General features: G+C 54.8%; 51 protein-coding genes and 1 pseudogene (2 of these 52 cut by a window edge). 32 read left to right on the top strand and 20 right to left on the bottom strand.

From position 1 onward, the window contains the following. Positions 1–106 carry the beginning of an NADH:flavin oxidoreductase gene (locus tag TH2_RS09430; protein WP_008890192.1) on the bottom strand. 1,007 nt of this gene lie to the left of the window's left edge, so 106 of the gene's 1,113 nt are visible here — the first part of the coding sequence; it begins with the start codon at positions 104–106; its stop codon lies beyond the left edge, outside the window. 251 nt (positions 107–357) lie between these two features. Here TH2_RS09430 and TH2_RS09425 point away from each other — a divergent pair, with 251 nt between their 5' ends. From TH2_RS09425 to TH2_RS09410, 4 genes are read left to right on the top strand one after another with little or no spacing between them, the layout of a single operon-like run. Continuing rightward, positions 358–1,494 carry a quinone-dependent dihydroorotate dehydrogenase gene (locus TH2_RS09425; RefSeq protein WP_008890191.1) on the top strand — a complete coding sequence of 379 codons (1,137 nt, stop codon included), beginning with the start codon at positions 358–360 and terminating at the stop codon, positions 1,492–1,494. A gap of 18 nt (positions 1,495–1,512) precedes the next feature. Then, positions 1,513–2,397 carry a TIGR01459 family HAD-type hydrolase gene (locus TH2_RS09420; RefSeq protein WP_008890190.1) on the top strand — a complete coding sequence of 295 codons (885 nt, stop codon included), beginning with the start codon at positions 1,513–1,515 and terminating at the stop codon, positions 2,395–2,397. A 3-nt stretch (positions 2,398–2,400) separates the two neighbouring features. Next, on the top strand, positions 2,401–2,976 hold the full coding sequence (locus TH2_RS09415; RefSeq protein WP_008890189.1) for a hypothetical protein: 576 nt from the start codon (positions 2,401–2,403) through the stop codon (positions 2,974–2,976). Then, positions 2,957–3,151 carry a hypothetical protein gene (locus TH2_RS09410; RefSeq protein ID WP_008890188.1) on the top strand — a complete coding sequence of 65 codons (195 nt, stop codon included), beginning with the start codon at positions 2,957–2,959 and terminating at the stop codon, positions 3,149–3,151. Before TH2_RS09415 ends, TH2_RS09410 begins: the two co-directional genes overlap by 20 nt. Positions 3,152–3,206: 55 nt before the next feature. Here the strand turns inward: TH2_RS09410 and TH2_RS09405 are convergent, their stop codons facing one another. Further along, on the bottom strand, positions 3,207–4,091 hold the full coding sequence (locus TH2_RS09405; protein WP_008890187.1) for a DMT family transporter: 885 nt from the start codon (positions 4,089–4,091) through the stop codon (positions 3,207–3,209). A 46-nt stretch (positions 4,092–4,137) separates the two neighbouring features. Beyond that, the gene (locus TH2_RS09400; protein WP_008890186.1) at positions 4,138–5,076 is read right to left on the bottom strand and encodes a LysR family transcriptional regulator; all 939 of its coding nucleotides are present in this window, start codon (positions 5,074–5,076) and stop codon (positions 4,138–4,140) included. Between the two features lie 96 nt (positions 5,077–5,172). On the opposite strand from TH2_RS09400, the gene TH2_RS09395 reads away from it, so the two are divergent. Further along, positions 5,173–6,021 carry an SDR family oxidoreductase gene (locus TH2_RS09395; RefSeq protein WP_008890185.1) on the top strand — a complete coding sequence of 283 codons (849 nt, stop codon included), beginning with the start codon at positions 5,173–5,175 and terminating at the stop codon, positions 6,019–6,021. 109 nt (positions 6,022–6,130) lie between these two features. On the opposite strand, the gene TH2_RS09390 is transcribed toward TH2_RS09395, so the two are convergent. Further along, positions 6,131–6,985 (bottom strand): D-amino-acid transaminase, encoded by an 855-nt coding sequence (locus tag TH2_RS09390; protein WP_008890184.1) that lies wholly within the window; start codon positions 6,983–6,985, stop codon positions 6,131–6,133. Positions 6,986–7,370: 385 nt separating this feature from the next. Between TH2_RS09390 and TH2_RS09385 the strand changes: the two are divergent. Both TH2_RS09385 and TH2_RS09380 read left to right on the top strand, forming a co-directional pair. Continuing rightward, a pseudogene (locus tag TH2_RS09385) lies at positions 7,371–8,279 on the top strand (arylamine N-acetyltransferase family protein). Positions 8,280–8,598: 319 nt separating this feature from the next. Then, positions 8,599–10,341, top strand: a complete 1,743-nt coding sequence (locus TH2_RS09380; RefSeq protein WP_008890181.1) for a hypothetical protein — start codon at positions 8,599–8,601, stop codon at positions 10,339–10,341. Positions 10,342–10,455: 114 nt separating this feature from the next. Here TH2_RS09380 and TH2_RS09375 read toward each other — a convergent pair whose 3' ends face one another. The 4 genes from TH2_RS09375 to TH2_RS21525 all read right to left on the bottom strand — a co-directional run bounded on the left by TH2_RS09375 (position 10,456) and on the right by TH2_RS21525 (position 14,707). After that, a complete protein-coding gene (locus TH2_RS09375; protein ID WP_008890180.1) occupies positions 10,456–11,217 on the bottom strand; it encodes a substrate-binding periplasmic protein in 762 nt (253 codons plus the stop codon). 85 nt (positions 11,218–11,302) lie between these two features. Beyond that, on the bottom strand, positions 11,303–11,689 hold the full coding sequence (locus TH2_RS09370) for a c-type cytochrome (RefSeq protein ID WP_008890179.1): 387 nt from the start codon (positions 11,687–11,689) through the stop codon (positions 11,303–11,305). Between the two features lie 192 nt (positions 11,690–11,881). Continuing rightward, the gene (locus TH2_RS09365) at positions 11,882–13,798 is read right to left on the bottom strand and encodes an autotransporter outer membrane beta-barrel domain-containing protein (RefSeq protein WP_081579291.1); all 1,917 of its coding nucleotides are present in this window, start codon (positions 13,796–13,798) and stop codon (positions 11,882–11,884) included. Positions 13,799–14,227: 429 nt separating this feature from the next. Next, the gene (locus tag TH2_RS21525; RefSeq protein ID WP_008890177.1) at positions 14,228–14,707 is read right to left on the bottom strand and encodes a VOC family protein; all 480 of its coding nucleotides are present in this window, start codon (positions 14,705–14,707) and stop codon (positions 14,228–14,230) included. Here TH2_RS21525 and TH2_RS09355 point away from each other — a divergent pair. The 4 genes from TH2_RS09355 (at position 14,706) to TH2_RS09345 (ending at position 19,076) form a co-directional block, all read left to right on the top strand. Continuing rightward, a complete protein-coding gene (locus TH2_RS09355) occupies positions 14,706–15,188 on the top strand; it encodes a sigma-70 family RNA polymerase sigma factor (RefSeq protein ID WP_008890176.1) in 483 nt (160 codons plus the stop codon). The two genes, TH2_RS21525 and TH2_RS09355, sit on opposite strands and share 2 nt — an antisense overlap. Next, complete coding sequence (locus tag TH2_RS21255; RefSeq protein ID WP_157193997.1) at positions 15,185–15,322, top strand: hypothetical protein; 138 nt, start codon at positions 15,185–15,187, stop codon at positions 15,320–15,322. The genes TH2_RS09355 and TH2_RS21255 overlap by 4 nt, the downstream gene beginning before the upstream one ends. 4 nt (positions 15,323–15,326) lie before the next feature. After that, entirely contained in the window at positions 15,327–16,427 is a 1,101-nt protein-coding gene (locus TH2_RS20525) for a FecR family protein (RefSeq protein ID WP_008890175.1), read from the top strand. A gap of 225 nt (positions 16,428–16,652) precedes the next feature. Further along, a complete protein-coding gene (locus tag TH2_RS09345) occupies positions 16,653–19,076 on the top strand; it encodes a TonB-dependent siderophore receptor (RefSeq protein WP_008890174.1) in 2,424 nt (807 codons plus the stop codon). Positions 19,077–19,155: 79 nt separating this feature from the next. Here the strand turns inward: TH2_RS09345 and TH2_RS09340 are convergent, their stop codons facing one another. Both TH2_RS09340 and TH2_RS09335 read right to left on the bottom strand, forming a co-directional pair. Beyond that, a complete protein-coding gene (locus tag TH2_RS09340; RefSeq protein ID WP_008890173.1) occupies positions 19,156–20,319 on the bottom strand; it encodes a hypothetical protein in 1,164 nt (387 codons plus the stop codon). 220 nt (positions 20,320–20,539) lie between these two features. Continuing rightward, positions 20,540–21,211 (bottom strand): TetR/AcrR family transcriptional regulator, encoded by a 672-nt coding sequence (locus tag TH2_RS09335; RefSeq protein ID WP_008890172.1) that lies wholly within the window; start codon positions 21,209–21,211, stop codon positions 20,540–20,542. Between the two features lie 165 nt (positions 21,212–21,376). Between TH2_RS09335 and TH2_RS09330 the strand changes: the two genes are divergently transcribed. Both TH2_RS09330 and TH2_RS09325 read left to right on the top strand, forming a co-directional pair. Further along, positions 21,377–22,513 carry an efflux RND transporter periplasmic adaptor subunit gene (locus TH2_RS09330; RefSeq protein WP_231959680.1) on the top strand — a complete coding sequence of 379 codons (1,137 nt, stop codon included), beginning with the start codon at positions 21,377–21,379 and terminating at the stop codon, positions 22,511–22,513. 11 nt (positions 22,514–22,524) lie between these two features. Further along, the gene (locus TH2_RS09325; protein WP_008890170.1) at positions 22,525–25,671 is read left to right on the top strand and encodes an efflux RND transporter permease subunit; all 3,147 of its coding nucleotides are present in this window, start codon (positions 22,525–22,527) and stop codon (positions 25,669–25,671) included. A gap of 246 nt (positions 25,672–25,917) precedes the next feature. Here TH2_RS09325 and TH2_RS09320 read toward each other — a convergent pair whose 3' ends face one another. After that, complete coding sequence (locus tag TH2_RS09320) at positions 25,918–27,516, bottom strand: FGGY-family carbohydrate kinase (protein ID WP_008890169.1); 1,599 nt, start codon at positions 27,514–27,516, stop codon at positions 25,918–25,920. 215 nt (positions 27,517–27,731) lie between these two features. Here TH2_RS09320 and TH2_RS09315 point away from each other — a divergent pair, with 215 nt between their 5' ends. After that, positions 27,732–28,493 carry an HAD family hydrolase gene (locus TH2_RS09315; protein WP_008890168.1) on the top strand — a complete coding sequence of 254 codons (762 nt, stop codon included), beginning with the start codon at positions 27,732–27,734 and terminating at the stop codon, positions 28,491–28,493. A gap of 6 nt (positions 28,494–28,499) precedes the next feature. On the opposite strand, the gene TH2_RS09310 is transcribed toward TH2_RS09315, so the two are convergent. Then, positions 28,500–29,231: a FadR/GntR family transcriptional regulator gene (locus TH2_RS09310; protein WP_008890167.1), complete on the bottom strand. Its 732-nt coding sequence runs from the start codon at positions 29,229–29,231 to the stop codon at positions 28,500–28,502. A 162-nt stretch (positions 29,232–29,393) separates the two neighbouring features. Here TH2_RS09310 and TH2_RS09305 point away from each other — a divergent pair, with 162 nt between their 5' ends. The 4 genes from TH2_RS09305 to TH2_RS09290 all read left to right on the top strand — a co-directional run bounded on the left by TH2_RS09305 (position 29,394) and on the right by TH2_RS09290 (position 32,856). Continuing rightward, positions 29,394–30,383 (top strand): aldose 1-epimerase, encoded by a 990-nt coding sequence (locus TH2_RS09305; protein ID WP_008890166.1) that lies wholly within the window; start codon positions 29,394–29,396, stop codon positions 30,381–30,383. Between the two features lie 162 nt (positions 30,384–30,545). Continuing rightward, on the top strand, positions 30,546–30,959 hold the full coding sequence (locus TH2_RS09300) for a RidA family protein (RefSeq protein WP_040823420.1): 414 nt from the start codon (positions 30,546–30,548) through the stop codon (positions 30,957–30,959). Between the two features lie 141 nt (positions 30,960–31,100). Next, the gene (locus TH2_RS09295; RefSeq protein ID WP_008890164.1) at positions 31,101–31,817 is read left to right on the top strand and encodes a FadR/GntR family transcriptional regulator; all 717 of its coding nucleotides are present in this window, start codon (positions 31,101–31,103) and stop codon (positions 31,815–31,817) included. A gap of 124 nt (positions 31,818–31,941) precedes the next feature. After that, the gene (locus TH2_RS09290; RefSeq protein WP_008890163.1) at positions 31,942–32,856 is read left to right on the top strand and encodes an SMP-30/gluconolactonase/LRE family protein; all 915 of its coding nucleotides are present in this window, start codon (positions 31,942–31,944) and stop codon (positions 32,854–32,856) included. Positions 32,857–32,925: 69 nt separating this feature from the next. Here the strand turns inward: TH2_RS09290 and TH2_RS09285 are convergent, their stop codons facing one another. Continuing rightward, on the bottom strand, positions 32,926–33,690 hold the full coding sequence (locus TH2_RS09285) for a 2-keto-4-pentenoate hydratase (protein WP_008890162.1): 765 nt from the start codon (positions 33,688–33,690) through the stop codon (positions 32,926–32,928). A gap of 275 nt (positions 33,691–33,965) precedes the next feature. On the opposite strand from TH2_RS09285, the gene kdgD reads away from it, so the two are divergent. The 5 genes from kdgD to TH2_RS09260 all read left to right on the top strand — a co-directional run bounded on the left by kdgD (position 33,966) and on the right by TH2_RS09260 (position 38,873). After that, the gene (gene kdgD / locus TH2_RS09280) at positions 33,966–34,892 is read left to right on the top strand and encodes a 5-dehydro-4-deoxyglucarate dehydratase (RefSeq protein ID WP_040823348.1); all 927 of its coding nucleotides are present in this window, start codon (positions 33,966–33,968) and stop codon (positions 34,890–34,892) included. A 280-nt stretch (positions 34,893–35,172) separates the two neighbouring features. Beyond that, entirely contained in the window at positions 35,173–36,111 is a 939-nt protein-coding gene (locus TH2_RS09275) for a TRAP transporter substrate-binding protein (protein ID WP_008890160.1), read from the top strand. Between the two features lie 96 nt (positions 36,112–36,207). Next, on the top strand, positions 36,208–36,753 hold the full coding sequence (locus tag TH2_RS09270) for a TRAP transporter small permease (protein ID WP_008890159.1): 546 nt from the start codon (positions 36,208–36,210) through the stop codon (positions 36,751–36,753). A 1-nt stretch (position 36,754) separates the two neighbouring features. Next, a complete protein-coding gene (locus TH2_RS09265) occupies positions 36,755–38,044 on the top strand; it encodes a TRAP transporter large permease (protein WP_008890158.1) in 1,290 nt (429 codons plus the stop codon). A gap of 34 nt (positions 38,045–38,078) precedes the next feature. Next, positions 38,079–38,873 carry an NAD-dependent epimerase/dehydratase family protein gene (locus TH2_RS09260; protein WP_008890157.1) on the top strand — a complete coding sequence of 265 codons (795 nt, stop codon included), beginning with the start codon at positions 38,079–38,081 and terminating at the stop codon, positions 38,871–38,873. 114 nt (positions 38,874–38,987) lie between these two features. Here the strand turns inward: TH2_RS09260 and TH2_RS09255 are convergent, their stop codons facing one another. Beyond that, positions 38,988–40,331, bottom strand: a complete 1,344-nt coding sequence (locus TH2_RS09255; protein ID WP_008890156.1) for a flagellin N-terminal helical domain-containing protein — start codon at positions 40,329–40,331, stop codon at positions 38,988–38,990. 471 nt (positions 40,332–40,802) lie between these two features. Here TH2_RS09255 and TH2_RS09250 point away from each other — a divergent pair, with 471 nt between their 5' ends. The 4 genes from TH2_RS09250 (at position 40,803) to TH2_RS09235 (ending at position 45,474) form a co-directional block, all read left to right on the top strand. Next, positions 40,803–41,327: an RNA polymerase sigma factor gene (locus tag TH2_RS09250; RefSeq protein WP_008890155.1), complete on the top strand. Its 525-nt coding sequence runs from the start codon at positions 40,803–40,805 to the stop codon at positions 41,325–41,327. A gap of 75 nt (positions 41,328–41,402) precedes the next feature. After that, on the top strand, positions 41,403–42,467 hold the full coding sequence (locus tag TH2_RS09245) for a FecR family protein (RefSeq protein WP_008890154.1): 1,065 nt from the start codon (positions 41,403–41,405) through the stop codon (positions 42,465–42,467). 126 nt (positions 42,468–42,593) lie between these two features. Beyond that, entirely contained in the window at positions 42,594–44,999 is a 2,406-nt protein-coding gene (locus TH2_RS09240) for a TonB-dependent receptor (RefSeq protein ID WP_008890153.1), read from the top strand. Positions 45,000–45,078: 79 nt separating this feature from the next. Continuing rightward, positions 45,079–45,474 carry a hypothetical protein gene (locus TH2_RS09235; RefSeq protein ID WP_008890152.1) on the top strand — a complete coding sequence of 132 codons (396 nt, stop codon included), beginning with the start codon at positions 45,079–45,081 and terminating at the stop codon, positions 45,472–45,474. Positions 45,475–45,483: 9 nt separating this feature from the next. Here TH2_RS09235 and fhuB read toward each other — a convergent pair whose 3' ends face one another. From fhuB to TH2_RS09215, 4 genes are read right to left on the bottom strand one after another with little or no spacing between them, the layout of a single operon-like run. Then, the gene (gene fhuB, locus TH2_RS09230) at positions 45,484–47,505 is read right to left on the bottom strand and encodes a Fe(3+)-hydroxamate ABC transporter permease FhuB (RefSeq protein WP_008890151.1); all 2,022 of its coding nucleotides are present in this window, start codon (positions 47,503–47,505) and stop codon (positions 45,484–45,486) included. Next, positions 47,502–48,437 (bottom strand): ABC transporter substrate-binding protein, encoded by a 936-nt coding sequence (locus TH2_RS09225; RefSeq protein WP_008890150.1) that lies wholly within the window; start codon positions 48,435–48,437, stop codon positions 47,502–47,504. The genes fhuB and TH2_RS09225 overlap by 4 nt, the downstream gene beginning before the upstream one ends. Positions 48,438–48,449: 12 nt before the next feature. Beyond that, positions 48,450–49,415 carry an iron-siderophore ABC transporter substrate-binding protein gene (locus TH2_RS09220; protein ID WP_008890149.1) on the bottom strand — a complete coding sequence of 322 codons (966 nt, stop codon included), beginning with the start codon at positions 49,413–49,415 and terminating at the stop codon, positions 48,450–48,452. Between the two features lie 42 nt (positions 49,416–49,457). Next, positions 49,458–50,234, bottom strand: coding sequence for an ABC transporter ATP-binding protein (locus TH2_RS09215; RefSeq protein WP_008890148.1), 777 nt, complete (start codon positions 50,232–50,234; stop codon positions 49,458–49,460). A gap of 304 nt (positions 50,235–50,538) precedes the next feature. On the opposite strand from TH2_RS09215, the gene TH2_RS09210 reads away from it, so the two are divergent. Both TH2_RS09210 and TH2_RS09205 read left to right on the top strand, forming a co-directional pair. Beyond that, the gene (locus TH2_RS09210) at positions 50,539–51,429 is read left to right on the top strand and encodes an SMP-30/gluconolactonase/LRE family protein (protein WP_008890147.1); all 891 of its coding nucleotides are present in this window, start codon (positions 50,539–50,541) and stop codon (positions 51,427–51,429) included. Between the two features lie 181 nt (positions 51,430–51,610). After that, the gene (locus tag TH2_RS09205) at positions 51,611–53,185 is read left to right on the top strand and encodes a YbaY family lipoprotein (RefSeq protein WP_008890146.1); all 1,575 of its coding nucleotides are present in this window, start codon (positions 51,611–51,613) and stop codon (positions 53,183–53,185) included. A gap of 82 nt (positions 53,186–53,267) precedes the next feature. Here TH2_RS09205 and TH2_RS09200 read toward each other — a convergent pair whose 3' ends face one another. Together TH2_RS09200 and TH2_RS09195 are read right to left on the bottom strand one after the other, a co-directional pair. After that, a complete protein-coding gene (locus tag TH2_RS09200) occupies positions 53,268–53,774 on the bottom strand; it encodes a GNAT family N-acetyltransferase (protein WP_008890145.1) in 507 nt (168 codons plus the stop codon). A gap of 23 nt (positions 53,775–53,797) precedes the next feature. Beyond that, entirely contained in the window at positions 53,798–54,931 is a 1,134-nt protein-coding gene (locus TH2_RS09195; RefSeq protein ID WP_008890144.1) for a type III PLP-dependent enzyme, read from the bottom strand. Positions 54,932–55,522: 591 nt separating this feature from the next. Here TH2_RS09195 and TH2_RS09190 point away from each other — a divergent pair. From TH2_RS09190 to TH2_RS09180, 3 genes are all read left to right on the top strand, one after another. Further along, positions 55,523–56,773, top strand: coding sequence for an ArsB/NhaD family transporter (locus TH2_RS09190; RefSeq protein WP_008890143.1), 1,251 nt, complete (start codon positions 55,523–55,525; stop codon positions 56,771–56,773). 8 nt (positions 56,774–56,781) lie between these two features. Continuing rightward, positions 56,782–57,195, top strand: coding sequence for a DUF3830 family protein (locus TH2_RS09185; protein ID WP_008890142.1), 414 nt, complete (start codon positions 56,782–56,784; stop codon positions 57,193–57,195). A 90-nt stretch (positions 57,196–57,285) separates the two neighbouring features. Then, positions 57,286–57,671, top strand: partial view of a DedA family protein gene (locus TH2_RS09180; RefSeq protein WP_008890141.1) — the 5' portion only. 208 nt of this gene lie beyond the right edge of the window; the window shows 386 of its 594 coding nt (coding positions 1–386); it begins with the start codon at positions 57,286–57,288; the stop codon falls past the right edge of the window.

Below are 57,671 nucleotides of genomic sequence, written 5' to 3'. Positions count from 1 at the left end.
TACCGTCCGGTGTCTTGTTACGGGTCATCGGCGCCATGACAATGCGGTTGGGGAGATCGAGCGTTTTCAGCTTGAAAGGTGTGAAGAGAATGTCGGGTTTTGACATTGGATATCCTTTGATCGGAATTTCTGTTTTGGTCGCTCCTAGATATTCCGGAAATGGCGGCTGTCAATCTGTGGCCACGCGATAAAAACATTGGTGCATGTTTTTATGCAGTAAAGCGCCTGAGATCGTTGATCGAGCGGTCATAAGAAAATAACCGGCCGCATGGTGCCACTTAATGCCATTGATCCTTGCCCAAAAGCCCTTGGCCGCGTAAGAAAAGGGCATGTCCTTTCAAGCACGGAGCGTCTCGCGTGGGGTGGTATAAGTCACTGGTTTTGCCGATTGTCCGCTGGATTGATGCCGAGACCGCCCATGGTCTGGCGATCTGGGCACTGAAAAACAATCTGGTGCCGCGCGCGGATGACGCGACCGACGCGACCCCGATGCTCGAAACCGAGGTGTTCGGGCGTAAATTTGCCAATCCGGTCGGGCTTGCCGCGGGCTTTGATAAAAACGCCGAAGTCCCTAACCAGATGCTGTCGCACGGGTTTGGCTTTGTTGAAATCGGCTCGGTGACGCCTTTGCCACAACCGGGTAATCCGAAACCCCGTCTTTTCCGGCTGTATTCCGACCGGGCGGTGATCAACCGCATGGGGTTCAATAATGACGGGGCCGAGGTCGTCGCCAACCGCCTGCGCAAACGCGCACGGCGCGGCGTTTTGGGGGCCAACCTTGGCAAAAACAAATATTCCGAAGACGCGGCCGATGATTACGCCAAGGGGGTCGAGGCACTTGGCCCCTATGCCGATTATCTTGTGGTCAATGTGTCCTCGCCCAATACGCCGGGCCTGCGTGCTTTGCAGGGGCGTGCTCCGCTTGAGAAGCTTTTGAAGGCCGTGATCAAGGCGCGGAATTCCTTTGCCAAGGGTGTGCCGGTGTTGTTGAAAGTCGCCCCCGATTTGACCGAGGAAGACAAATCCGACATCGCCGCCGTGGTCACCAAGGTGAGGCTTGATGGCATGATTGTTTCAAACACCACGATTGATCGGCCGGTCGGGCTTAATTCCTATGATCAGGATGAAAAGGGGGGGCTTTCCGGCCCGCCTTTGATGGAACCCTCCACCAAGGTTCTGGCCGATTTTTACCGTTTGACCGAGGGCAAGGTGCCGCTCATCGGGGTTGGCGGGATTGCATCGGGCAAGGATGCCTATGAGAAGATCCTCAATGGTGCATCGCTGGTGCAGCTTTATTCGTCGCTGGTTTATCACGGTGTCGAGCTTGTCACCGAGATCAAGGAAGACCTTGCACGGCGCCTGCGCAAGGATGGCTTTGCCAATGTGTCGGATGCGGTCGGTGCTGCCTTTCCGGAAATTTCGGGCAAAGGTATTCCGGTCGATGAAGCCCGTTCTGCCAAGGCCGCCGTGGCCACCAAATCAAACAAGAAATAACACAAGGATCCGGACGGCATGAGCAAGACCGCCCCCTATGAAATGATCAATGGCCTGTCCGAGGTGATTGGCAAATATGATGCCGTGATCCTTGATCTGTGGGGCGTGGTGCATGACGGGGTGACACCCTATCCAAGCTCGATCGCCGCGATGACCGCCCTTAAGGAAGCCGGCATTCCGGTGGCCCTTCTGTCCAACGCGCCGCGTCGATCCTCGGTCGTGGTTGGCCGGATGGAAGATATGGGCATTTCGCGTGATCTGTATGGTCCGGCGGTGGCATCGGGCGAGGTTGCCTATGCCCAGCTCGTCGCGCGCTCTGATCCCTGGTACGCCAAGCTGGGTCGCAAGGTGCTGATGGTCGGTCCGGTGCGCGATATGTCGATGTTTGAAAATCAGGATGTCGAAATCGTCACCGAAGTCGATGACGCCGACTGGGTTTTGATCACCGGCCCGAACGAGGATCATGATCCGGTGTCGAAATATGAAGATCTTCTGCATGCGCTCAAGGCGCGTGACCTGCCGGTACTGTGCCCTAATCCGGACCGTGAAGTGATCCGCGGTGGCAAGCGCATCATTTGTGCGGGTGCCATTGCCGGGCGGTATGAGGAACTCGGCGGCAATGTCCGCTGGGAAGGCAAGCCACTGGCAAGTGCCTATGACTTCTGCCTGCAGATGTTTGACAAGGGCCCGGATGCCAAGCTTCTGGTCGTCGGCGACAGCATTTCGACCGACATTGCCGGATCAAACAATGCCGGTCTGGACGTCGTGCTGGTCACCGGCGGCATCCACGCCGAAGAACTCGACGCCCCGCGCGGTACCCTGCCGGAACGCGAAAAGCTTGATGCCCTTCTGGCCGCCACGGGCCGTCACATCACCTATGCGATGGGGGATTTCTGCTGGTGAGCCATGCCTTACCGTGATGCGTTTGTCAGCGTACTGAAGGCAATATCGCGTGCTTTTGACATCGTTGAAAGCGAAGGACACCCGCGTCCGGTCATTGTTGGCGGTGCTGCGGTAGAGCTTTACACTCAGGGTGCAATTGTTTCAGGCGACATCGATGTCGTGACGCCATGGCAAGAGGCGCTTGAAACGGCGTTGGAACGTGTCGGGTTCAAACGCAGTATTGGTTTTGGTGCCTTTGCTCGTGGCTTTCAGCATCCTGATCTTGGCTTCGGTATTGAGGTGGTTGGTAGCGCGCTAATGGAAGGCAGTGCTGATCAGGACCGGCTTTTGATCGTGGATCTTGATGAACACAGCAATGTAACCTTTATTGCGATTGAAGATCTGATTGCAGATCGAATGGGGCAATATGATGCACCACCAAACATGCGTGAAGATATGTTGGAGCAGGCCGCAGCGTTGCTGAAACTTGCGGAAAATCTGGATAACGCTTATCTTGATAAAAGAATACGTGAGGAAACAGCCGGTGATTTCGGGCTGGAATTTCTGGAAGAATATGTCAATGCGCAGAATAACTCTTGAAGAGCTTGGAGCATCTATTGAACGGAAAAAAGCCGAACTTGGCTATTCCGGACAGGATTATGTTGCGCGTAATTCAGGCAAGTATCGCACCGAAAGCAAGCGTGCCTTGCTTCGAAATATTGCCGCCGCTGCAGCTGAGCGCGGTGAGGAGCCGACTTTCAAAGCCAATTACTGAGCAGTTTTCATGGCTGTTTCTGATACCCGCTTTTCGTTAGGAAAGCGGGTTTTGTTTATGTGGTTTCCGCCGCCACCTTGCTTTCGCGGAAGATAACGAACAGGCCGCTGGCGGTAATGATCGCAGCCCCGACAAAGGTCAGAACATCGGGCGTTTCACCCCAGAACATCCAGCCTAGCGCGGTCGCCCAGATGAGGGCTGTGTAGTCAAACGGTGCCACCGTCGGGGCCTCGGCAAAGCGGAAGGCCTGGGTGATCATGGCCATGCCAAGCGAGCCGCAGAGCGCAATCGCCAGAAACAGCCAGATGTCCTCTGCTCGCACCGGGCTCCAGACAAAGATCACCGGAATGCTGGTCAGGATTGCGCTGGTCAGACTGAGATAAAGCAACAACGTCCACATGCTTTCGCGCGTATCGACAAAGCGGGCACTTAGCATCAGGATCGCATAGGTAAACGCGGTCGCAATCGGCAGGAGCGATATCAGCTCAAACGTTGCGGCACCCGGTCGGACAATCACCAGAACCCCCAGAAAACCGACACTGACCGCAAGCCAGCGCCGCCAGCCGACCCGGGCTATGAAAATCGCCGATAGGGCGGTGATAAATAACGGTGCGACGAAGGCCAGTGCGGTGGCTTCGGCAAGGCCAAGATGATGGATGCTGGTAAAGAACATCACCGTTGCGGCAATCCAGACGACACCGCGCATGAAATGCACGTGAACCCGGCTTGAACGCAAGCTGCGAGAACCGCCCATTTTGAGCGCCACCAAAAAGGCAAAGGGAAGGGCGATGATGTTGCGCAGGAAGATGATCTGGATCGGGGAATAATGATCCATCAGGCTCTTGGCCAGCGCATCATTGATACACAGCGCTGCCACCCCGCCACACATCGTCATGATGCCGGCAAGGTTGTTCTGGCGTGATGTGTTGATGGACGTCATCGCCCCTGTCCCCGCGTTTTGATCCGGTTTTTATCATTTTTCAAAATCAGATATCCCTTTCCAGATATCCGGTTCGCAACGCAGGGTCGAGCGATTTCATCACATCAATAAAGGCGCGTAAGGGTGGGGGAACCCGCCGGTGATCCGGGTAATAGAGGAATAACCCCGGAATTTCGGGTAACCAGTCATCGAGCACAGTCACAAGGTCACCACTGGCGATGGCCCGTGCGGCATAAATCTCTGAAACGTAAGCAATGCCAAGCCCTTGTCGTGCGGTATCGACCATCAGATCATGACGATCGAGCGTCAGCGGGCCGGACACATCAATCGAGATTTCCTGACCCTGCTTTTCAAAATCCCAGTGATAGATCTTGCCGCTGGGAAAACGATGGCGGATGCAGTCATGGCTTTGCAAATCATCGGGTGCGACCGGGCGGGGGCGATTTTTGAAATAATCCGGTGACGCAACCGCGACAAAGCGAAATGGCGGGCCAAAGCGCACCGCCACCATATCAAGCGGCACGGTTTCGCCCAATCGTGCCCCGGCATCAAAACCACCGGCGACGATATCGACAAGCCGTCCCTCGGTCACCAGATCAATCGCCACATCCGGGTATCTTTTGCGCATTTCCGGAACCACATGGCGGGTCAAAAGGCGCGCGGCACCATCGGATGTATTGATGCGCACCGTGCCTGATGTCCCGCCTGTGCGAAAGCTTTCGACCGTGCCCATGGCTTCTTCAAGGTTGGACAGTGCCGGGCGCAACCGGTCCAAAAGCTGTTCGCCCGCCTCGGTCAGGGACACACTGCGCGTGGTGCGGTGAAGCAGACGGATATCAAGGTTGCTTTCCATGTTGCGCAGTGCGTGGCTGAGGGTGGAGGGCGCAACGCCCAGCGCATCTGCGGCCTTGCGGAAGCTGCGATGTTCGGCGACCGCGATGAAAAACCGCATGTCATTTAAGGTCGGCTGATTGATTGCTGGCATATTTTCACGAACCCATCCGAATTAAGCGGGATTATCGCATCAATCATTGGTTTCTATAGTCCCCCCATGTTCAGAGCAAGACAGAAAGGAACTGACATGGACAAGACATGGTTGATTACCGGTGCATCGTCCGGGTTTGGTCGCGGGCTGGCGGAAAAGGTATTGGCGCGTGGTGATCGCGTGATCGCCACCGTGCGACGCACGGGGTCGCTTGACGATCTGGTTGCGCAATATGGTGAACGGCTCAGTGTTGCTTATCTTGATGTAAGTGAACCCGATGCGGTGCAGGCGACTGTTGACAAGGCCTTTGCCGATTTTGGACGGATTGATTTCATCGTCAGCAATGCCGGCTTTGGCATCCTGGGGGCGGCCGAAGAAACCAGCATTGATCAGATGCGCCAGATTATTGATACCAACCTTCTGGGATCAATTGTTGTGATCAAGGCTGCCTTGCCACACCTGCGTGCGCAAGGATCGGGTCGCGTCATTCAGGTGTCGTCCGAAGGCGGTCAGATCGCCTATCCGGGCTTTAGCCTGTATCACGCGACCAAATGGGGCATCGAGGGCTTTGTTGAATCGCTGGCCAAGGAAGTCGCGCCATTTGAAATTGAATTCATGCTGGTCGAACCCGGTCCGTCGCGCACCGCGTTTATCGGCTCCATCATCCAGCCGGAACCGATCAGCGATTATGACGGCACCCCGGCCCATGACCTTAAGGAGGCCGCCTTTGGTGGTGGCTGGGTGATCAAGGGCGATCCGGATCGCATGATCAATGCGATGATTGCGGCGGCAGATGCACCGAAAATGCCATTTCGTTTGTTGCTGGGGTCAGATGCCTATGACGGCGTTCATGCCGCACTGACCGAACGGCTGGCAAAGCTTGAGGCCGGAAAAGACATCACCATTTCCGCCGATTTTACCGAGGAAGAACTTGCCGCGATGTAGGATCTTTTCCCGCAGATACCCAACGCAAAAACGCCGCCCGAGATTGGGCGGCGTTTCGCGTTTTGATCGACATTGAGGAGACGATCATATCAGACGTTGTTTGATCGGATCAGATTGCCATTTTGCGGTTGGCGTCGATATAAATCTCGCGCAGACGCTTGGCGACCGGGCCGGGGACGCCATCGCCGATTTTCTTGTCGTCAATTTCAACAACCGGGCAGACAAAGGCGGATGCCGAGGTCGAGAAGGCTTCAGCCGCGTTCTGGGCTTCTTCGATGGTGAAGTGGCGTTCTTCGACCTTGAGCTGAAGTTCCTCGGCGCATTTCAGGACCGCGGCACGGGTGATGCCGTGCAGGATGTCGGTCGACAGTTCACGGGTGACGATCGTGCCGTCCTTGGTGACGATATAGGCGTTGTTGCTTGACCCTTCGGTGACATAGCCATCCAGCACCATCCAGGCATCGTCCTTGCCCTTGGCAGCCGCATCGGTTTTGAGGAGCGACGCATAAAGAAGCTGGGTGGTCTTGATGTCAGACCGGCGCCAGCGGATGTCGGGGAAGGTGACGATCTTCTGACCGCGTTCGGCAAGGGCCGATTTGATCAGCGATTTGCTTTGCGTGAACATGACGATGGTCGGCGGGGTTTCCGGGTTGATTGCGAAATCACGGTCACCGGCCGAGCCACGCGAAACCTGCAGATAAATCAGGCCTTCGGTGATTTCGTTAAGCTTCACCAGTTCGCGGTGCGCTTCAAGAAGCTGATCGATATCGGGTTTGAACTGGAATTTCAGCTCGGCAAGCGAGCGTTCGAGGCGCTTCATGTGACCCGTAAAGTCAATCAGCTTGCCATCAAGCACCGAGGTCACTTCATACACGCCGTCGGCGAACAGGAAGGATCGGTCAAAAATCGAAATCTTTGCTTCGGTTTCCGGCAAAAACTCGCCGTTCACATAAACAGTGCGCATCGTAACTTTCCTGTCTGGCAAGCGGACCCTTCGCGATCCGTCTTGGGTGGATAAAGCGACGTTTCCAAAGGTCGGCCTTTTGATGCGATCTTGTTCTGATGCATGGCGACCATCTGTTTTAACGTTTCAAGAGTCTCAAATATCACAGGCGCAAGCAATCTGTCGCGCAAAAGCTCTATATCGTGCGTGTAAAAGGTGAATTGTTGCTTTTGTGGGCCGTGGATGGGGTGATGAGTTGATGATGTGGTCGATATTGAGCTCAATTGTTCGCAGATTATTCGATTTCCGGATTTGGGTGATTTTCTTTTTGACCTGAACATAGGTTGAGGTTCTATCGTCTGGCTTCAGAGGAACAAAACGTCTTTGAAACGGATGGAGCCCTGTGATGAACAGCCCGCAACCAATCGCCGATGAAGTGCTGGTCGCCAATGACCGCCATGGTCTTCAGGGCCGCATCAATGCCAGCTGGGCCAAGCCGATCCGCACACCGGAGCCGGAAGTCGATCTGGACGCCTATTTCGATCGCATCGGCTATGTGGGCCCGCGCACCGCAACCCTTGATGTGCTTCAGGCGTTGCATGCTCTGCACCCGGCCAGTATCCCGTTCGAGGCGATTGATGTCCTGATGGGCAAACCGATCAGCCTGGCGCCTGCCGATATTGACCGCAAGCTGATCCATGCGGGGCGCGGTGGATATTGCTTTGAGCATAATTCCCTGTTTCGCCGTGTGCTACGCAGTCTGGGTTTTGAGGTCGAAGGACTGGCCGGCCGGGTTTTGTGGGGCTATGGCGCGCACGAAATGCCGCGCCCGCGCTGTCACATGGTCAATCGGGTGATGATTGAGGGCGAGGCCTGGCTTGCCGATGTCGGGCTGGGCGGCTGTGTGCCGACCGCACCGCTTTTGCTGGAAACCAGCGCGCCGCAGGTCACATCCCGTGACACCTATCGCGTCATCACCCTTGAGCATGCCTACCGGGTCGAGCTTGAGCGCGGTGGCATCTGGCAACCAGTGCATGAAATCGATTTCGCGCCTGTGGCCGATATCGATTAGGAGGTGATGAACTGGTATGCCGCCCACCATCCCGAAGGCGGTTTTAACACCGCCCTGATCGCGGCGAGATCAGCCGCCTTTGCACGCTTTACGCTGCGGAATAACCGCCTGACCATTCGCCTTGTCAGTGGCGAGGAAGAGCGTCACACGCTTTCGGTCGGCGACATCACCCAGACCCTTGAAGATATCTTTGGCATCACGCCCAAGCCGGAATGGCAAAAGGTTTTCGCCAAATTGGCATAGCGCCATACACCATAGCGCCGGGGCCTGCGGACGATTGTGCGGTGTTCGCAAAGTCCCGGTGTTACAGGCCATGTTGGGGCTGCACCCCTGCCATGGCCATTCTTTTGAAGAGACATTGGAGCGCATTTAGGTTCTTGCTCTTTCGTTCTGTGGTGGAGAATTGTGCTTCAGACCCATTGAAATTTTCCGATCCGCGAAATTTGAGTTAGCTGTTCGACTGTCGGTAATTGCACAGCAAAAATATAACCTAGGGTTGATTTATTTTTGGCTATCAATATTATTGTTGTCTCAATTAGGGTTTTGGGTTGCGGAGGGTGTTGTGAGAATCTCTGTCATTGCTGCTTTAAGTTTGTGTGGTTTTTTGGTTGGGTGCAGTGAGTTCCTTACATCGGGAGGTGTCGATGTTACGGGCGGGGAGGATAGTTCGCGCACCGCGCTACTCGAGAAAACCACAACTTCGTTCTCAGAGAATCAGGGCAATCTGGAGACAGGATCATACTACTTGGCGCTTGGCGTTTCGGAGGTGGATATTCCGTCGAGTATTTCAACGTGCAAAGACCGAAACTCTTTTGCAAAATTTGCAAACAGTGTTGCTGGTGTCAGTAATGTTGGTGCTCTTGCGATTGTTGTCGATGTGAAGGCCAAGGGGCAGAATTTGATTACTGAGTTCCCTGTTTATCTCTTAGGTATTAAAGATAATCCGGCGCCGGGAGAAAATGCATGTTTTAGTCAATCCCATCAGGGAGTGATAACTCCATACTTCCGGCACGGAGTGAACCTGAATTTTGATATTACATACAAAATAAAATACATTGGAAAAACGGATGTCGAGGTTCTGCAGAACATTTTTAAAGCAGCGACAAAAATTGCAAAAGTAAGTGGGTCAACTGGGTTTGCAGCGTCCTCACTCGCAGAGCTTTTACTCTCTCCGGCGACTGAGGTTTTGGATAAGGCCGCTGGCGATGCATTTTCAGACGGACAATCTGCCGACATTGCTACGCTCCAAATTTCAAGAGACCCTGATGCTGAAGGGGTTAGAAAGGATGCTGTAAAGCTCTCTTTGAATTCTGTGTTTCCCGGTTTGCCATCGGGGGCGGGGGTAACCGTTGGTTTGACTTATAAGCGGTCTTTGGTTGGCGAATATCAAATAGGTGAGGAGGGGGGCGGTCGCATTAGTTACAGCACTGATGCGGGCACACTTGTTACTTCAGTTTACGACGCAAAAACCGATAACTCTCTTGATGATGTCGTTTCGAACGGTGACAAGTTTTTTGTTAAGCCGGAGCAAATTGTTGCTTGGAACCGGGTCGAAGATATCCCCCATCTAGAGAGATTCTGCCGCGACGTTACAAGCTATTTGAGTAATGATCTTGCTCTCACTGCTAGTGACGCATTGGTTATGCGTTGGGCCATATTGACTAAATATACAAACTACAACTCTTATCCAGTCATACAGACACCTGTCTGTATGACGACGCCAAAGCATACTCAGACAAGCGATAGCGACCTTAACAAATTGATTGAACTCGATCCAAAATTTAGGTTCGCTAAAACTGTTTCGGATATCAATTCCCTGATCGACAAGAAAGTGGAAAGTATTCATCATGCTATGTCAGCAAGTGAGGAAGAATTCAGTAAATATTTTGACGTAGATAATTTTTCGATGCACACTGTTTCTAAAGGTTTTTTACCAGAATCTTTTCGAGATATAAGTGTCAGTGAGGGGGCGGAAGCGATAAAAACAGTGCAAAATCTGTTTTTCAAGGGTTTCTGTGCTGCGAAGCAAGCAGGTAGTATTGATACTGTTAGAGCAATAGCGTTGTTCATGCGGGTTAACGAAAAACACAATGCAGAACATCCTGAGCGTATGCGAGATAAAAAGGGTAATCCAATCGTTCCGGTCTTGCTTCATTTGGATTTAGAATCGGAAAAGTTCAAGAGTATGTACATTTTGGATCCGCATTATGCGCATGAATTTAATATTTCGGACCGTTGGCCTAATGATTGGCACCCACCTTCGAAATCTTGTTGTAGAAATTTGGAGGATGCTAAGTGCGCTTGAATGTTCGTCGTCGGAGCAAGTGCTCTCTAGACTGGTTTTGGCTGTAACTTATTCCTTGATGTAAATCTGTTTCGGTAAATGCTTGAGTCTTGATGAATCTATTCAATGGAAGTCTTAATAGCGCAACGTTAAGCCGTGCTTTTCAACAAGCTGGGCATAGGTGCCCGATGATTTGATCTCTGCCATGGCAGTGTTGAAGCGCTCAAGCAAGGTGTCGTTATCGGGATAGGTTTTTGACGTCATCAGATGCAGGCCCGCGCCGTCGACCAATGGTTTTTGAAGTGTATAGAAGTTCGCGACTTCTTCGGGCGGGAACAACTGACGAATTTGATACCAGCCCAGCGTGGTTGCAATGGGGAAAAGATCAATGCGACCAACTTTAAGGCGGTTTAAATTCTGTTCTTCGGAATGTGCAAAATCGACATCAAGCCCTGCCTCTTTGAACCAGCTTTCATAATAATAGCCAAAGACGCCACCAATCCGAAGGCCGCGCAAATCTGCCAGGTCCGCGTAATTATGTCGTGCTTTGACACCGCTCGCATCATAGGCAAAGAAATGGGAATCCTGTAAATACAGCGGATCGGAAAAGGCAAAGTTTTTTTCGCGGATATCGGTCTTGTGATACGGGATCGCGGCCCAGGCCATGTGGCTCTCCACGGCCTGTTCGCAGCGGCGCCAGGGCAGGATTTCAAAGCGGAACTCTACGCCCATTTTGGCGCCAATTTCTTCAAACAATTCAGGCAGGAAGCTGTTTTCAACATCCGCGTTGATGTAGGGCGGATAGATGTTGGTTGCAATCACAAGCGTTTCTTCCGCCCGCGCGATCAAAGGCAGGATGAAAAAGCTCAGAACAGCAGTGGTAAGCCGATAAAACAAGTCTGTCTCCGATGTCTGGAAATCAGCGTATCTGTTTCATATGGCAAGAAGATTGAAATTGTTAAGGGGAAGTGCGCGGCAAAGTTTATTGCGGGGCCTTCTGGTTTGCCGCCGCCGTGAGCTGTTCCATATAGCTCAGCAGATCGGCGATGCTTTGCGAGGTGAAGGAAAATTCCGGCATGGTCATGTTGTCATGCGATACCGTGATGCCTTCGGCCAGGGCTTCTTCAAGGTTTTCGAGCGGCCAGCGCTGCCCGAAACTGGCGAGGGCCGGGGCGGTGGTGACGTTCGGATCGGGCAGGGGATCGCCTTCGAATTTGGTGTGACAGCGCAGGCAGGTCTGTTCGGCAATCGATTGCCCACGTTCGACATCGCCATAGGCCTCGCCCTTGTGCGCCATGTAATCGCTGATCCCCCACATGCCCAAGGCCACAACACCGGTCAACAGGATGACAAGGCTGGTTTTCTGCATGGCGGGCTCCCGGATGGCGATTTTGAATGTGTTCTAATCGCCTGTATAGCAAGCCAAGGTAACGAAATTCCTAAGCTTTCTGGCGGTTGTTACGACGGGTTGATGTCGGGTTATGAGCGGTTTGGGGCGATAGCGGTGCTGGCATGAGAGAATAAAGGGATGGCTTTGTGACATCCCTTTACACGCGTGAGATCAGTTTAGCGGAATGTCGAGCCCTATCCGGAAGGTGCTTGCCTGGGTTGAGCTTACATCCTGATTAAATGAAGATTTGAACTTGCTGTTATCCGGCAGGAAACCGAAAGTTACCGGCGTGTTTGCAATGATTTCAAAGCTATGGGACTCATAGTTCGCCAGGCCAATGCCGTCATAGGCATATTTTGCGTAGATACTTCCGCCATCTTCAAAGGTGATGTCTCCGCCAAGTTCCGCTCTGGCGCGCAGCTTTTCGGTATCTACTTGGCTTCCGTTATTATGTGCAATCGGTGGTGCCCGAAAGTCCCAAATGCCGCGAAGAGCAACGAATGGCCGATATGTTGGGCCATCTTCGACTTGCAAAACGCGAACAACTTCCGGGCCGAACGTAAGGTTGCCGAAGGTTATTGTCTGGGCTTCGATCCGCTCCCCGCCAAAGTTTGTGTATGCTTTTTGTTCTTCACGGAAGTAGTTGATGCCAATCTGCGGATAAAATTCCCAATTTTCTGAGCGGATGTCGCCGGTCAGATTGGTTTCCAACTGTGAGCGTTCACCGTCATATTTGTCCCAACCCCGGCCGAGCGGATTGATCTTGTTTTTTGATTTACCCCAGGCAACGCGGCCATCCCAAATCAGGTTTTCATCCAGTCGAGACACCATATAGGGCCCGACCATCCAGCCTTTTCCCTCACCTTGGCTGTCTTGGCCAGTGGCAGTCGATTTGTAGAGGTCATATTGGCCAAGGATGCCAACCATCGTGTCTTTATCAACACGATAGTCGATGCCCGTCATAAACAGGCCGAAATCGCTGTCTCCTGCTGTGCCACCCCGACTATCGTTAATGCCTTCCCATCGGCCCTTCACCCACAGGTTCATCGGGCTTTCAAAATTGGAAAACGCGCTGGGCGGGAGACCACCTGTATTTTGCTCTCCGGCAGCCAGTTCTCCCGTCCAGTTCATCACACTATTGAGATTTGCTGCAAAGTTGCCTCTTCCTTCGTTCAACTCCAGTGCAACCGGCAAAGTCAAACCTGTGGATTCCGTCAAGGCATTCCCGAATGCAGCACTGTCGCCAAACAAACCGCCAAGGCTGCCGCCGCCACGGCCAAATCCGCGTCCGGTAATCAATCCGGAAAGGCTAACACTTTGCGACGTCATGTTTCTGATATGCGTAGCAAGTACAGTCTTGATCGCAGAATGGGATTCTTCAAGGTTTCCGGCGGGGGCGAGTGTGTTGTCAAACAGCTTGTGCTGTGCCGTTCCCTTAAGCGTGCCGCCTGAATCCCGTAAGGTGAACGTGATGAAAATATCACGTCCGGCAATCTGGGGAAGATTGAAGTTTGTGCTTTGTCCGGCAATTGTGCTGCCGCTGAGAACTAAGCCGTCAAAGTCGGCAAATGATGCTGGGTTTGCGCCTTGTTTTATTGTAAGGGTGATCGTGGACTTGCCTTGCGGAGAGCCCGAAAAGGTTACCCATGTCAGATCTGAGTTAGCTGCTCCGCCGTGCATGCCTTCAAAGACCATGTTGGCATCAGCAAAAGTCGCACCGCCACTCAATGAAATCTCTAGCGTGTCACCTACAGCAAAACCGGCTAGGGCCGGGTTGGCGTCCTGAAAGAACGCTATCTCATCACCTCCAAATGTTCCAATGGCTTCGTTTGTAATCGTAACTGTTTTTGCCGCAGTGCCATTATCGTCCGTGACGCTGTAAGCATGTACGCTATTGGGGGCGGCAAGCAAAAATAGTGCAATAATACAGAGCCATGCGACGTTGGTTTTTATCTGCATTGTAGATTTTGTTTTTCTGTATCGTATTGTTTCACGTTTTATATTTATTTTCAGTGTGTTGTTGGTAAATCTAGTTATAAGAAGCAATGCCGGCCACAATATGTGGCCAGACTTAAAACAGCTTTCCATAGCTCAATCGTTCTCCCAGACAATGCGTTTTACGCCACTGTTGTCTTCTGGCTGCTCTCACAGCAAACAGGGTCACCGTGTTCATGCCATAAGGTTTGCCTTATGAACTGCATCGGGGATGAGAAGGGCTCTGAAAGTCTGCTCTGCTTGCGCCTGATCACATCATCGGATTGCAAAACGCCAAGTTTTTTATCCGGGTCAATGCTTCAACGGTTATCCGCCAGACAGGTCTTTGTCTGATGCATGAATTTCCATCACGCAAAGACACCTTGAAGATCGGCTAAATTTTCAAGTGAACAAGAAACGCTTCAATCCCCGCGCAAAAAATTAAGCTGCATCTCCGATAAAGAAACATGCAATTTGGTGCGGGCATACGTTTGCTGCGCTTTGGGGATACTCTGGACGCTTTCTGGATATCGCACCCGGTTTCTAGCCGGATCGACCATTTGAATGAGTTTGGACCCTAGAACGATAGACGTCGAACGTGCGTTGGAGACAGGCGAGTGCGCGGCTGGAGATCGATAGCGAATTCTTTGCCGGGTCCCTGAGGTTCGCGAACTGGTAGCTGTCGGCCTGATGGATCGGTCCGACATCGACCCCGGATTTGATCAGGGCGTTTCGGGTGCTTTCGACATCCTCGACTTCAAAGACCAGTTTGATCAAAGACTGGCCCGCTTTCTGACCTTTGCCTGCCGGATGCAGCATCAGGATCAGGCCCCCATCGGCACGGCGCAGTTCGATGATGCGATCATCGTCTGATGGATAGGGTGCTTGATTGCTGTTGATAATCAGTATCATTTGCGCTAAGCGTGTCATCCCATGCGGGCACCAGCTTGCCCGCATCGTGCAAAGGACATTCTGATTGGCTTCAAACGCGACATCAAATGTGACGTCATTGACGCTGTTCATGCGCCAACGATCCGCACTTGTGAACTATGCCAGCAGCATCATCGGCAGCCGTGTGCAGGCCGAAGATCTGGTGCAGGAAGCATGGTTGCGCTTTGATGCGGCGACCAAGGGGCGGTTTCTCGATGATACCACCGGCTACCTTTACCGGATCGTGCGCAATCTGGCACTTGATAGCAAACGCCAGATTGCCCGTGAAAGCAGCCTGACCGGTGCATCTGATTATGATGTCGCCGTGCAAACGCGCGCATCCGACAGCCCGGACCCGGAAACGGTTGCGGTGTACAAGGATGAATACGCGATTTTGATGCAGGCCCTTTCCGAACTGCCCGAACGCACGCGCATTGCGTGTGAAATGCATCGGGTGGGTGGGGCGAAACTGCGCGAGATTGCAGATTATCTCGATATTTCCGTGCCGCTTGCTCATAAGCTTGTATCTGAGGGCATTGATCATTGCCGTGAACGGCTGGGTGGCTGGCCATGAGGATCGCCGATTGCCCGATCAAACAGTCTGTCCGTGCAGAAATTTGCGCCATAACCCGCACAGATGGTGACGCGTTGCGTGATATCGGCTATATCGCCCTGATCGCACCAATCGGTGCAACGGGGGCGCAATAGGCTGATGGCAGAGATAACCGATCCAGTTCAAAAACAGGCGGGCAAGACCGCGACCGAATGGTTGATCCGCCTGCAGGAAGATCCGGAAAACCCGGAATTGCAAGCGCAGTTTGCCGACTGGTGTGCCGAGGATCCAGCCCATCTTGATGCCTGGAACGCCACGCAAAAGACCGCCGATCTGATGGCGAAGGCCGCACCATCTGGCACGGCCGATTGGCAGGCGTTCCTTGCGGCGCGCCGTGAGGCTGGCGACAAAGGCGGTGCCGACGGCCAACAGAATGACGCGGTCGCGGCGCTTTTGAATATTGATTACGAAAAGGCCGTTGCCGAGGGCAAGGTCATCTCGGCGCAAACCCGGTTTCAAAAGCGCGGCAATATGTCCTGGCGCGGGATCGGGCTGGGCGGGGTGGCGGTGGCTGCATCCCTTTTGGCCGCTATCATCGGGCCGGATATAGCCACCCGAATGCAGGCCGATCATGTGACCGCAACGGGCGAGATGCGCACCATCACGCTTTCTGACAACAGCACGGTGACCCTTGCACCGGAAAGCGCGATTACGGTGCATTTTGACGGCACGACGCGCTTTGTTGAATTGCTTGATGGCGAGGCGTTTTTTGACGTCACCCCGGATCCGCAAAAGCCGTTTCGCGTCGGGGCCGATCAGGTGACGGTAACGGTGCTTGGCACCGGATTTGATGTTTCCGAAGGCAATGCGGTCTCCATGGTTGGCGTGGAACACGGTCGGGTACAGGTTGAAAATGCCGGCAATGTTCCGGCGGTTTTTGAAATTCTTGAGGCCGGGCAGAATGTCCGGGTCGGGCAGGACGGCACGGTGATCCGTCATCCTTCGCCGACAAGCCAGATCGGTGCCTGGCGCAAGAACCAGCTGATCGCTCAGGATCAACCGTTATCCGAAGTTGTCGATCAGCTTCGGCGCTATTTCAATGGCACCATCCTGATCACCGATGAGGTCCTGGCCGCCCAGACGGTCACCGGGGTCTATCGCCTTGATGATCCGGTGTCGGCCTTGCGCGGTATGGCACGGGCGCAAAAGGCAATGGTGCGTGAAATCACCCCGTGGGTTCTGGTTGTCTCAAAGTCCTGATGGCGTTGGGGGTCGGATTTCGGCCCCGTTTATACTCGCTTGCCAGAAAAAATAATGCCTTTCAAATCCGCAGAATTTTGCGGGTTTGGAGCCATCCTGATGAAATTCCATAAAAATTTTTGAAAAAACAGAACCGGCATCCGTTTTGTCTTTTATGCGAAATTGAGAAGCGTTTGCATTCTCAATTTGTTTCAGGCATAGGACATGAAACGGAGATAGAAGAAAATGAACAATGGGGGTGCAGCTCGACTGCAAAAACGTGGTCGTGTTGTGGTAATAGCCAGTGCCTTGATGATGACAACCGCCTTGGCGCCGGTCGTGTTGTTTGCATCTGATGCAAATGCACAGGTCAGTGCGAGCGGGATCAATGCCGAGCACACATTTGATATCCCGGCACAGTCATTGACCAGTGCCTTGGCCCAGTTTGGCGTGCAGGCGGGCTTGCAGGTGACCGTCGACGGCGCGCTGGCGCGCAACCATGATGCGCCGGCGATCAGTGGCACCATGCGGGCAAGTACCGCCCTTCAAACCCTTCTGCGCGGTTCGGGTCTTGATTATGATGTGACCAGCGATGGCACGGTTGTGATCGAGGCGGTTACAAGCAGTGCCGGCGAGGAAGTTCTTGATACGCTGCGCGTTGAAGCCAATGCAGCAGAGGCATCTGGTCCCACCGACGCCATCACCGACAGCTTTGTCGCATCTCGCTCGCGTACCGCTTCGAAAACCGACACGCCCATTCTGGACGACTCATCGGCGGTTTCAGTGGTGACGCAGGAGGAACTTGAAACCCGTAACGTGCAGGATCTTCAGCAAGCGGTTTCCTATACGGCGGGTGTGCAGGCAGCTGAATATGGTGCGGACTATCGGTATGACTATGTGCGTCTCCGTGGCTTTAGCCAAACCAACCTTGGCACCTATCGCGATGGACTGTCTTCGCGTGTCTACAATTTCATCACCAGTCGGCCGGAGACCTATGGCTTGCAGCAGGTTGATGTGCTTAAGGGGTCGACATCCAGCCTGTTTGGCATGAATGGTCCAGGTGGTCTGATCAACATGACGACCAAGCGCCCGCAGGATGAAGCCAGCGGTGAAGTTCTGACCACCTTTGGTGAAAACCATCTGCGCGGTGCGGGCGATGTAACCGGTCCGGTTGGCGAAAACAGCAACTGGTCCTATCGCCTGACGGCGCTTTGGCAGGATGCCGAGCGCGGGCAGGACTATTCACAGGATGATCGCATTTATGTCGCACCGGCGTTTAGCTATACCCCCAATGCGGATACCAAACTGACCATCCTGACGAGTTATAGCGATCGGGAAAGCGGCCTTGGTTATGGTTTCCCGGCCGGCATTGAAACAAGCCGTGATGCATTCTTTGGCGAGCCCGATTTCAACAATTTCGATACCGAAGAAACCAACATCGGTTACGAGCTGTCGCACCAGATCAATGACAAGCTCGAGTTTCGTCAGAATGCGCGTTACACCCATGTCGATCTGACCTATGAGACGGTCTATCTCAACGATACCACGCCGCTTGGTAACCGATATGCTTATGCGGTGTATGGTGAGCTTGACCGGTTTGGTGTTGATAGCCAGATGCAATATGATACGGCACTCAATGATCACTTCGACAGCAAGACACTGGTGGGCATTGATTATAGCCGTGACCAGAACCAAGAACGATCACGCACTGGTAGTGCGTCGGCAATCGATCCTTACAACCCATCCTATTGCGGTCTTTCGTGCATTACGTTTGATCCAAGCAGAGCTACGAATACCGAAATTACCCAGGCGGCCTACGGTCTTTATGCGCAGGAACAGTTGACGATTGCCGATGACTGGATCGCAACCGTTGGCGGGCGTTTCGATTATGTTCAGAGTAATACCGACACGATCAGCAGTGGCACGACCGCCGAGCGTGACGATCATAAATTCACCTCGCGTTTTGGTCTGACCTACAAGGCGACCGATGAGTTATCGGTCTACGGTAACTATTCGGAGTCTTTCCAGCCGGTTTACTCAAGCCTTGCATCTCGCCCGGAGGGTGTGAAGCCGCAGGAAGGCACGCAATACGAACTTGGTGTGAAGTACCAACCCGAGGCAATCGACGCCCTGTTCACCGCTGCGGTGTTTGATCTGACCCAAGAAAACGTATCGCAGTCACAGTTCGTCGGTGGTGCTTATGTTTACAAGCAAGTTGGCGAAATCAATTCACGCGGCCTTGAGCTTGAAGGAAAAGTATCGCTTGACGAACAGACCAATATGACGGTCGCCTACACCTACCTTGACGCTGAAATCAAGGATGACGTCACGGCGGCAAATATCGGCAACCGCCCGGCAAACGTGCCCGAGCATCAGGCTTCAGCCTGGCTTGATTACACTATTCCGGGGCAAGGCGTGCTTGGTGATCTGACCCTGGGCGGTGGTGTACGTTTTGTCGGTGAACGTCAGCGCAATGATGGCAATACCGAAACCCTGCCGTCAAACAGCGTGTTTGATGCTGCCATCAACTATGCCGTGACAGATGACGTCAGTCTATCTGTGAACGCCACTAACCTGTTTGATCGTGAATATGTCTCTTCAAACACCTTTGGTAGCCGGTTCTATGGTGAGGGCCGCACGGTTCTGGCGACCCTGAAATACAGCTGGTAATGCTGAGCCTTTAAACAGAAGCGGCCGCCTGTTGTTATTACAGGCGGCCGCTTGATTTTTCGGGACGGGTTATAAAGATCTAGCTGCCATCGGCAGTGCGAAAGACCGTCAGGCCATTGACGACAATCCGGCCATCGGGCAGCAACTGACCGTCATATTCGGTGGTCCCTTGTGGGCCCGGGCGACCGGCAGCAAGGCCATTGACGGCAAAGGGTACAAGCGCGCCAAGGATGGTCGGGTTATCGGGCGTTCCCAATAGGTCGACCAGCTTTTCCTGACCCAGAAGCCTGAAATCAAACTCACCGGTGAAGCCATAGCGTGCCGCGGCCTGTGCCAGGAATTCGCCAGAACCCAGCGCCTCAAGCCCGCGAGATTCAATATAGAACTCGTCAACCTTGACCGGGGCACCGTTCTGGGCGGCCTTTTTCCACAGCGCATCGCCAATCTGGCGACGGGCAAAGCGCGGGGCGGTGCCGGTCAGTATATCGTGGAAACCCTTTTCGATAATGGGCTGGGCATCAGACCATGGCAGACCGGTACTGCTGCTTTTGACCCGTACAGTGCGGGGCTGGATCAGGCTTGGCAGCCACAAACCGTCATGGGAATAATCAAGGTGGGTTGCGCCGTCTTTATCAGGATAAAGCGTGAAGCTCGCCGATTTGATCGAGCCGCGCTTTTCACGGTTCGGCCCGGTCCACTCGGCCGCCTGCCAGGCGATCTTGGCCATTTCCGGCAGCCATTGAATGATCAGGCCATTCATCAGCCAGTGCTTGCGCGAAACCGGTTCATCGCCGACGAGAAAATCGGCAAAGCCGTCAAAAGTAACCGGCACGTTGCGCACGGTATCCCAGCGCAGATAACCCCCGGCATTGCGCAGCGTCAGATCACGCTGATCCGTAGTTGCCTCGGCCAGCATTTTGGCCTGTTCGGGCAGTTTGACATCAAGATCAACCTGATTGGCGCTATCGGTATCGCGCACCGTGACCAGAACGTCATCCATCGCAAGCTGGCGCGGGGTGGAATAGCCGGTGAGATTAAGGGAAACCGCGTCAAAAACCAGTTCGACCGCATCGCCATCCACGGGGCGGGCATCGACCTCGGTCGCGGAAATGCCCGATTGCATCAGGATCGCATCAACGGCCGTCCGGGCATCTTCAACGGAAATAGCGTCGGCACGTGTGGTCAGGCCGGCAATCGAAATTGCCAGAACGCCAAAGCCGGTAAGTGCCTTTCGCAACTGCATGACGGGATCCTTTTGCTTGCCAGAAGGGGGAAATACACCCTCTGTTGGTAACGCACGCCAGAGTTTACCCCAAATTTGGTAATGTTAGGGCAACGTAATTCAGATGTAATGCAGATCACCCGCCACCCATCGGGAATTTTCGCCACGATGGGTCACACCTGACAGGATGCTGTCAGGAGGGGCTGGCTATAAAGCCGGTCATTGACGACGGACGGGGAGGTTATGTGTTCGCGCAGTCGAACGTGTCACGCGCTTGCGGTGTTGCGACACCACACAGGAAAGTTTCAACCGCACGTGAAACGCGTTCGTTAATTTGCTGGTCGGTCATGGGCGGGCGCGGATTGTGTTTCATGATCCGCGACAGCCAGTCGCCAATGACCATGGATTCAAACATTTCGGCCGAATGATCTGCGTCTTCGATTGTTATATTGCCAAGCTTTTGCTGCCGCGACAGGTAATCGGCAAGGTGTTTGCGTGTGCTGTCGGGGCCAACTTCAAAGAATTTTTCGATCAAGGGTAGAAAATGTTGGCCCTCGGAATACTGAATCTGGGTGAAGCGGGCGACTTCCTCGGTTACAATCTTTTGGGCCAGTTTTGTGCCGAAGTCCGTCAGGGCATCACGGGGAGGGAGATCGGTTTCCAGTGAAATATGCAGTTCGGCTGAGAATTCTTTGCATTGCTCGGTCATCACCGCTGCGAGCAAGCCATCCTTTCCGCCAAACGCTTCGTAAAGGGTCGTACGCGACCCGCCAGATTTTGAAATCACGTCATTGAGGGTCACGCCAGCAAAGCCACGTTCAAGCAATAACGCCCATGCAGCATCCATCATTGCACGACGGCGTGCAGTGCCGCGAGAATGTTGTTTTTCAAGCTTTTCGGGCGTTTCACTCATCTTTCTTGGCTCTGCTGTTTTTGGCTCTTGATCGTGCAGCGCACAATGTGTACTGTACCGTACAGTATTTATAAAAGCAATGGCAAAGCGCACACCACACGGCTTTGCGCGGACTTAGAAGGAATAAGCATTTTGTCCATGCGATCTTGTTTGAAATTCGCTGGTATGGCAGCGCTTGTCGTGCTTGTAGCCGCCTGCAGCGAGCAGAGCGAAGGCGACCAACAGGCAGCCGCCCAGCAACAGCCACAGGCGACCCCGGTCGGTACCGTGACGCTGAACGCGCAGACTGTTGGCCTGGTCGAGGAAATGCCCGGTCGTACCGTTGCCTTCCGTCAGGCAGACATCCGCCCGCAGGTCGATGGCATTATCAAGGAACGCAACTTCACCGAGGGTGCGTTTGTTGAAGCCGGTCAGCAGCTTTATATGATTGATCAGGAAGTTTACCTGGCGCGCGTTGATGCCGCACAGGCCGAACTGACCCGTCAGCGCGCAACCCTTGATCAGACGACCAAGACGCGTTCGCGCTATGACCCGCTGATCAAGTCGCAGGCCGTCAGCCAGCAAACCTATGACGATGCCGTCGCCGCCGAAGCACAGGCAAAGGCAGCGGTTGCCGCGGCGCGTGCCGAGCTTGAACAGGCGCGGATCGATCTGGCCTATACTACGGTCACCGCACCGATTTCCGGTCAGATCAGCTCGTCGGATTATTCCGAAGGTTCGCTTGTGACCGCCAATCAGTCGGCAAAGCTGACCACCATCACCCAGCTTGATCCGATCTATGTCGATGTGACGCAGGCCGGTGGCCGGTTGCTGAAAATCAAGGAAGCCATTCGCAATGGCCGCATCAAGGGTGTTGAGAACGGCCAGATCGAGGTTGCCCTGATCGTTGATGCTACCGGTGAGGAATATCCGCACAAGGGAACCTTGCAGTTTTCGGATGTGACGGTGAACGAAACCACCGGGACTGTGCGTTTGCGTGTGGTCTTCCCGAACCCGGATGGTACGCTTCTGCCTGGTATGTTTGTCCGTGGACAGGTCCGTCAGGGCCAGCTTGAGGACGCCTTCCTTGTGCCGCAGAAAGCGGTGATGCGCCGTCCGGATGGCTCGGCTTATGCCTATGTCGTCGAGGATGGCAAGGTTGCCTCCAAGGATTTGACGATCGAGCAGTCGCAGGGACAGGATTGGCTGGTGACGGCCGGTATCGAGGATGGCGCGCAAGTCATTGTCGATGGCATCCAGCGAATCGGACCGGATGCGCCAGTGACGCCGCAGCCCGTTGAAACCGCCAAAGCCGCCGAATAAGGACTTATTCAATGGCAAAATTCTTTATTGATCGCCCCGTCTTCGCCTGGGTTGTCGCCTTGGTGATCATGCTGGCGGGGGGCTTGTCGCTTTGGCAGTTGCCCATCGAACAGTATCCGTCGATTGCACCACCATCTGTCGAGATCGGGGCAACTTATCCCGGTGCCTCGGCGCAAACTGTTGAAAACACGGTCACCCAGGTGATCGAACAGCAGATGAACGGCCTTGATTACCTGCGCTATATGTCCTCGACCTCGTCGGGGAACGGGCAGGCATCGATTACGCTGACCTTTGAACCCGAAGCTGATCCGGATATCGCCCAGGTGCAGGTGCAGAACAAGCTGCAGGCTGCCATGTCATCGCTTCCGACCGAAGTGCAGGAGCAGGGGGTGACCGTCAGCAAATCATCGGGATCGTTCCTGATGGTTGTCGGCTTTGTGTCGGCTGACGGGTCGATGAATGCCCAGGACCTTGCGGACTTTGTGGTATCATCGGTCGAAGATCCGATTGCGCGTGTGAACGGTGTTGGCTCGGTCCAGGTGTTTGGGGCCCAGCATGCGATGCGCATCTGGCTCGATCCGAACAAGATGCTGTCCTATAACCTGACGGTGATGGATGTTAACAATGCCATCGAGGCACAAAACACCGAAGTCACTGCCGGTCAAATCGGCGGAGCACCGTCGGTTTCGGGCCAGCAGATCAACGCAACCATCACCGCCCAAAGCAAACTGCAAACCGTTGACGAGTTCGCCAACATCTTGCTTAAGGTCGAAACCGATGGTGCGCAGGTGCGCCTTGGCGATGTGGCCCGTATCGAAATCGGTGGCGAAAGCTATGAAGTTGTTGCGCGCTACAATGCGCAGGCTGCAACCGGTATCGGGATCAACCTTGCAACCGGTTCCAACGCGCTTGATACCGCAGATGCGGTTAAATCCCGTCTTGCGGAACTCAAACCGTTCTTCCCGCAAGGGATCGAGATTGTCTATCCCTATGACACGACACCGTTCGTTGAGGTGTCGATCGAAGAGGTGGTCTATACCCTGTTCGAGGCGATTGTCCTCGTGTTCCTGGTGATGTTCCTGTTCCTGCAGAACTGGCGGGCAACGCTTATTCCGACGATTGCAGTGCCGGTTGTTTTGCTCGGCACCTTCGGAATTCTTGCGGCATTTGGCTATTCGATCAACACGCTCACCATGTTTGCCATGGTTCTGGCCATCGGCCTTTTGGTCGATGACGCGATTGTTGTGGTCGAAAACGTCGAACGTGTAATGGAAGAAGACGGTCTTCCGCCGCGTGAAGCAACGCGAAAATCCATGGGACAGATCACCGGTGCCCTGATTGGTATTGCGCTTGTGCTTTCGGCGGTGTTTGTGCCGATGGCCTTCTTTGCCGGGTCGACAGGGGCGATTTATCGCCAGTTCTCGATCACGATCGTCTCGGCAATGGTGCTGTCGGTTGTTGTCGCGATTGTTCTGACACCGGCGCTTTGTGCGACGATGCTCAAACCCGGCCACACCGATCCGACCAAGAAGAAAGGCCCGTTTGGCTGGTTTAACCGAGGCTTTGAACGGACCAACAACTTCTATCAAGGCAGCGTTGGCCACGTTGTGAACCGCAAATGGCGCTATTTGTTCGTCTATGCGATTCTTGTTGGTGGCCTTGCAGCTTTGTTTGGCCGACTGCCGGGCTCCTTCCTGCCGGAAGAAGACCAGGGCATCATGTTTGCCATGGTGCAGTTGCCTGCTGGGGCATCGCAGGAACGCACGGTCGATGTTCTCAAGAAGCTTGAAAAACACTTCATGGAGAACGAGGCGGAAAATATCGATGGTCTGTTCACGGTTGCCGGCTTTTCGTTCGCCGGGAGTGGGCAGAACGCCGGTATTGCCTTCGTGAACCTCAAGGACTGGTCGGAACGTACCCGTCCGGATCAGTCGGTTGATGCGGTGATTGGCCGTGCCTATGGCGCGTTTGCCCAGATCCGCGAAGCCATGATCTTTGCCTTTGCGCCGCCTGCGATTATCGAACTTGGGACGGCGAACGGCTTTGATCTGCAGCTTGTGGATCGTGGCGGTGTTGGTCACGACGCCCTGATCGCGGCCCGTAACCAGCTTTTGGGCATGGCATCACAGGACCCGCGTCTTGTTGGTGTGCGCCCCAACGGCCTGAATGATACGCCGCAATTCAATGTCAATATTGATCAGGAAAAGGCCAGCGCCCTTGGCGTCAACCTTGCCGAAATCAACCAGACACTGGCGGCTGCCTGGGGGTCAAGCTATGTCAATGACTTCATCGAAAACGGCCGTGTTAAACGGGTTTACATGCAGGCAGACGCCAAATACCGCATGATGCCCGAAGACATGGATTACTGGTATGTCCGTAACAATCTGGGCGAAATGGTGCCGATTTCGGCTGTTTCTACCAGTGAATGGACCTATGGTTCTCCACGTCTGGAACGCTTTAACGGTCTGTCGTCGCTTAATATTCAGGGGTCTGCGGCACCGGGTGTCGCATCCGGGGATGCCATGGCCGCGATGGAACAGCTTGTCTCGCAGCTTCCGGGCGATATCGGCCTTGAATGGCAGGGGCTGTCCTATGAAGAACGCGAGGCGGGCGAACAGGGACCGGCATTGTATGCCCTGTCGATGATCGTCGTCTTCCTGTGTCTGGCAGCGCTTTATGAAAGCTGGGCCATTCCGATTTCGGTGATGATGGTCGTACCGCTGGGTGTCCTTGGTGCGGTGATCGCAGCGATGCTGCGTGGTCTGCCCGATGACGTCTATTTCCAGGTGGCGATCCTGACCACGATTGGTTTGTCGGCCAAGAACGCCATCCTGATTGTCGAGTTCGCCCGCGAACTTTACGACGAGGGCATGGGGCTTCTTGAGGCAACTGTCGAAGCAGCCCGCCAGCGTCTGCGTCCGATCATCATGACTTCGATGGCCTTTACCCTTGGTGTCGTGCCGCTGGCGATTTCGACCGGTGCCGGTGCCGGTGCCCGTGTGGCCGTGGGTACCGGTGTGATGGGCGGGATGATTGCGGCAACCGTTCTTGCGATCTTCTTTGTGCCTTTGTTCTTTGTTCTGATTGTTGGCACTTTTGCCAAGAACCGGAAGAAAAAGGGCGAAGTCCAGGCCGCCCACGAACATCCGGCTGAATAAAATTTAAGGCCAGCCTTATCAAAAAGGCTGGCCTTAAACGGCATCGCGCCGTGACGGTGCAGAATTTAAATTTCTGCATGATCCCCCGACCCCGCCGTTGCGCGTGCGAAAGAAAGGGCCGATGCGTTTGCATCGGCCCTTTTGTTTTGACCGCAACCCCCAATAAGGTCAAGCGCCTTTTGGATAGGGTGCGCCGCGTCAAACCCGCACGAACGGCGCAGATATCACACTTTTGGGCGGGCAAAATCAGGATTTGCTCATGGCATCAAGGGACTGCCGATGGGCGTGCATCTGATGGAAAATCGCGTATCTGCGGTCATGATCCGCTTTCGCCGATGGATCGGGCGCGTGGGCGGTTTCCTTGCCTGCCATCTGGCGTGCGGCCTGGGCAAGGCCGCCTTTGGCATCAACGGCATCAAGGGCACCGGCGGCTAACATCGCCGATCCCAGAAGAACCGGTTCCTCGCAATCAGACATCACGACCGTGCATCCGGTGACATCGGCATAGAGTTTCACCAGTACCTTGCTGGCGGTGTGCCCGCCGCTCAGGTGAATGTGTGTGATGTCGTAACCGGTATCATTCATCGCATCGATGATATGGCGCGTGCCATAGGCAATCGCGCAGGCGGTCGCCCAATACAATTTCAGGAAGCTTTCCTCGCTCTGATCCAGTGTCAGACCGGAAATCACGCCAAGCGCCTCCGGATCGGCCAGTGGTGATCGGTTGCCATGGAAATCAGGCAGGACATGCAGGCGCGGCGCCAGGTCGGTCTTTTCTGCCATCATTGGCATCAGTTTTTCCCCGGCAAGCTTGTGGGCATCCCGGCCCATGGCATGTGAAAACGGATGCATGGCAACGATGTGATCCAGCAACGCACCGGTCGCCGATTGCCCGCCTTCATTGAGCCAAAGGTTCGGGGCAATCGCCCCGAAATAGGGACCCCAGACGCCTTTGATAAAGCGCGGTTCCTTTGACAGCGCCATGTGACAGGTCGATGTGCCCGCGATCATGGCAAAATGCTGATCAAGGTTGCCGTCCAGATATTCACCAAGTGTGCCCAGCGCCCCGGCATGGGCATCAATCAGCCCCGCACCCACCACACAATCTGTGGTCAGGCCAAGATCAGCTGCCCCCTGTTCGGAAAGGGATCCGATCAGTTCCCCAACTGCAAGCGCACTGTCATGCATGTTGATCTTGTCATTCAGGTCTTCCATGTCGATCGCGCTCAGGAAATCGCGATCCCATGGTTCATCCTGATGGGCAAGGTAGGTCCATTTACACGTCACCGTGCAGCAGGACCGGGCGTTGCTGCCGGTCGCGCGGAAGGACAGGAAATCGGCCAGATCATACGCCGCGCCCATTTTCTGCCAGGCGGCATTGTGATGGCGTTTCAGCCACATCAGTTTGGGGATTTCCATTTCGGGCGACATGGTGCCGCCGATATAATCCAGCACCTTGGCGCCGGTGGCGGTGCATTCCTCGGCCTCGCGCACGGCCCGGTGGTCCATCCAGACGATTACGTCCCAGTTATCCGCCCCGTCGGGGGTGACGCCCAGTGGTCGGTTATCCTGATCGCGGATCACCAGTGAGCATGTCGCATCAAACCCGATGGCGGCGACTTTTTGCGCGGGGACCCCGGATTTGGCCATGGCATCACGTACCGACTGACAGACCGACTGCCAGATATTTTCGGAATCCTGTTCGACGAAATCGGGCTTTGGCCGGTTCATCGCAATCGCATGCGCGGCACTGCCAAGCAATTTGCCATTGGCGTCAAACACGCCGGCGCGCGCACTTCCGGTGCCGACATCGACACCGACAAAACAGGGGTAAGTGGGACTCATGATCGGGTACTCCTCCGCATATCCCCTGGCTTTTCGGAGTTTCTCCGATGCCGGGTGATCTTTTGTTTGGGCTGTTGTTTCGTCTGTTTTGGGCTCAATTTTGCCTGAGTTGATCAAAAGTTCATTAATTGGTCAAATGTTCATTTTTGTTGACGCTGAACTTATCTCTTAGCTACGCTGTAGCGATAACATAAATCACACAAGCCAGGTTCAACATGGCCCGAGGAAACAATGTCCAAGGCCCGACCGATGATGTCGGGGCCGGTATCGTAACGTCAGCATCAGAGATCCAAGGTCTGTTTGATGCCTGTCGTGTTGTCCTGTTTGACTGTGACGGCGTTCTGGTCAATAGCGAGCCGATCTCGTTGGCAACCCTTGTCGATGTGCTGGACCATTTTAACGCGCCGCTCAGTCTGCGCGACGTATCTGACCGATTTACCGGACGATCAAGTTCCGCACCGATTGAATATATCAAAACCCAAACGGGCCGCGATGTCAGTGCGGAATTTAAACCGTATTACTATAAAATGCTGTTTGACCGCTATGACCGCGACCTGACCAAGATTGACGGGATCGAAACCGTCCTGACCGTCCTTCAGGCACGCGATATTGCCTTTTGCATTTCATCAAGCAGTTCTGTCGAACGGCTTGAAAAAACCATGCAGGTCACGGGCCTTGGCCCATGGTTTGAAGGGCGTGTTTATAGTGCGGATTTCGTTGAAAATGGCAAACCGGCCCCGGATCTTTTCCTGCATGCGGCCGACGCGATGGGATATGCCCCGGGTGATGTCATCGTGATCGAGGATTCTGTTGCCGGGGTGACGGCGGCACGGGCCGCTGGCATGAAATGCATCGGTTTTGTCGGCGGCGGGCATTATGCCGATGACCGCGAAGGGGCCAGCCAACGACTTTATGAAGCAGGCGCCGATATTGTTATTTCCGATATGGCGATGTTGGCCCAGGCGATTGCGGTTTAGTGCCGCCTACCGTTGGGTCAGAAGTTTCTGATAGCGGGTCTGGCTTTGGCTGAGGTGATCGCGCATCGCCTGGCGGGCGGTATCTTCGTCGCGCGCGGCAATAGCATCATAAATCCGGCGATGCTCACCGGTGATCATTTGCATATAGGCCTTCTGGTCTTCGGCCTCGGGCGGGCGGCGACGCAATTGCGCACGCGGGATGGTTTTATCGCCCAGATGTTCAAGGAACTCGGCAAAGCGGCGATTGTTGGTGGCGGATGCAATCGCGCTGTGAAATTCGAAATCGGCCTGTTCGGTTGGCTCGCCCTTTTCAAGCGCGCGTTCCATCTTGGCCATCGCCTCGTAAATCTTGGTTTGTTGCGCGACAGAGCTTCGGATGCAGGCAAGCCCGGCCGCCTCGATCTCGACCGCCATGCGCAGTTCAAGAATTTCCAGAACGTCGGACACTTGCGCGTAATCAACCGCAAAGATCGATTTATCATTGGCCCGCGTTTGCGGTGACAGAACAAACACTCCGGCCCCCTGACGCGGCTCCAGCAACCCGTCGGCCTTAAGGGCGGCAATTGCTTCGCGGATCACGGTGCGGCTGACGCCAAACTGTTCGGTCAGAACCGGTTCGGTCGGCAATTTGCTTCCGGGTTCGCGTTGCCCGCTTTCGATCTCTTGGCGCAGGCTGGCAATGACTTTTTCGGTCAGCGATACTTTGCGCGGGGCGGCTGACACACGTGGCTTGTTCATTTTGCGTATCCGATAATTCCGGTGTAAAACAACCGGATATAAAAATGGCAGGTTGGCGTTAATCTTTGTTTGCGCCATTACAGTTACCATCTTCAATTAATCGAACGATAGTGGTTCTGTAAAGTCATCATATGATTTTGGTTGGATTTGAGGCACACAGGAATGGCCAAAAAAGGCGAACCTGAATACCGTTGGAACAGTGGTCCTTTTCAGATCGGGATTGTCCCAGACGGTGGGGCGATATCGCGGATTGACTGGATCCGCCCGGATGGCAAGGGTGTTATCAATTTGTTGCGTCCGGTCACCCCGGAGGCGATTGCATCGGGCAATCCGTCAAATTTGGGCTGTTTCCCGATGGTGCCGTTTGCCAACCGACTGGCCTTTGCCGAGTTCGAGTTTGATGGCCGCATCGTCAAGGTCCCGGCCAATCGCCCACCCAGCCCGCATGCCATCCACGGCTTTGGCCGATCTTCCGAGTGGCAGATCGAACGCCCGACTGTTGATACGCTGCGCTTCAATCACAAACATGACGACCCGCAAAGCGGCTTTGTCTACGTCGCCTGGCAGGAAATCAAGGTCACCGAGGGGGATGTGACCATCGAGATCGGCGTGCGCCATCTTGGCAGAACACCGATGCCCTATGGTATTGGTCTGCACCCCTGGTTCCCGGGCGGCGAAGATGTTTCGGTCGCCTTTATTGCCTCTGACAGTTTTGCCACGGACGAGGATATGCTGCCGACCGCGCGCACGGTGATTGATCTGGGGCGCGATTTTTCCGATGGTCGCATGATCCGCCACAACCTGGCGCTTGATGCCCATTATGCCGGTTGGCACCTTGAAGCCGACATGGTCTGGCAGGATGCCGGTTACAGTGTGAAGATGCTGGCAAGCGACAGCCTGTCAAACGTGCAATTCTATATCCCCGAAGACGGCAAGACATTCTGTGTCGAGCCGGTCTCCCACGTGCCGAACGTTCACAACCGTCCGGAATTCAAGGAACTCGGCGATCTTGTCGTGCTTGATAACAACCAGACGCTGACCGGGACCATGACGCTGATCCCGACCTTGCTTGAGACACCCGATAACGGCTTGGTCGACGAGGATGAGGTTTTCGCCAAACCGGGCAATCGCGACTATTCACTCGTCGACTAGCCGTACTGCATCCACATTTCGTGCAAGTCTGTTGATTTGAGATCAATGACACGGCGTGCTTTGGTGTGTCGTAAAGGTCGGTGCATTGCCGACCGGTTTGGCACCCGAAACTGGCATGAAATTGCTAAACTCGACTCCAACATTCTAATGAAAGAAGAATGCATGACTTCAGAAGTTCTAGAGATTCCCGCTGGAAATGAAATGTTTGATGGTTATCGCGCTGCCTTTGAAAAGTACGGCTTTTGCCCTGCTGTCAAATCCAAGGGATTTTTGTACATATCTGGGCAAGTTGGCACGCGTCCGGATGGAACCGCACCTGAAAGCATTGCCGACCAAACGACATGGGCATTCAAACGTGTTGAAGAATTGCTCAGAATTGCGGGCTTGAATCTGGGGGATCTCGTTGATGTCACGAGTTACCATGTCGATATCGAAAACACGCTTCCCCACTTTCTTGACGTCAAAAAGCACTTCATCAAAAGTCCGTATCCAGCCTGGTCGATTATCGGAATATCCGGTTTGAGCCGTCCGGAGCTGAAGGTCGAAATCCAGGCCGTCGCGGCTTTACGCGACTAACATACCTTCGTCGCGAGACAATGACGGTCTCGTCATTGGGGTTAGCCCTTGCATTGCTGAAATCCGGGGGCTTTACCGCCTTGTTATTTGTCGATAAAAACTTACAAGTAAGCTTTACAAGATAACAAGTCCGGGGGACGGATGTCGGAATTGCTTTTAAGGGTTCAGAAGCGCGAAAAGCTTGCCGATCAGCTTTATGGTCAGATCCTTGAACAGATCATCTCAGGCAACCTTGCCGAAGGTGCCAAGCTGCCCTCGGAAAATGAAATCTGTGCGTCCTTTGGCGTGTCGCGCCCGGTTGTGCGCGAAGCTTTGCGCAAACTGCAATCCGATGGACTGGTCTATGCCCGCCAAGGGGTCGGGTCGTTTGTCAAAAAACGCCCGCCGCAAGGCCTGATCGAGTTTGGCGGTGTCAGTGATGTCGCGGGGCTTCTGCGTTGCTTTGAAGCACGTTCCGCGATTGAGGGCACAACGGCCCGCATGGCCGCCGAACGCGCCAGCCCCCGCCATCATCGCGAAATTGAAAATGCGCTTAAACTGCTCGAAGACGGGGTATCGGCCGGTGATATTGCCGATAAGGCTGATCTGGCTTTTCACATGGCGATTGCCCGTGCCAGCGGTAACGAGATTTTCGTGACCATCCTTAACTCCCTGCATGAAGTGATGTCGAAATCCATGCGTGTGGCGCTTAATATCACGCGCGGGGGCTCGGCCGAACGTGCGCAAAAGGTGCTTTCCGAACACCGTCAGATCTATGATGCGATCCTTGGCCATGATGGCAATAGTGCCGAACTGATGATGCGCTATCACCTGCATCAGGCCCGTCAACGCGTCACCGACCACGCCCGCGACAAGTAAATAGATGTGCCGCCCGACGTGCCCTTAATGGGCAGGGGCGGGCACAAATCCTATTGACGAACAGGGCCCCCGACTGGCAAACCAGACACAACAAAAATTAATCATATGAATTTGGGAGTGTGCGATGACCGGTGGTGTAATGTATCAGCCGGAAATTCTCAGTGATGAGACTTTCACTTTGGCGGAATGCCCCAATTGGGATGCGGCCAACAATCGGCTTTACTGGACAGACATCCTTAATTGCAAACTGCATGCGCTTGATGTTGCCACGGGCCTTCGCAAGACATGGACCTTTGACAGCGAGCTTGGCTGTTTCGGGCTGACCGATCAGGGCCGCATTATCGTGGCGCTGCGTAAGGATATTCTTTTCCTTGATCCAAAAACCGATGCGCGTGCGCCGCTTTGTCGAATTGAAGACGGGATCAACAGCCGCACCAACGATGGCAAGATCGGCCCGGATGGCGCGTTCTGGGTCGGCACCATGGATGACAATCCTGAAAAGATGCCAGTTGCCTCGCTCTATCGTATTACGGCTGATGGCAAGATCGAGGAAAAGGCAACAGGATTCAAGATTTCCAACGGTATTGCCTGGTCTGGTGACGGGGCGAAAATGTATCATTCGGACTCACGCGGGCCGTGGGTCAATCGCTGGGATTTTGATGTTGCCACCGGCAATATTTCCAACTGCACACGTTATCTTGATCTCGATGATCGGCTTGGCCGTCCGGATGGCGGCGCTGTGGATGCCGAAGGATGCTATTGGTCGGCGGGTGTGTCGGCAGGCAATCTTAACCGCTTTGCCCCGGATGGGACGCTTTTGAAATCAATCCCGATGCCAATGCCCAATCCGACCATGCCGTGCTTTGGCGGGCCGGACATGAAAACGCTTTATGTCACCAGCCATCAGGAAGGCTATAGCCCGGAAAAGCGTGCTGAGTTCCCCCATGCCGGGAAGCTGGTCAAGCTGCGCGTTGAAGTGCCCGGTGTGCCGGTGACCAAGTTCCGCGAAAATAGCGAGCGCCGCGCGTACCCCCGCTAAGAGGACTGCTAAAACCAAAAAGGCCATGCAGGGAAATCTGCATGGCCTTTTTCTTTGGGGTCGGTTTGATCAGACCTTTTTGATTTCAGCCGTGACGGTGCCAAGCCCCTCAAAGATCGCCTCGATCTTGCCATGCGGGGTAATGGTCGGAAGCGCGCAGGCGCCGGTGGTGATGACGTCACCTGCCTTAAGGCTTTTACCGCGCTTGGCAAGGAAACCGACCAGATATTCCAGCCCGCCAAAAATCTCCGGCCAGGCATCCGGATCATCATTGCTGGCAAGGACTTCACCGTCACTTTTGGTGGTGACTTTGCCGCCGATGAAACCAAGATCGCGCCAACCGTCAATTTCAGCACCCAGGATGAAGTGACTGGTCGAATTAAGGTCTGCCAGTGTCTGGATCGGGTCCTGCTTTTCATGATAGCGGCGATCCGCAATCTCGATTGCCAGATGCATGCTTTTGATATGATCAAGGATATCGCTTGATGTCGCATCCGGGGCAGGGGTGCTGTCCATGACAACCGCGATTTCGGCCTCGATATTGGGAAAATGGATGTCCTTGGTGGTCAGCGTCGCGCCATCGCCAAGAATACGCCCATCCAGCAACGGCCCCACCAGCGGGCCATCCGCACCGATCTTTTCCTGTGCCGCACGGGTGGCAACTGCAAGCTTCCAGCCCGCCTGCGCAATGCCGACCTCGGCAAGGGTGGCATCCTGAATGGCATAGGCCTCCTCAAAGTTCTTGGGCGCAATGTCAGCAGGCAGGGGATCAATCAGGGTGTGGGTGGTAAAGGCATCGGCAAGGATGCGGCTGGCGGCAGTGATATCAGTCATTCCCGGTCTTCTTGTTTGTGGCAATTGATTTGGTCGCCAGAGCCTAGCGGGCTTTGTTGCCAAAGTCATCATACCAATTGCCGCGATTCGGTGAAATCGACCAGATCTTCCTGATTCATTCCAAAGTCGTACATTGTCGGAATGCCCAAGAAATCCATGTTTTCTGCGGTTTATGGCGATTTCAAAAAGTCTGAGTATTATGTTTGACAAAGTAATATGATGAATTTATAGAATCGTCATAGTTATTTGACGTATTCAGACATTAGGGACGCTTGATGCACTATCTAGAGATGAAAAAGGCGATTGGCGCCGGGTTGCTTTCTTTTCCGGTGACGCCTTTTGATGCCGAAGGCGCGCTTGATCTTGCGACCTATCGCACGCATGTCGGCTGGCTGTCGCAATATCCGGCAACCGCCCTGTTTGCCGCTGGTGGCACCGGGGAATTCTTTTCCCTGACCCCGACCGAGGTGGTCGAAACCGTGCGTGCGGCCAAGGAAGTTGCGGGTGATACCCCGATCATCGCCGGGTGCGGTTATGGCACGGCAATGGCGGTTGAACTTGCCAAGGCCTGCGAGGAGGCCGGTGCAGATGGTCTGTTGCTGTTGCCGCAATATCTGGTCGGTGCCGAACAGGAAGGCCTGTTTGCCCGCGTCAAGGCGGTGTGTGATGCGGTCGATATCGGCGTGATTGTCTATAACCGCGATAATTCGATCATTACGGCCGAAACACTCGCCAAGTTGTGTGATGTCTGCCCGAACCTGGTCGGGTTCAAGGATGGTCATGGCAATATCGAAATGGTCACCAAGGTTTGCACCGTGATCGGGGATCGCTTGTCCTATATCGGCGGCATGCCGACAGCCGAGGTTTTTGCCAAGGCATACAAGGCAGCCGGTGTGACAACCTATTCATCGGCGATCTTTAACTTCCTGCCGCAACAGGCGCTTGATTTCTATGACGCGCTCGGCCGTGACGATGACGCCGCAATGAGCCGCGCACTGACCGAATTTTTCTATCCGTACCTTGATATCCGCAATCGTGGAAAGGGCTACGCCGTTTCCATCGTCAAGGCGGGCATGCGCGTGATCGGGCGCGATACCGGCCCGGTGCGCAGTCCGCTGACCGATTTGACCGATGCGGAACATGACATGCTGGCCGATGTGATCCGCAAGGCATACGGCGACGCGGCCCTTCGCGCTGCCTGATGGCGGGTCGCCAACGCAACCTATGACTTGTTATTTCCCGGCGGGTTCGCCTGCCGGGGAGGCAGAATGGGACGCTAAAGCTGCAATCGGTTATCGGGAATTTGATACCGTTCGCAACTTAGTTGTTAACAAATCTTACAGTTATGTTTACAAGTGATGAATTGTAGGATTAAATGATAATAACAAGACCCAAAAGGGCAAAATGCTTCAATGAAATAGACAACAGATTGTCTGGGAGGACCTGAAATGAACAAGTTTATCAAAAGCGGCTGCCGTATCGGTGGCGCTGGCATCCGGTGCGCAGGCCAAGGAATGGCGCGGCTGGAACATTCATCCGCCGGAATACCCGGTTTCGACCGGCATGGAAGAATTCGCCAAGCTGATCAATGAAAAGTCCGGTGGCGATCTGGAAGCCAAGGTTTACCACGGTGGCGTTCTGGGCGATCAGCCTGATGCGATCCAGCAGGTCCGTCTGGGTGGTCTGGACTGGGCTGTTTTCAACCTCGGCCCGCTGGGTGAAGTCGCCCCCGAAGCCAACGTTGTGTCGCTGCCTTTCATTTTCAAAAGCGTCGATGCCATGCATGACGTCATGGATGGCCCGGCTGGTCAGCAGATCGCCGATGGCCTGATCGAAGCAGGCCTTCAGCCGCTCGGTTGGTATGATTCCGGTGCGCGTTCGTTCTATAACTCCAAGCGTCCGATCAATACCCCGGCTGACCTTGACGGTTTGAAATTCCGCGTCATGAGCAACGATCTTTATGTTCAGATGGTTGATGCGCTTGGCGGTAACGCGACCCCGATGGCCTATAGCTCGGTCTATCAGTCGCTGAAAACCGGCGTGATCGATGGTGCGGAAAACAACTACCCGTCTTATGACAGCTCCGGCCATTTTGAGGCGGCGAAATACTATTCCGTCACCCAGCACCTGATCCTTCCGGAATGCCTGTGCATGAACAAGGCGCTTTATGACAGCCTGTCGGACGAGGAAAAGAAAATCGTCCACGAAGCAGCTGAAGCATCTGTCACCGTACAGCGTGCCGCGTGGGCCGATCGTGCAGAGCAGTCCAAGGAAAAAGTGATTGCTGCCGGCATCGAAGTCAACGAGATCGCCGACAAGCAGGCTTTCCAGGATGCCATGCAGCCGGTCTATGACAACTTCCTGAAAGCCAACCCGGATCTGGCCGATCTGGTCAAGGCGATCCAGGACGCGCAGAAATAAGGCCTTAAATATCTGAAGGGCGGCGATAATATCGTCGCCCTTCTTTTTGGCTGCGCTTAGTATATTCGTCGTTTATCTGTTTCTGGTAGCGCGTAGATGTTTTCTCGTTTTGTTAATGTGATTGATCGCTTGGGCGGTGGGATTGCCGGGGTGCTGAACCTGATTGGTGGTTTGGCCCTTGTCGCGCTGATCCCGAGTTTCGCCTGGCTGGTGTTCGGGCGTTATGTCCTCAATGAAACACCGACCTGGGTCGAACAGGTTTCGCTTATTCTGATTGTGCTGATTACCTTTCCGGTCGCAGCCGCTGGCATCCGCGACAACAGCCACCTTTCTGTTTCCTTTTTCCGCGATGCATTGCCGCCGAAAATGGCCGCCATTGTTGCGGCCATCGGGTATGGCGCGTCGGCCTGGTTTGGCTATTGGATGCTGATCGGGGCAATGGATCTGGTTGCGTTTAACTGGGCCAAGACCATGCCGATCATTCATATTTCTGATGGCTTGCGGTCCGTGCCGATGGCGGTGTGTGGTGCGGGGATAATGTTTTACAGCGTGGTTCATATCCTCAAGATCGCGGCGCGGTGGAAAACCATTTCCCAGGCCCGTATTTACCATGATGATTTGCTGAACGAGGACGTGAAATAACATGGGCATGACCATTCTTCTGGGCGTGTTTGCCATCGGTATTCTGATTGGCATGCCCGTTGCCATCGCACTTGGCATTGCCGCCCTTGGCGCGTTCTTTGTCGAAGGCCTTCCGACCCTGATTGCGTTTCAGCGCATCGGATCGGGGATCTCGGCCTTTTCGCTGCTGGCCATTCCGTTCTTTATTTTTGCCGGTGAACTGATGCTTCACGGCGGGATTGCGACGAGGCTTGTGCAATTTGCGACCGCCCTTGTCGGCAGTCGCCGCGGCGGCCTTGGCATTGTGAATGTGTTTTCATCGATGCTGTTTGGCGGCATTTCCGGTTCAGCCGTGGCCGATACGTCGGCCCTTGGCTCGATCCTGATCCCGGTGATGAAAAAGGAAGGTTATCGCGCGGATTACGCGGTCAATGTCACCGTGACCTCATCAATCGCCGGGATCATGATCCCGCCCAGCCACAACATGATCCTGTATGCGGTGGCGGCCGGTGGCGGCATATCGATTTCCAAACTGTTTATGGCCGGTGTGGTGCCGGGCATTATCATGTGCCTGCTGTTGGGGCTTGCGACCTGGCTGGTTGCGATCAAGCACGGCTATCCGGCGGAACCGTTCCCGGGTTGGGCAGTGGTTTGGCGTACGGCGGTCCGCGCACTTCCGGGCTTCTTTACCGCGGTCATTATTGTCGGGGGAGTCTTAAGCGGTGTGTTCACCGTAACCGAATCTGGGGCGATTGGTGTCGCCTATGCCCTGATCATTACCGGGTTGGTCTATCGTGAACTGAGCTGGGCCGGTTTTATCGCCGCGGTCAAACAATCGGCCAAGACGACGGCCCTTGTGATGCTGCTGGTCGGTTGTGCGTCGGCCTATGGTTATATGCTGGCGTTCTATCAGGTGCCTGATGCCCTGGCCGATGCGATCACCGGCATTACCGATAATCCGATTATGGTGTTGTTGCTGATCAATGTCATGTTGCTGGTTGCCGGCATGATCATGGATATGGCGGCGCTCATCCTGATTTGTACGCCGATCTTCCTGCCGCTTGCCATGCAGTTCGGCATGGACCCGATCCAGTTCGGCATGGTTTTGATGATGAATTTGGGCCTTGGCCTGTGTACACCGCCTGTGGGATCGTGCCTGTTTGTCGGCTGCGCGATTGGCGGGGTAAAAATCGAAAAGGCCGTTCAGACAATCTGGCCGTTTTATCTGGCGATCCTGACGGCCCTTTTGCTGACAACCTATATTCCTGCGATTTCATTGACGCTTCCGAACCTTGTGTTTGGCGGCAGTTAATCGCGGGCAAAGAATGATACCAAAGAGGATAATTATGAAACGTTTGCTGATCACCGGTGCCGGTGGAAACCTTGGCAAGATCTGCCGCGAAGGGCTTAAGGGCTATGCCGATGTCATTCGCCTGTCTGACATTTCCCCAATGGATCCGGCTGGCCCAAACGAAGAAGTCGTGCAATGCGATCTGTCGGATCGTGCCGCCGTCATTGAGCTGACCAAGGATGTCGATGGCATCATCCATCTTGGCGGCATTTCAATCGAAGCGGCCTTTGATGACCTGCTCCAGGCCAATCTTGCGGGCACCTATAACCTTTATGAAGGTGCGCGTCAGAATGGCGTTAAGCGCATCATGTTTGCCAGCTCCAACCATGCGATTGGTTTTCACAAACGCACGACCAAGCTTGATGACACATCCGAACAACGCCCCGATAGCCTTTATGGCGTGACCAAATGTTACGGCGAGGCGATGGCGAGCTATTATTTCGACAAGTTCGATGTTGAAACCGTCTCGGTGCGCATCGGGTCCTGTTTTGAAAAGCCAAAGGATCGCCGGATGTTGTCCACCTGGATGAGCCCGCGTGATTTTATCTCGTTGATGAAGGCGATCTTTAACGCGCCGATGACCGGCCATCTCGTGATGTATGGCGTTTCGGACAACACATCGAAATGGTGGAGCAATGATCATGCGGACTTCCTTGGCTGGAAACCGCAAGACAGCTCCGAACAGTTCCGTGCCGAGATCGAGGCTGCTTTCCCACCCGAAGATCGCAAAGACCCGGCTGTGATTTATCAGGGCGGTGGTTTTGCCGCCAAGGGCCATTTCGAAGACTGATCCAAGGTCGGTATTCGATCTCAGATCTGCCTAAAATCAATGGCCCGAACGAGTTTCGTTCGGGCCATTGTTGCAACAGGTAGGCACGTCAAAAAGTTTGTCAGATGTGGTCCGTTAGCCTTGCAGTAACCGCAGCAGATTTTGCGGCATCTGGTTGGCCTGGGCCAGCATGGCAACACCGGACTGAACCAGAATCTGTTTGGATGTAAAGGCCGTCATTTCAGCGGCAACATCCAGATCAAGCAGGGTGGAACGCGCTGATTCCGTATTTTCCTGCGTCGATGCAAGGTTCTGGGCAGCAAAGTCCAGGCGGTTCTGGGAGGTGCCAACCGCAGCACGGGCGCGCTGCAAGTCGTCGATCGCACGGGTCACAACTTCAACAGCATTCTGTGCACCAGCGGCTGTCGAAATGGCGTTCGTACCAAGGTCTTCAAGAGACTCCTGACCGAGACCAGATGATCCCAGTACAGCAGAGTCAACTGCGCTCAAGTTAATCGAAAGACGATCATTGGCGGTGTTGCCACCACCGACCTGGAACTCAATTGTGTCGGAAAGCTGCTGGCCTTTGTCCTCTTCCATGAAAAAGAACTGGCCAGCGGATGTGTCAACGCCAGTTCCCATGAAATCGGTGTTGGCCGAACCAAAGCCGAAATTGTTGGCTGCGCTGACGGCAACATAATCGACTGTATCAGAGAAGTTTGTGTTGATCTGAATTGACAGGCCCAACTCATCAAAGTTCAGTATTGCATTTTTGCCGGGATCAATGGCCTGTGACCCACCGGTAGCAGCAAAATCCGTGACGTCGATCGACTGGGTCCGGTCTATAGAGCCATCTATCGCAGCCAGAACAGTCATAATGACCTGACCGTCCGCCATTCGGCCAATTCTGACTTCGAGGCCGTTATCGTCGACACCATCTTCAGCCGCGTCCTGTGCCCAGTAGTTGTTGTCCGTGATAGCGAACCGGTCAAAGCCGAAAGCGGGCCTGAGCGCTTCATTGCTTGTGGCAGGTGTGAGATTGATTGCAACATCACCCCCATCGCCAAGCAGTTGAATGCCATTGAAGTTGGTCGAAGACGCGATCCGGTCGATTTCGTCACGCAGTTGGACGAATTCGTCATTGAGGAAGCCGCGCTCGGTATCGGACAGGTTGCCAGAGGATGCCTGGACCGCCAGCGTCTTCATACGAACGAGAACATCATCAATGGTTGCCATACCGCCATCAGCGATCTGGAGCATCGAGTTGGCCTGGCCAACGTTGACGCTTGCTGTTTTGAGAGCCTGGGTGGTTGCGTTCAAACGCGCACCGATGGCCATGGAGGCAGCATCGTCACGTGCAGAAACAACACGGGTACCAGACGAAAGTTTCGACAGCGAACGGGTCGCCATCTCGTCAGAAGCAGACAAGTTGCGATGCGCAACATTTGCCGCATAGTTGGATATAATGTTGAGTGCCATTGGATTTCCTACCTGGAAAGTGGCGATGGTTTACTACGTGTAAAGTTCGCAATTAGTGATAAAGCTATAGTAACAACTATAAGTAAAATATCCTCTTGTCGAGCGAAATCTAATTTATACGACAGATAAACAGTATGATCCTATTCTTTAGAGTAGGTTATAGGCGGGTTTTTCCGATGAATAGGGTGCGAAATAATGCCGTTCTGAGGCCGCATGTGGGTTTTCTGTGCCGGGACTCGCCATTCTGTCATTGGAATAGGTCCGCCACAGAGTTGAGCTTAAATCGGCAGTTGTTGTGTGGTCAACGCAGCAAGATCTTCGTATCACGATGCTGGCTTTCAAACCCGGGACTTTCCCAAGGGGAATGGTCGAAGGGGCCTATGCTTTTTGAATTGACGCATGGTCAGGATTGCTTATAAGCATAAATGAAAATGATAACAGTTATCATTATCGAATTCTGGATGTGCAGCTATGGCGGTCTGTGACCGTTCCTGGGATAGTCTTTATCAGCAATATCATGACCGTTTGTTGCGACAGGTGCAGAAATATCTGCCGGCGCGCGACGAAAGCCAGGATGTGTTGCAGGATCTTTATGTGCAACTGCGCCATCGCAAGATCGATCCGGCTGACATTGCCAATCCGCCGGCCTTTCTGATGCGCATGGCGACCAATCTGGCAATTGATGCCTTGCGTCGGCACAATCGTAATCCGGTTGAATTCACCGACCCGGCCGAAATCAGCGAGATGGATGGCGCAGGCAGCCAGTCCGCCACCCCCGAACAGATCAGTTCAGATCGCCAGCGTCTCGAGATCATCCGACGTGCGATTGATGATCTGCCGCCGCGCTGTCGCGAGGTGTTCTTGCTGTGCAAGCGCGATCATCTGAGTACCGTGGAAGTGGCCGAACAACTTGGCATCAGTCGCAATATGGTCGAAAAGCATTTGCGTCAGGCGCTTGGACATTGCAAACAGGTGCTGGCGCGCCATGAAAATTAAAGATCCTCTTTTGCGCGGCCCGTTCGTCAAACATACAACAGCCCCCTCCGTCAGAAGCCGGGTAACGACACTGCCATGACCGAATTCCGCTATCCCGACGACTGCCAAAGCAATGATGACATTGCCGATTACTGGGCTGTACGCCTTGATGATATGCAACTAAGTGCCGCTGAAGAAATCGCCTTTGAACGCTGGCAGGCGGCGGACCCGAAAAACCCTGCACGTCTGATCCGGGCCCGTCAGACATGGCAGGGCATGGAAATCGCTGCCGCCGAATTTTCAGACGATGAAGACCTTTCGACTGGGGCAAGCAAACCAGTTCATGACACCGGCTTTGATAGCGAAGCTGTTCGGCGTGACCTTGAACGATTAGGCGCGCTTGAAGGCGGCAATGGCCGCCTGCCGGGCATGCGATCGGCCAAACGCCGCGCCCGTCCGATGCTGGCGATTTTCACCATTTTGTTGCTGGTGGGGCTGTGGGGCTATTCCGCGTTTCAACCCGATGCCGACCTGATTGCGGAAAGCACTCCCGGTGTTGTCGGTGAAATTCATGAACTGTCTGACGGATCGCGCATCTGGATGGAGCCGGGCACACGCGTTGCCTTGGCCTATGGCGATCAGTACCGTGATCTGACCGTCCTTGAAGGCGGTGTATTCATCGAAGTCGCCAAGGACAGCACAAGACCGCTTCGCATTCATCTTAACAAACTGACCGCAACGGCGGTCGGCACGGCATTCAGTGCCTCGAAATGGGGTGGGCATGTCCGGGTCGAGGTTTCCGAAGGCACGGTCGATCTTGAAAGCCGCACCGCAAAACTCGCGCGGCTGACCGCCGGGCGCGCATCCTGGCAGGATGCGGATGGCGACATGCATTACGGTATGGTGGCATCGGATCGGGTTGGCGCGTGGCGCGATGGGCGCTGGGTGGTCAATGACATGCCGATTGATGAGTTGTTTGCCCGTCTTTCGCCTTTGATGGGCGGTATCAGCTTCGTGCACGATCCGCGCTTGGGCGATATCACGGTTTCGGGCAGCTTCGATCTGACCAAACCGGACGGGGCTTATGGGGCCATTCTGGCGGCCTATGGCCTGACGGACCGCACTGTTCCGGGCGGGTTCAGAATAATTTCAAAAAAATAGAAAATTTCACCTCCTCATTTCGCGGTGGTGTTCGTCATGAAGGTAATAGTGATTTGCATTATTATTCTCATGCGAAGGGGTTCGAACTTGAATATCGTGACTTTTGGGGAAACCAGAAAATTCGGAATGTCCCGCCTTTTGGGCAGCACAGCCCTGTTTGCCACACTGATGATCGCATCGGTTTCGCAAGGCTTGGCACAAACCGCGTCTGACACCGCACAGCCGGTAACGGTCGCCGCCGGGGATCTACGCGCCGCCCTTGATCAGCTTGCCGATCAGTTCGGCTTGCAGCTTGTCGTGCAGGGCGATCTTTCGGGCATCGAAAGTGGTGCGCTGATCGCTGACATGTCCGCCCGCGAGGCCCTGCAAAACCTTCTGTCGGGCAGTGGTTACGGGTTTGAATTTGTCTCTGACGACAGCGTTATCATCAAGCCGGTCACAACCACCACCGGCGATGCACAGGGCCAAGTGATCCTGCCCGAAGTCGTCGTGACCGCCACCCGTTCACGCAGATCGATTGCCACCATGTCACCGTCGGTTGTTGTGATCGGCCCTGATCAGATCGAAGCCCAGTCGGCCAAAAGCAGCGACATCACCAATGTTATTCGCAACAATGTGCCGGGCTTCATGTTTGATGATCAAAGCCTGATCTCCAGCACCGAAACCTTCCGTGGCCGTGATGTTCAGGTCCTTGTTGATGGGATTGCCCGCAACACGCCGCTACGCAACAGCAGCCGCATTCTTTCAATGATCGACATCCAGCAAGTCGAAAGCATCGAAGTCATTCCGGGTTCGAACGCGATGAATGGCGATGGCGCGACCGGGGCGACGATTAACATCATCACCAAGACTGGTGAAGTCGGCAAAAACATCTTTGTCGTGGATGCCCATGCCAAAAGCTACACCGAAGATATCGGTGAAAGCTTCTCGCCGTCGCTGACCCTTTCGGGCAGCGGTGGTTTTGGCGCGGTCGATCTGGCAGCCAGCATCACCGGTTCGAATACCGGCAATGCCTATGACGGGTATGGCAATCAGGTGCCCTCGGACGCGATGCTCGGGCAGGGCGGGTTTGATAATGCCGAAGACCTCAATGTCTTTGGCAAGGCAGGTGTCACGCTTGCCGAAGGCCATCGCCTGTTTTTATCCTCGGAAGTCGTGCGGTTCCGTCAGGACATTGAATATTATGCCGACCTTTCGACCGACCCGGTGTCGGTCAATTATGACAGCCCCTATCTGGCGCAGCCGCTTGAAGATGAAAGCCAGTATTTCACTGCCGGATACGAGTTTGATTTTGGCAAGATCGGTATTGGCGATCTGAAGCTGTTTTACAATGACAGCTATAAACAGGCCGCCCGCGCAGAATACAGCGCGACGCACAACCCCGGCCTTGTTTCGCTCGCCAGCAACGGTGCGATTGAAGATCCGCTGGGCCAATCGGTCATTGATACCGTCAAATACGGTGTGAAATTGTCAACCGACACCAATCTTGATGCTGCCTATGAAGGGCTGACCTTGACCTGGGGTGGGGACCTGACCTTTGACGATGTCAAATATGAAACTGTCAGCGGGCGGGATATCGGTGCCCCGATGGAGCAGGAAGGTCACGCCATCTTTGCCCAGCTTTCAGCGCCGGTGACCAAGTATGTCGATCTGTCCGGTGGTGTGCGTTACGAGGAATATGACCTGACGGTCAAGGATTTCACCCGTCCGAGTTATATGCGCTACAACGGCGGCACCCCGCAGCAGATCCTTCTTGCCGCGGCCTTTACCGGCGGCGAGACGACTTATGATGCGGTGACCTACAATGCATCTGCCGTGGTACACTGGACCGACCGGATCGATACATCATTTAGCTATAGCGAAGGTTTTTCTGTTCCGGATGTTGGCGCCTATACCCGTCGCGCAGGACTGAGTGGCACGTCCATCCCGCTTAACTTCAATGACATTGATGTCGAGGCCTCGAAGGTCAAAACCTATGAGGTGGCGGCCCGCTATGACGGAACTGATTTCCGCTCCACCGGTGCGATCTATATGAGCACCAATGAGCGCGGTGATAACTATGATTCTTCGAAAAACAAGCTCAGTCAGGAAAAGGAACGGATCATCGGTGCTGAACTGACCGGCGAGTATGATATCTCCGATGATACCTATGTCGGGGCATTGGCGTCCTATGTTGAAGGCCGTTATGACACCAACGAAGACGGAGATCTTGATAGCTGGCTTCCCAACAACCGCATCCCGTCGCCGTTCCGCTTTACCGGCTATGTCGATAGCTACGTTTGGGGTGATCTGAACATGCGCTTTGACGGGACCTATACGGCGGGCCGTTACAAGATCGAAGATGCGAAGGTCAAGCCGAGCCTTGTTTTCAACCTGTCGGGCAACTATCCGCTGCTGGGCGGGACGGCGCGCTTCGGGGTCGAAAACATCCTTGATACCAGCTACGAAAATCCGGCGGCAACTGCGCTTCGTGGCTATTCGGTTGCCGGGCATGGCCGCACCGTATTGATCGGCTATCGCCGCGAATTCTGATGACGGCATCTGCATCGGATGGCCCCATCCAACGGCCCGGCGGTTTTCCGCCGGGCTCTTGCGCGTAAAGGAAACCAATATGTTTCGATCCTCAACACCAGAGACCGATATCGTTTTGTTTGAAATGATCAATCAGCAAAGCGAGGCAGACGGTAAAGCTTATATCGCTGCCCTTGATGCCTTGGCCGAACGCAGCGAACCGGCCGTCTTGATCTTTCGCGTGGCGGGTTTTATCAATCAGGATCATGAAATCCGCAAACAGGCGGCTGCATGGTTCAAGCGCAACCGCGATCGGTTGGATATCTTTGCCAAGGGCCTGATCCGCGTCGATGAAGGCCATCATCATGGCGATGATGATCACGGACATGAGGATGCCGAGGACAGCAATTTTGCGCAGATGCTGCCCTTTGCCGTCAAACGCACCGACAGCCTTGATCATGCTTTTGAATTGGCACGAAACTGGGCCGTAATTTAAATCCTGCCCCTAACGTTTACGAACCGCAAGGATCAGGAAGTAGCTCGTGCCGATCAGGGCGGCGATCAGGCCGGTCGGCAGTTGTGCCGGATAGATCATGTTGCGCGCCAGCCATTCGGCCACCATCATGACATTGACCCCGATAAGAACAGCGCCCAGCAAATGACCGCCGGCAAGGCGGTAACCCGCCACACGCGCCAGATGTGGTGCCATCAACCCAACGAAGCTAAGCGGTCCGACCAGAAGGGTTGCGCTGGCGGCCAAGATTGCAGCAAGCAGCATCATGGCAAACTGAAAGCCGGAAATCCCAAGACCCAATGACACGGATTGATCCGTGCCAAGCGATGCCAGTTCCAGCGGGCGCCTGAGCGCAATTGCCACCACCAGAAGCACACCGGTGACACCGGCAACAATCATCACCTCGTTCATATTGGTGAAATAGGTGGTGCCTGCCAGCCACGACATCAGCATCGATGTCTGCGTGCCGCCACGGGTCAAAACAATGCGAACAATCGCGCCCAAAATGGCGGTCATGGCCAGACCATTGAGCAACATGTAATGCGGTGCATGGGTGAATTTGCGACAGAGTGCCAGCAACACCAGAAGCGACGCAATCCCGCCCGCGGCCCCGATCACCATCAGTTCCGCGCGCTGTCCGAAACCAAAAATCGCCAGTGCCATGATCATGGCAAGGGCAGTGGCCGAACTGACCCCGGTGATTTCCGGGCTTGCCAGCGGGTTGCGACCGACACGCTGAATAAGCGTGCCCGAAACCGCAAGGGCGGCGCCACAAATCATCGCGGCAAAGGTCCGTTCTGAACGACCGATCAGGATATCAAGGCTGCTATCCTGCCAGCCCAGAACGACAAAACCATTGCCGTCCAGCGAGACGAACAATGAAAACACCACGCCGATGACAAGGCTGAAGGTCAAGCCAATTGAAAGGGTTGTTTTCGAGACGATCTGTTGATCGCTGTGCTGATCATCATTCTGGTTGCCGGGCATGATGCGCGCCTTGCGCAACATGAAAATGATGAACGGTGCACCAAAGAGCGCGGTGGCAGCCCCGGTCGGCAAGGGATCGCCGCCAAATTCGTTAAACTGGCGCACCAGAAAATCAATCACGACCAGCGCAAAGCCACCGGTGAAAACGGAATAGATCATCAAATCGCGTGACCGCGACAAACCGGCAATCCGCAGGGCGGCCGGAATGGCCAAACCGACAAAGCCGATCATGCCAGCGGCCGAAATTACTGATGCGGTGATGAAAACGGCAAGCCCAAGGATCAGCAGTCTAAGAACCGTAACCTTCGCGCCCAGCGAACTTGCCGTGTCATCGCCAAGGGCCAGAAGATCAAGCGGGCGCGACAGGGCCAGAATGGCAATCATACCCATCAGTACACGCGGCCAGACGAACTGCGTATCCTCCCAGCCATTCTGGGCCAGATCACCAGCCCCCCACATGAAGATCGATTGCAGATATTGCTCGTTAAACAGCAGGATGATCTGCGATCCCGACTGCAACAGCAGATTGACGATCATCCCGGCCAGAATGAGCCAAAGTGTTGCGTTACCACGATTGGCCGCAATCAGATAGACCGCACCGAGCGCAATCAAACCCCCGGCAAGGGCAAAGGCCTCCTGAAACATGGCAAGCGATGCCGGGGCCAGCAGGACAAACAGGGTCAGGGCAAACTCAACACCCGCCCCGACACCAAGGGTTGTCGGCGATGCCAACGGATTGCGCAAAACTGTCTGGATGGCCGCACCGGCAAGCGCCAGACCAGCCCCGCACAGAAACGCCATCGCAAGGCGGGGCAGGGTGCTGTAATGAAACAGGATCTGATCAAAATCGGTTTCATCCGGGCTGAACATCGCCTGGGTGGCCTGTCCATTGCCAAGATACGGCCAGAAATCAATTACCAGCACGGCAAGGGTCAGCAACCCCAGGACGCCTGTCAGGATCGCCGGAATGGACAGCGTACCGGGAAAGCCGGATCTGCCTGAAGATTGAAGTGCCGAGTTACTCATTGTTGCGGGCCGTTTTCAATGGTCTCGGTCAGGAGTTTGGCAAACCGAAGCCCGGACGGGACCCCGCCATAGGCCCAGACCACCGGCAATTCATAAACCCGGTTGTTACGGGTGAAATCCATCACCTTCCAGATCGGGGAATTCAGAAGTTTATCAAGCACAATTTCGGGCACCGGATTGGTATAGACCAGCGTTTCCTTCGCATAGGGGGCTAGGATCTCCAGCCCGCCACGGCCAAAGCCCCACTTGTTGACCTCCCCGTCATAGGCGACCGGCACGCCCATTGCCGTCATCACCGAACCTGGCAGCGAGATATCGGCAAAGATCCCGACATTGCTTTCATCAAAGAAGAACACAACGTTGATTGTCTGATCGGGTCCGATGGCGGTTTTGATACGGTCGCCATATTTGATCAATTCCTGATCAATATCGGCAAGATAGGCTTTGGCCTCTGCCTCGCGTCCGGTGGCCTTGGCGATTTTGCCAAACACCTCGCGCGCGGTTTCAAACGCGGGGCGCTTGCCATCAAACAGTCTGAGTTCCAGAACCGGCGCAATCTCGGCCAGTTTTTCATAAGACATTCCCAGATCGGGCACGGAAATGATCAGATCCGGTTTTGATGCACGAAGCGCTTCAAGATTGGGCGATGAACGCTGGCCAAGGTCAACGAAGCTGTCTGGAAGGTCCGGCTTGGCAACCCAGTCGACGTAATCTTGCGGGTCGGCAATGGCGACCGGATCAAGGCCAAGGGCAATGACGCTTTCGGTAAAGGCCCAGTTGATGGTCGCCACCCGCGTGGCCGGGGCATCAAGGCGCAAAATGCCGCGTTCATGTTCGATCTCGATCGGGTCGGCGATGGCGGTTGATGCATGTGCACCGACCAGGGCAACACACAGCAAAACCGGGCAAACAAGCGCGCGAAGGATGTTCATGCCAGATGTCCCTTACGAACCGCTTGCGGCGGTGTCAGTATTCGTAACCGCGTCGGCCAGCAATTCGGCAAAGCGTGCCGCGGACAATACCCCGCCAAAGGTCCAGCTTGCCGGGATGGCATGGACATGGCCCTTGCGTGCAAACGGCATGGCTTTCCAGATCGCAGAGTTAAACAGGGTTTCGCGTGTGGTCGGTGCGATCGGCTCGACATAGGCGAACTGTACATCGCCCATCTTGGCCAGATCGGACACATCGCCATTATGAAATGCCCAGCCATTGACATCCCCGTCCCAGGCATTGGCAAAACCCATGCGGTCAAGGACGGAGCCAAACAGCGATGTCTTGCCGTGAATTCGGAAATGCGACTCATCAAGGATACGGACAACGGCGAATTTCGCATCATCGCCGACATGATCGCGGATGCGTTTGGCAGCGGCCTCGATCCGGGCGTTGACCGATGCAATCACATCCTCGGCGGCGTCCGGCTTACCGGCCAGTTTGGCGACATTGCGCAACAGGGTCTCGGCCCGGTCAATCGCGGGTTCGTCACTGCCGGTATTATAGATCGAATAAACGAGTGTCGGCGCATAGCCAGACAGCTTTTCATAAGCCATGGCGACATCAGTACTGATCAGGATGGCGTCCGGCTTGGCATCGCGGAGCGCCTCGAAATTCGGCTCGCGGCGGGTGCCAAGGTCGGTGAAACTTTCGGGCAGTTTGGGTTCCACCACCCAGGCGCGGTATCCATCAGATTCCGGGATCGCCACCGGATCAATGCCAAGCGCGATCAGGCTTTCGGTCAGGGCCCAGTTGGAAACTGCAAAGCGGGTCGGGTGAGTATCAAGGCTGATCTCACCCAACTCATGGGTAAAGGTTTCCTCAGCCATGACGGGCTGGGCCGTACCAAATGTGCCAACCATTCCGGCGACAAGAACAAAGCGCGTCGCAATGCTGCCAATCCAAGGTTTTGATATCATGATTTCCCTGATCCCTGTTGATGTGGAGACGTGCGCAAGCAGCTAGGCGACATAGCTTATGAAGCGGTCCGGGTTGCTGAGTTTGATGACGTCGATATCGGTCTGGAAAATATCGCGCAGCGTATCGCCATTCATGAAATAGTGCGGGGTGCCCTGCCAACAGGTGCGCCCGCCGCGCAGTGCCAGAATGTGATCGGCAAAACGCCCGACCATGTCGATGTCGTGCAACACGGCAATCACGGTCAGACTGTTCTGGTCCTTAAGGTTGGCGACCAGTTGCAAAATGTCGCGCTGATGACCGACATCAAGGGCCGAGGTCGGCTCATCCAGCAGCAGCACCGGTGCATCCTGGGCCAGCAACATGGCAAGCCAGACCCGCTGGCGTTCCCCACCCGAAAGGCTTGCGATCAGCCGGTCGGAAAACTCCGTCACGTGGGTTAGTTCCATTGCCCGATCGATCTTGGCATGGTCTTCGTCGCGATACCGCCCAAACGCCCCGCGCCATGGATAGCGGCCAAAAGCCACCAGTTCGCGGACACTCAAATGCGGCGGCACAACCGGGTTTTGCGGAAGGTAGGCCACCTTGCGGGCGAAATCGCGCGTGCCGTGATGGGCAAGGTCCTGTCCGTCGAGTGCGATGGCCCCGGATGCCGGTTTGTTTTTGCGCGCCAGAAGCTTGATCAGCGTACTTTTGCCCGATCCGTTATGGCCAACAATCGCGCTGAACGCCCCGGTCGGGAAACCGACCGTGATGTCCTCAAGCAGCGTCTTTGGCTTTTTGCCATCACTTTTGAAAGCGACGTCTTTCAGGTCGAACATGGACGGAAACTCATGCGCCGGGAAATGGAAACTGCGCCATCGCCGGATCGCGGCAAGCAGGCGCGCTATAAAACCTGAGAATGCTTATCAATTACTTTGTCTAAATGCAACCGAGTTGCGATTGCAGCCTGCGGAAAATTAAAGCGACCCATCCAATCATCATATAAAATTACTTTTCAGCGGGCATCATTCCGGTTAGCAATGAAAGCTTATAATTTTGATCGCATCGGGCGGTTTGCCGCGATAAGAATGGTCATACAATTACAAGGCGCCAAAACAGACGCGCCGCGATCAGGGAGAACCCATGTCTAACGTAAAAACCGTTTTGCCAAATCTGCGATGCACATTGGGGGAAGGCCCGCATTGGGATGCCGAAGATGGCGTTCTGTACTGGGTCGATATCGTCGGAAAGACGGCCTATGCGCTCCGCCCGGATGACGGCGGATCGCGCAGCTGGGTATTTGATCAGCCGGTTGCCGCCATCGTGCCGCGGCAAAAGGGCGGGCTTCTGGTAGCCCTTGCCGACGGGTTGGCCTTTCTGGATCCCGACAGTGGCAAAACCACCCCGTTTGTCGCCCCTGATGGCGATCATCCAGGCAACCGATCAAATGAAAGCCGGGTCGATCCGATGGGCCGGTTCTGGATCGGGACCATGCAAAACAATATCGGGCCGAATGGTGAAGACCTGCCGGTCACGATTTCGACCGGGACGCTGAACTGTGTCACGGCGGACGGCGAGACATCGCGTTTTGGCGAGAATATCGGGATTTCCAACACGCTGTTATGGTCGGCCGATGGCACAAAGATGTTCTTTGGCGATACCATCACCAATACGCTCAATGTCTATGACTTTGACATGAAAACCGGTGTGCCATCCAATCCAAAGGTCTTCTTTGGCCCGCAGGATCGTGGCAATATGGATGGCTCGGCGATGGATGCCGATGGCTATATCTGGAATGCGCGGTGGGGCGGGGGATGTCTGATCCGCTTTGCGCCGGATGGCAGTGTCGATCGCATCGTCGAACTGCCGGTAACCCAGCCGACCAGTTGCGTGTTTGGTGGCCCGGATCTCAAGACGCTTTATATCACCTCGGCCGCGGTCGGGTTGGAAGGCAATGGCAATCCGCTTGAAGGCGCGCTGCTGTCGATCCGAACAGAGGTCGCCGGCCAATTGTGCCACCCGTTTGCCGGCTAGGCTTTTTTCGTCAGGATTGCATCGCCTTACACGCAAATCGCGCCAAACAGCCCCTTGGGTGCCCTAATTCGGGTAATTGGCGCGATTTGCCCATTTTTGGCCTTGGTTTTCAGTATGTTTGGCGTCACCATTATGTGGTGGCAGAACACATCACCAAAAATACGAGCAAGCCGGGGTTAAAATGAAACCTGTTACCGCCGCAACCATGTGGGCAAGGGCGCTTATTGCCTTTGGCGTGGTCGCAATATTGTCGGGCTGTGCCGCCCTGCAATCACCAAGCAACAGCGTCACCGGATCGGTCAGTTACCGTGAACGGATCGCACTTTCGCCGGATAATACCTTCCTTGTCGTGCGGTTGCTTGATGTCTCGCGCGCTGACGCGCCATCGGTGGAAATCGCATCGCTGCGCCAGCCAGTGGCAAACCCGCCGATGGTTTTCATCCTGCCCTATGATCTTGATGATATCGAACCCAAGCACAGCTATGCGGTCGAAGCCAAAATCGTCAATGCCAATGGCGATCTTCTGTTTCGCAATGATCAAAGCTACCCGGTCCTGACCCGCGGTGCGCCAAGCGACGTTGATATCGTCGTTCGCCAGGTGCCGCGCGTTCAGGGCGATGGTGCGCGCAATGGCGATGGATCGGATGTGCCTGACGACATCGCAGCGATCGAGGCCAAACTGGCCGACATGCGTGTCATTCCCGGCCAGTATTCCGCATCGGACCACACCGTGACCTATAAGGCCTATGTCACGACGGATGGTGAACCGCTTCTGGTTGATGAGCATCGCGATCTTGGTGATTACGGATCAAGTGACGTCAAACTCTATTACCGCAATGGTCAATTGCTGCGCTTTGCCGAGGACGCCAAACGGGTCAATTACGGCGGGGAGCAAAGCGACGCACCGCTGCATTACACCCTGACACTGGATTTCGCCCAGGGGCGCTTTTCAAGTGGTACCAAAACCGTCAACGGCACATCCAGCCAGCCCGATGAACATGAAATCAGCGGTGCATTATCGCAAAGCAAGGTGGCGCTCAGCCGGATCGAGGCGATGTTAAGCCAGCTTAACAGTACCCCGGATCCGATGACCGGCCCGGAACTGTTTATCTGCGATGATCAAAGCCGCTTTGCCGTGACATTTGATCATGATGCCGAACGCGCCATTGTCGAAATGCGCGGACGCGAACCGATCAGTCTGGCACAGATGCCGACCGGTTCGGGATATGGCTATGGCAATGACATGTACGAATTGCGGGGCAAGGGGGCCGATGCAATCTGGACAACGCCGTCGGGCGATTTCCATTGTGCGGTTTCATCCATGCCGGTCGAGGCCGCAAGCCTTGCCCTTGCACCGGGTGATTTCCCGGTGGTCTCGGTTGCCGAGCTTAAAAGACAGGGCGATGGCATCTGGACGCGCTATTTCGATGACATGATGCCCGCCATCACCGCCTGCCTTGCCAAAAATCCCGGTGATCTGGTGTCGGTCCTGAAAGCCTGGCCGATGGATCATGGCATGGTCGGTGTCCGAACCATCAATGGCAATGGCGGGCGTTATGATTGTCTTGTGACGTCTGATGGCATGGGCACCGCCCATACCGAACAGGTCGAAACCACGACCAACATTCTGCCCGGCGAAGACGTTGTGCGCTACACCCCGGCCAATAGCGCCTATCCCGGTGGCGAATGCTTTGCCCATGAACGCCTTGAACAGAACGGCGTGTTTATCGGCTGGTTGTCGGAAAAGACCTGCTGATCTGATCGGCAAAGGTCGGATAACAAAAATCCCGGCCGGGGAAACCCGGGCCGGGATTTTTTTGTCTTATTGCTTTGATGTCTTAGTGGACCATGGCCCCGGTTGCGCTCAGCATACCGGTTGAACCACTCAAGCCATCGCCGTTGCCAAGATGGACCGCCTGGAACCGGTGACGGTCAAAATGGCCGGGCATCAAAAGCCCGCTTGCGGGGGCCGCATGGAAGCCAAAGCGCGCGTAATAGTCCGGATCCCCCACCAGAAGAACCGAACGGTGACCGCTAGCCTGTGCCGCATTAAGGGCGGCATAAACCAGACCGGCACCCACGCCGGACCCGCTATAGATCTTGTCGACGGCAAGCGGGCCGAGCAGCAATGCATCACCTGCATCACCGGCATTGACATTCCACAACCGGACGGTGCCGATCATTTGTTTGCCGTCGTGGGCGACAAACGCAAGACCGTCCGCCGGAAGCCGATTACGGCGAAGGATTTCAGACGATTTCTGAAACCGCGCCTGACCCATTACGCGATCAAGCAGCTTTTCGCGTTCAATGTGCGAATATGCGCCTTCGCGATCAATTGTGATCATTGGCCTATCTTTCCCGAATGGGGTCAGATGATATAGGCGGCAAGCGGCGAGAAGCCGTTGAACGCCACAGATGCATAAGTGGTGGTGTAGGCACCGGTTGCTTCGATCAGAACCTCGTCACCGATGGTCAAAGAGACCGGCAGGTCATACGGGGTCTTTTCATACAGCACGTCAGCCGAATCACAGGTCGGACCAGCCAGAACGCAAGGGGCAACTTCGCCGCCATCATGGATCGTGGTGATCGGATAGCGGATCGCTTCGTCCATGGTTTCGGCAAGGCCACCGAATTTACCGATATCAAGGTAAACCCAGCGCACCGGATCATCGGCATGCTTGCGCGAAATCAGAACAACCTCGGCTTTGATCACGCCGGCATCACCCACCATGCCACGGCCCGGTTCGATAATGGTTTCGGGCATGTGGTTGCCAAAGTGGTTGTGAAGCGCGTCAACAATCGCCGCACCGTATGCTTCGGTTGCCGGAATGTCGCGCAGGTAACGGGTCGGGAAGCCCCCGCCCATATTGACCATGCGAAGGTGAATGCCTTTTTCCGCCAAGGTACGGAAGATCGAGGATGCTTCCGAAAGCGCAGTGTCCCAGGCGTCGAGGTTGCACTGCTGCGACCCGACGTGGAAGGACACGCCATAGGCATCCAGACCCATGTGATGGGCATGCTGAAGAACTTCGAGCGCCATGGAAGGCGCGCAACCGAATTTGCGCGACAGCGGCCATTCTGCGCCAACGCCGTCGGTCAGAATGCGGCAGAAAACCTGCGCACCCGGTGCGACACGGGCAATTTTTTCGACTTCTTCGACGCAATCAACCGCATAAAGGCGCACACCGAGTTCAAAAGCGCGCGCAATGTCGCGTTCTTTTTTGATGGTGTTACCAAACGAAATGCGGTCCGGGCTTGCACCAGCGGCCATCGCCATTTCGATTTCCGGGACGGATGCGGTGTCAAAGTTGCTGCCAAGATCGGCAAGCAGGCTCAGAACTTCCGGTGCCGGGTTTGCTTTGACGGCATAGAAAATGCGCGAGCTCGGCAAAGCACGGGTAAAGGTCTCGTAGTTGCGCTGAACAACGTCGAGGTCAACAACAAGGCACGGGCCTTCCGGGCGGTTCTGTGCGAGAAAATCAATAATACGCTGAGTTGCCATTGGGGCGTTCTCCCATTCCACGATATGGCAGCGTGCATGTACCTGATGCGTGTGCGCGGTGGAGGCGCAATAACGCGGACTACTTGCGTGCTGTTTAGCCCCGGGGCCAACCGGAACTGCGAAGTTAAGTCTGCCTCGCTATGGAATGGGGAGTTCCCGTTCCGCACGTGGGCAATGATGGTGTGCCTCTTTAGTGTCGGTGGATTTGGACGCCACCTGAGACCAAAAAAGCCCTACACCGTCGTTGCTTTAAGTAAGTCCTACGGGTTCCAGTAAGCAGGACCACCACAGGCACGTGCGACTTTGGGCAAGTCCGCATGTACGCCCGTTGCTTTTGGCGCGCAAGTGAAATTTTCACCCGTTTTGTCATGAAACAATCGCAGGATCGTCGAAGAACTGATGTCGCAACGCACAAAATGGCTCAAATGGCCGCGTTCGGGCTTTGCAACAATTTCAGTTGGCGCATTTCGGTATGGGGCATTGCAATTTGCGCATAACCGGAACGTGAATATCATGCCGATTGACCGTTTCCCGGCGGCGCTGTAGCCATTATTCGAAACCCGGCAGTCGCCGTGGTCATGGGGGCATTTTATGAATTGGCTGATCGCCGTTGTTTTTGTTCTGGTCTATATCGGCATGGCGCTGGGGCGCTGGCCGTGGCTTGCGATCAATCGTACTGGCATTGCCGTGTTTGGCGCGGTGATCTTGCTGATCAGTGGGGCGGTTGACCGTGATGGCGCGCTGGCGTCGATTGATTTTGCCACCCTTGCGGTGTTGCTGACATTGATGGTGCTGTCGTCACAATATGCGGCAAGTGGCTTTTTTGACTGGATCGGGCATCGGATCACCGCGCTCAAATGCGGGCCGGGCGGGTTGCTGGCCGGGGTGATCGTCATGTGCGGGGTGCTATCGGCCTTTTTGACAAACGATGTTGTCGTCTGGGCAGTGACGCCGGTTTTGATTACCGGGGTGATTGCGCGCGGGCTTGATCCCAAACCCTATGTGATTGCGGTGGCGTGTGCGGCCAATGCCGGATCGGCAGCCACCCTGATCGGTAATCCGCAAAACCTGATGATTGCCGAGTTTGGCAATCTTGATTTCATCGGCTTTGTTCTGGCCTGTGCTGTGCCTGCACTCCTGGCACTTGGCGTGGTGTATGTCGTGATCTTGCGAAGCCCGATGATGCGCGGGCAAACACATGCCGCCGGGGCGGGTGGAAATGCAATTTCAAATGCAAATGCGCGATCAGTTGATCAACCGGTTCGCCCGCTTGATAAAACCATCCTGACCAAGGCGGTTTTGGCGACCATCGCCGTGATCGCGATTTTTGTCTTTGTCGAAGACCGCGCACTTTGGTCGCTTCTGGTGGTGGGGGCCTTGCTGCTTAGTCGTCGCCTGTCGACCGATCAGGTTCTGGGGCGGGTTGACTGGCATTTGCTGGCGCTGTTTTGCGGGTTGTTTATCGTCACCGGCGCGATGGCGCAAAATGACGTGATCGCCAGCCTGTTTCGCGATGTTCTGATCACGTTGCAGATCCATCATCCGGGTGTTCTGGCTGGTGTGTCGCTGGCCGGGTCCAATACGATCGGCAATGTGCCGCTGGTGATGATGTTGCTCTCACTCGGTCCGGAATGGAGCACGGAAATGTTGCATGCACTGGCGATTTTTTCGACATTGTCGGGCAACTTCCTGATTGTTGGTTCGGTTGCCAATATCATTGCCGTTGAACAGGCCGCAAAGGCCGGAACGGTGATTTCATTTATCGATTATGCGCGCCTTGGCGTGCCCGTTACATTGATCAGTCTGGCGCTTTCGCTGGGTTGGGTCATCCTGATTTCATAGGAAACATCATGTCCAATATCAAAATTACCGCCGGTCCCTTCACCTTTGACGCGGTTCTCGAAATCGAAAAGGCGCCGCATACCTGCAAGGCGTTCCTTGATCGCATGCCGTTTGAAAGCAAGGCGGTCCATGTCCGCTGGAGCGGCGAGGGTGTCTGGATGCCACTCGGCGATTATCAGTTCGGTGTTGATTATGAAAACCACACCAGCTTCCCGGCCCCGGGCCAGATCATCCTCTATCCCGGCGGGATCAGCGAAACCGAAATCCTGCTGGCATATGGCGGGGTGCATTTCGCTTCCAAGGTCGGCCAGCTTGCCGGCAACCATTTCATCACGGTCACCAGCAATCTCGAAGACCTTGAAAAGCTGGGTAAGATGACGCTTTGGGAAGGTGCGCAGTCGATCCGGTTTGAACTGGCGTAATCAAGGCAACTGTGATCGGGCACACTTTCAAGTGTGTCCGGTTTGGCCTAGAAGGCGAACCATCATCCAATAAGTGCAGGCGGACGTGCCGTGTTTGAGACGATTAATCTGTGGATTCAGGATCATCAGGATCTGGTCTATATCCTGATCTTCACCTATTGCGTCAGCAAATCCAGCATCCTGCCGGTATTTGCCGGCATGCTGGTCGCGGCCGAAAGCCTGATGATCGTGCCGGCGGTTACATCAATGATTGCGGGTGGGCTTGTCGGCGATGTACTGCGCTTTGGGTTAGCTCGCAAATACGGCGATGCGATTGTCCGCAAGCTGCCCAAATCCCTGTCAGACTGGATGGGCAAGACCCTGGGATTGTTTGAGCATTACGGTGTCGCCTATATCCTGCTGTGTCGCTATCCGCATGGGGTGCGATCGTTTGGGGTGTTCCCGGTCGGCATGAGCTCGATGTCTTTCATCCGCTT

It is taken from the genome of Thalassospira profundimaris WP0211 (genome assembly GCF_000300275.1).
GTDB lineage: Bacteria > Pseudomonadota > Alphaproteobacteria > Rhodospirillales > Thalassospiraceae > Thalassospira > Thalassospira profundimaris.
This window is presented reverse-complemented; position numbering and strand designations above follow the sequence as displayed.

Bases quoted from the DNA above. Each gene is read 5' to 3' on its own strand.
- TH2_RS09420 (WP_008890190.1), top strand. From the start codon at position 1,513: ATGAGCAAGACCGCCCCCTATGAAATGATCAATGGCCTGTCCGAGGTG.
- TH2_RS09415 (WP_008890189.1), top strand. From the start codon at position 2,401: ATGCCTTACCGTGATGCGTTTGTCAGCGTACTGAAGGCAATATCGCGT.
- TH2_RS09410 (WP_008890188.1), top strand. From the start codon at position 2,957: ATGCGCAGAATAACTCTTGAAGAGCTTGGAGCATCTATTGAACGGAAA.
- TH2_RS09405 (WP_008890187.1), bottom strand. From the start codon at position 4,091: ATGACGTCCATCAACACATCACGCCAGAACAACCTTGCCGGCATCATG.
- TH2_RS09400 (WP_008890186.1), bottom strand. From the start codon at position 5,076: ATGCCAGCAATCAATCAGCCGACCTTAAATGACATGCGGTTTTTCATC.
- TH2_RS09395 (WP_008890185.1), top strand. From the start codon at position 5,173: ATGGACAAGACATGGTTGATTACCGGTGCATCGTCCGGGTTTGGTCGC.
- TH2_RS09390 (WP_008890184.1), bottom strand. From the start codon at position 6,985: ATGCGCACTGTTTATGTGAACGGCGAGTTTTTGCCGGAAACCGAAGCA.
- TH2_RS09370 (WP_008890179.1), bottom strand. From the start codon at position 11,689: ATGCAGAAAACCAGCCTTGTCATCCTGTTGACCGGTGTTGTGGCCTTG.
- TH2_RS09365 (WP_081579291.1), bottom strand. From the start codon at position 13,798: ATGGAAAGCTGTTTTAAGTCTGGCCACATATTGTGGCCGGCATTGCTT.
- TH2_RS09355 (WP_008890176.1), top strand. From the start codon at position 14,706: ATGCGCCAACGATCCGCACTTGTGAACTATGCCAGCAGCATCATCGGC.
- TH2_RS21525 (WP_008890177.1), bottom strand. From the start codon at position 14,707: ATGAACAGCGTCAATGACGTCACATTTGATGTCGCGTTTGAAGCCAAT.
- TH2_RS21255 (WP_157193997.1), top strand. From the start codon at position 15,185: ATGAGGATCGCCGATTGCCCGATCAAACAGTCTGTCCGTGCAGAAATT.
- TH2_RS20525 (WP_008890175.1), top strand. From the start codon at position 15,327: ATGGCAGAGATAACCGATCCAGTTCAAAAACAGGCGGGCAAGACCGCG.
- TH2_RS09345 (WP_008890174.1), top strand. From the start codon at position 16,653: ATGAACAATGGGGGTGCAGCTCGACTGCAAAAACGTGGTCGTGTTGTG.
- TH2_RS09340 (WP_008890173.1), bottom strand. From the start codon at position 20,319: ATGCAGTTGCGAAAGGCACTTACCGGCTTTGGCGTTCTGGCAATTTCG.
- TH2_RS09335 (WP_008890172.1), bottom strand. From the start codon at position 21,211: ATGAGTGAAACGCCCGAAAAGCTTGAAAAACAACATTCTCGCGGCACT.
- TH2_RS09330 (WP_231959680.1), top strand. From the start codon at position 21,377: ATGGCAGCGCTTGTCGTGCTTGTAGCCGCCTGCAGCGAGCAGAGCGAA.
- TH2_RS09325 (WP_008890170.1), top strand. From the start codon at position 22,525: ATGGCAAAATTCTTTATTGATCGCCCCGTCTTCGCCTGGGTTGTCGCC.
- TH2_RS09320 (WP_008890169.1), bottom strand. From the start codon at position 27,516: ATGAGTCCCACTTACCCCTGTTTTGTCGGTGTCGATGTCGGCACCGGA.
- TH2_RS09315 (WP_008890168.1), top strand. From the start codon at position 27,732: ATGGCCCGAGGAAACAATGTCCAAGGCCCGACCGATGATGTCGGGGCC.
- TH2_RS09310 (WP_008890167.1), bottom strand. From the start codon at position 29,231: ATGAACAAGCCACGTGTGTCAGCCGCCCCGCGCAAAGTATCGCTGACC.
- TH2_RS09305 (WP_008890166.1), top strand. From the start codon at position 29,394: ATGGCCAAAAAAGGCGAACCTGAATACCGTTGGAACAGTGGTCCTTTT.
- TH2_RS09300 (WP_040823420.1), top strand. From the start codon at position 30,546: ATGACTTCAGAAGTTCTAGAGATTCCCGCTGGAAATGAAATGTTTGAT.
- TH2_RS09295 (WP_008890164.1), top strand. From the start codon at position 31,101: ATGTCGGAATTGCTTTTAAGGGTTCAGAAGCGCGAAAAGCTTGCCGAT.
- TH2_RS09290 (WP_008890163.1), top strand. From the start codon at position 31,942: ATGACCGGTGGTGTAATGTATCAGCCGGAAATTCTCAGTGATGAGACT.
- TH2_RS09285 (WP_008890162.1), bottom strand. From the start codon at position 33,690: ATGACTGATATCACTGCCGCCAGCCGCATCCTTGCCGATGCCTTTACC.
- kdgD (WP_040823348.1), top strand. From the start codon at position 33,966: ATGCACTATCTAGAGATGAAAAAGGCGATTGGCGCCGGGTTGCTTTCT.
- TH2_RS09270 (WP_008890159.1), top strand. From the start codon at position 36,208: ATGTTTTCTCGTTTTGTTAATGTGATTGATCGCTTGGGCGGTGGGATT.
- TH2_RS09265 (WP_008890158.1), top strand. From the start codon at position 36,755: ATGGGCATGACCATTCTTCTGGGCGTGTTTGCCATCGGTATTCTGATT.
- TH2_RS09260 (WP_008890157.1), top strand. From the start codon at position 38,079: ATGAAACGTTTGCTGATCACCGGTGCCGGTGGAAACCTTGGCAAGATC.
- TH2_RS09255 (WP_008890156.1), bottom strand. From the start codon at position 40,331: ATGGCACTCAACATTATATCCAACTATGCGGCAAATGTTGCGCATCGC.
- TH2_RS09250 (WP_008890155.1), top strand. From the start codon at position 40,803: ATGGCGGTCTGTGACCGTTCCTGGGATAGTCTTTATCAGCAATATCAT.
- TH2_RS09245 (WP_008890154.1), top strand. From the start codon at position 41,403: ATGACCGAATTCCGCTATCCCGACGACTGCCAAAGCAATGATGACATT.
- TH2_RS09240 (WP_008890153.1), top strand. From the start codon at position 42,594: ATGTCCCGCCTTTTGGGCAGCACAGCCCTGTTTGCCACACTGATGATC.
- TH2_RS09235 (WP_008890152.1), top strand. From the start codon at position 45,079: ATGTTTCGATCCTCAACACCAGAGACCGATATCGTTTTGTTTGAAATG.
- fhuB (WP_008890151.1), bottom strand. From the start codon at position 47,505: ATGAGTAACTCGGCACTTCAATCTTCAGGCAGATCCGGCTTTCCCGGT.
- TH2_RS09225 (WP_008890150.1), bottom strand. From the start codon at position 48,437: ATGAACATCCTTCGCGCGCTTGTTTGCCCGGTTTTGCTGTGTGTTGCC.
- TH2_RS09220 (WP_008890149.1), bottom strand. From the start codon at position 49,415: ATGATATCAAAACCTTGGATTGGCAGCATTGCGACGCGCTTTGTTCTT.
- TH2_RS09215 (WP_008890148.1), bottom strand. From the start codon at position 50,234: ATGTTCGACCTGAAAGACGTCGCTTTCAAAAGTGATGGCAAAAAGCCA.
- TH2_RS09210 (WP_008890147.1), top strand. From the start codon at position 50,539: ATGTCTAACGTAAAAACCGTTTTGCCAAATCTGCGATGCACATTGGGG.
- TH2_RS09205 (WP_008890146.1), top strand. From the start codon at position 51,611: ATGAAACCTGTTACCGCCGCAACCATGTGGGCAAGGGCGCTTATTGCC.
- TH2_RS09200 (WP_008890145.1), bottom strand. From the start codon at position 53,774: ATGATCACAATTGATCGCGAAGGCGCATATTCGCACATTGAACGCGAA.
- TH2_RS09195 (WP_008890144.1), bottom strand. From the start codon at position 54,931: ATGGCAACTCAGCGTATTATTGATTTTCTCGCACAGAACCGCCCGGAA.
- TH2_RS09190 (WP_008890143.1), top strand. From the start codon at position 55,523: ATGAATTGGCTGATCGCCGTTGTTTTTGTTCTGGTCTATATCGGCATG.
- TH2_RS09185 (WP_008890142.1), top strand. From the start codon at position 56,782: ATGTCCAATATCAAAATTACCGCCGGTCCCTTCACCTTTGACGCGGTT.